General features: G+C 47.9%; 49 protein-coding genes and 5 tRNA genes (2 of these 54 cut by a window edge). 24 read left to right on the forward strand and 30 right to left on the reverse strand.

The window, feature by feature from the left end; genetic code table 11:
- Both XMD530_RS09240 and XMD530_RS09245 read right to left on the reverse strand, forming a co-directional pair.
- A protein-coding gene (locus XMD530_RS09240) for a glycosyltransferase family 4 protein (RefSeq protein WP_173483977.1) crosses the window boundary here: on the reverse strand, nt 1–154 show its 5' portion. Its footprint begins 1,046 nt before the window's first position; only the first 154 of its 1,200 coding nucleotides appear in the window; the start codon lies at nt 152–154; the stop codon falls past the left edge of the window.
- Nucleotides 151–1,431, reverse strand: coding sequence for a lipopolysaccharide biosynthesis protein (locus XMD530_RS09245; protein WP_173480974.1), 1,281 nt, complete (start codon nt 1,429–1,431; stop codon nt 151–153). Before XMD530_RS09245 ends, XMD530_RS09240 begins: the two co-directional genes overlap by 4 nt.
- A gap of 127 nt (nt 1,432–1,558) precedes the next feature.
- On the opposite strand from XMD530_RS09245, the gene XMD530_RS09250 reads away from it, so the two are divergent.
- The 3 genes from XMD530_RS09250 to XMD530_RS09260 are packed head-to-tail and all read left to right on the forward strand — an operon-like array spanning nt 1,559 to nt 5,164.
- A complete protein-coding gene (locus tag XMD530_RS09250) occupies nt 1,559–2,449 on the forward strand; it encodes a DUF6492 family protein (RefSeq protein WP_173480975.1) in 891 nt (296 codons plus the stop codon).
- Between the two features lies 1 nt (nt 2,450).
- Nucleotides 2,451–3,851, forward strand: a complete 1,401-nt coding sequence (locus XMD530_RS09255; RefSeq protein ID WP_173480976.1) for a sugar transferase — start codon at nt 2,451–2,453, stop codon at nt 3,849–3,851.
- Nucleotides 3,851–5,164, forward strand: a complete 1,314-nt coding sequence (locus XMD530_RS09260; RefSeq protein ID WP_173483978.1) for a hypothetical protein — start codon at nt 3,851–3,853, stop codon at nt 5,162–5,164. The genes XMD530_RS09255 and XMD530_RS09260 overlap by 1 nt, the downstream gene beginning before the upstream one ends.
- An 83-nt stretch (nt 5,165–5,247) precedes the next feature.
- Here XMD530_RS09260 and XMD530_RS09265 read toward each other — a convergent pair whose 3' ends face one another.
- The 3 genes from XMD530_RS09265 to treF all read right to left on the reverse strand — a co-directional run bounded on the left by XMD530_RS09265 (nt 5,248) and on the right by treF (nt 9,447).
- A complete protein-coding gene (locus tag XMD530_RS09265) occupies nt 5,248–6,420 on the reverse strand; it encodes a nucleotide sugar dehydrogenase (protein WP_173480978.1) in 1,173 nt (390 codons plus the stop codon).
- Nucleotides 6,421–6,494: 74 nt separating this feature from the next.
- Complete coding sequence (locus XMD530_RS09270; protein WP_173494451.1) at nt 6,495–7,892, reverse strand: mannose-1-phosphate guanylyltransferase/mannose-6-phosphate isomerase; 1,398 nt, start codon at nt 7,890–7,892, stop codon at nt 6,495–6,497.
- 55 nt (nt 7,893–7,947) lie between these two features.
- Complete coding sequence (gene treF / locus XMD530_RS09275; RefSeq protein ID WP_217364181.1) at nt 7,948–9,447, reverse strand: alpha,alpha-trehalase TreF; 1,500 nt, start codon at nt 9,445–9,447, stop codon at nt 7,948–7,950.
- 111 nt (nt 9,448–9,558) lie between these two features.
- On the opposite strand from treF, the gene XMD530_RS09280 reads away from it, so the two are divergent.
- Entirely contained in the window at nt 9,559–11,130 is a 1,572-nt protein-coding gene (locus XMD530_RS09280) for a bifunctional GNAT family N-acetyltransferase/carbon-nitrogen hydrolase family protein (RefSeq protein ID WP_173483982.1), read from the forward strand.
- Nucleotides 11,131–11,368: 238 nt separating this feature from the next.
- Here the strand turns inward: XMD530_RS09280 and XMD530_RS09285 are convergent, their stop codons facing one another.
- Together XMD530_RS09285 and XMD530_RS09290 are read right to left on the reverse strand one after the other, a co-directional pair.
- The gene (locus XMD530_RS09285; protein ID WP_371731435.1) at nt 11,369–11,707 is read right to left on the reverse strand and encodes a HopJ type III effector protein; all 339 of its coding nucleotides are present in this window, start codon (nt 11,705–11,707) and stop codon (nt 11,369–11,371) included.
- A gap of 17 nt (nt 11,708–11,724) precedes the next feature.
- Complete coding sequence (locus tag XMD530_RS09290; RefSeq protein WP_173498019.1) at nt 11,725–12,387, reverse strand: phosphotransferase; 663 nt, start codon at nt 12,385–12,387, stop codon at nt 11,725–11,727.
- 188 nt (nt 12,388–12,575) lie between these two features.
- Here XMD530_RS09290 and thiB point away from each other — a divergent pair, with 188 nt between their 5' ends.
- From thiB to XMD530_RS09305, 3 genes are read left to right on the forward strand one after another with little or no spacing between them, the layout of a single operon-like run.
- On the forward strand, nt 12,576–13,577 hold the full coding sequence (thiB, locus tag XMD530_RS09295; RefSeq protein WP_173483983.1) for a thiamine ABC transporter substrate binding subunit: 1,002 nt from the start codon (nt 12,576–12,578) through the stop codon (nt 13,575–13,577).
- A 23-nt stretch (nt 13,578–13,600) separates the two neighbouring features.
- On the forward strand, nt 13,601–15,163 hold the full coding sequence (locus tag XMD530_RS09300; protein ID WP_173483984.1) for an ABC transporter permease subunit: 1,563 nt from the start codon (nt 13,601–13,603) through the stop codon (nt 15,161–15,163).
- Nucleotides 15,153–15,767 carry an ATP-binding cassette domain-containing protein gene (locus tag XMD530_RS09305; RefSeq protein ID WP_173498018.1) on the forward strand — a complete coding sequence of 205 codons (615 nt, stop codon included), beginning with the start codon at nt 15,153–15,155 and terminating at the stop codon, nt 15,765–15,767. The genes XMD530_RS09300 and XMD530_RS09305 overlap by 11 nt, the downstream gene beginning before the upstream one ends.
- A gap of 175 nt (nt 15,768–15,942) precedes the next feature.
- Here XMD530_RS09305 and XMD530_RS09310 read toward each other — a convergent pair whose 3' ends face one another.
- Both XMD530_RS09310 and XMD530_RS09315 read right to left on the reverse strand, forming a co-directional pair.
- Complete coding sequence (locus tag XMD530_RS09310) at nt 15,943–16,926, reverse strand: quinone oxidoreductase (protein ID WP_173480987.1); 984 nt, start codon at nt 16,924–16,926, stop codon at nt 15,943–15,945.
- 10 nt (nt 16,927–16,936) lie between these two features.
- Nucleotides 16,937–17,731: a DUF4198 domain-containing protein gene (locus XMD530_RS09315; protein ID WP_173507083.1), complete on the reverse strand. Its 795-nt coding sequence runs from the start codon at nt 17,729–17,731 to the stop codon at nt 16,937–16,939.
- 24 nt (nt 17,732–17,755) lie between these two features.
- On the opposite strand from XMD530_RS09315, the gene XMD530_RS09320 reads away from it, so the two are divergent.
- Entirely contained in the window at nt 17,756–18,886 is a 1,131-nt protein-coding gene (locus XMD530_RS09320; protein WP_173507084.1) for a HupE/UreJ family protein, read from the forward strand.
- 115 nt (nt 18,887–19,001) lie between these two features.
- Here XMD530_RS09320 and XMD530_RS09325 read toward each other — a convergent pair whose 3' ends face one another.
- Nucleotides 19,002–20,132 (reverse strand): aminotransferase class V-fold PLP-dependent enzyme, encoded by a 1,131-nt coding sequence (locus tag XMD530_RS09325; RefSeq protein ID WP_173507085.1) that lies wholly within the window; start codon nt 20,130–20,132, stop codon nt 19,002–19,004.
- Between the two features lie 159 nt (nt 20,133–20,291).
- Between XMD530_RS09325 and XMD530_RS09330 the strand changes: the two genes are divergently transcribed.
- Together XMD530_RS09330 and XMD530_RS09335 are read left to right on the forward strand one after the other, a co-directional pair.
- The gene (locus XMD530_RS09330) at nt 20,292–21,179 is read left to right on the forward strand and encodes a DMT family transporter (protein WP_173507086.1); all 888 of its coding nucleotides are present in this window, start codon (nt 20,292–20,294) and stop codon (nt 21,177–21,179) included.
- Between the two features lie 64 nt (nt 21,180–21,243).
- The gene (locus tag XMD530_RS09335; RefSeq protein ID WP_173507087.1) at nt 21,244–22,836 is read left to right on the forward strand and encodes an ATP-binding protein; all 1,593 of its coding nucleotides are present in this window, start codon (nt 21,244–21,246) and stop codon (nt 22,834–22,836) included.
- Nucleotides 22,837–23,061: 225 nt separating this feature from the next.
- Here the strand turns inward: XMD530_RS09335 and XMD530_RS09340 are convergent, their stop codons facing one another.
- From XMD530_RS09340 to XMD530_RS09350, 3 genes are all read right to left on the reverse strand, one after another.
- Entirely contained in the window at nt 23,062–23,889 is an 828-nt protein-coding gene (locus XMD530_RS09340; protein ID WP_173507088.1) for a phosphate/phosphite/phosphonate ABC transporter substrate-binding protein, read from the reverse strand.
- Between the two features lie 12 nt (nt 23,890–23,901).
- The gene (locus tag XMD530_RS09345; RefSeq protein WP_173507089.1) at nt 23,902–25,740 is read right to left on the reverse strand and encodes an ATP-binding protein; all 1,839 of its coding nucleotides are present in this window, start codon (nt 25,738–25,740) and stop codon (nt 23,902–23,904) included.
- Between the two features lie 235 nt (nt 25,741–25,975).
- Entirely contained in the window at nt 25,976–26,953 is a 978-nt protein-coding gene (locus XMD530_RS09350; RefSeq protein WP_173507090.1) for a calcium/sodium antiporter, read from the reverse strand.
- 303 nt (nt 26,954–27,256) lie between these two features.
- Here XMD530_RS09350 and XMD530_RS09355 point away from each other — a divergent pair.
- Nucleotides 27,257–27,344: transfer RNA gene (locus tag XMD530_RS09355), tRNA-Ser, on the forward strand.
- Nucleotides 27,345–27,543: 199 nt separating this feature from the next.
- On the opposite strand, the gene XMD530_RS09360 is transcribed toward XMD530_RS09355, so the two are convergent.
- On the reverse strand, nt 27,544–28,257 hold the full coding sequence (locus tag XMD530_RS09360; RefSeq protein ID WP_173483994.1) for a YebC/PmpR family DNA-binding transcriptional regulator: 714 nt from the start codon (nt 28,255–28,257) through the stop codon (nt 27,544–27,546).
- 115 nt (nt 28,258–28,372) lie between these two features.
- Between XMD530_RS09360 and XMD530_RS09365 the strand changes: the two genes are divergently transcribed.
- Genes XMD530_RS09365 through XMD530_RS09375 form a run of 3 tightly spaced genes read left to right on the forward strand, consistent with a single transcriptional unit; the run spans nt 28,373 to nt 30,692 of the window.
- On the forward strand, nt 28,373–28,624 hold the full coding sequence (locus tag XMD530_RS09365) for a Trp family transcriptional regulator (RefSeq protein WP_173481000.1): 252 nt from the start codon (nt 28,373–28,375) through the stop codon (nt 28,622–28,624).
- Nucleotides 28,621–30,015 (forward strand): anthranilate synthase component I family protein, encoded by a 1,395-nt coding sequence (locus XMD530_RS09370; protein ID WP_173483775.1) that lies wholly within the window; start codon nt 28,621–28,623, stop codon nt 30,013–30,015. Before XMD530_RS09365 ends, XMD530_RS09370 begins: the two co-directional genes overlap by 4 nt.
- A 14-nt stretch (nt 30,016–30,029) precedes the next feature.
- On the forward strand, nt 30,030–30,692 hold the full coding sequence (locus XMD530_RS09375) for an aminodeoxychorismate/anthranilate synthase component II (RefSeq protein ID WP_173481166.1): 663 nt from the start codon (nt 30,030–30,032) through the stop codon (nt 30,690–30,692).
- 142 nt (nt 30,693–30,834) lie between these two features.
- On the opposite strand, the gene gcvP is transcribed toward XMD530_RS09375, so the two are convergent.
- Together gcvP and leuA are read right to left on the reverse strand one after the other, a co-directional pair.
- Nucleotides 30,835–33,699, reverse strand: a complete 2,865-nt coding sequence (gene gcvP, locus XMD530_RS09380; RefSeq protein WP_173507091.1) for an aminomethyl-transferring glycine dehydrogenase — start codon at nt 33,697–33,699, stop codon at nt 30,835–30,837.
- Between the two features lie 170 nt (nt 33,700–33,869).
- Nucleotides 33,870–35,537: a 2-isopropylmalate synthase gene (gene leuA, locus XMD530_RS09385; RefSeq protein ID WP_173481003.1), complete on the reverse strand. Its 1,668-nt coding sequence runs from the start codon at nt 35,535–35,537 to the stop codon at nt 33,870–33,872.
- A gap of 166 nt (nt 35,538–35,703) precedes the next feature.
- Here leuA and XMD530_RS09390 point away from each other — a divergent pair, with 166 nt between their 5' ends.
- The 5 genes from XMD530_RS09390 to kdsA all read left to right on the forward strand — a co-directional run bounded on the left by XMD530_RS09390 (nt 35,704) and on the right by kdsA (nt 40,227).
- Nucleotides 35,704–36,162 (forward strand): Lrp/AsnC family transcriptional regulator, encoded by a 459-nt coding sequence (locus XMD530_RS09390; RefSeq protein WP_173481004.1) that lies wholly within the window; start codon nt 35,704–35,706, stop codon nt 36,160–36,162.
- Between the two features lie 47 nt (nt 36,163–36,209).
- Nucleotides 36,210–37,172: an MBL fold metallo-hydrolase gene (locus XMD530_RS09395; RefSeq protein WP_173481005.1), complete on the forward strand. Its 963-nt coding sequence runs from the start codon at nt 36,210–36,212 to the stop codon at nt 37,170–37,172.
- The gene (locus XMD530_RS09400; RefSeq protein ID WP_173507092.1) at nt 37,169–38,902 is read left to right on the forward strand and encodes a DEAD/DEAH box helicase; all 1,734 of its coding nucleotides are present in this window, start codon (nt 37,169–37,171) and stop codon (nt 38,900–38,902) included. The genes XMD530_RS09395 and XMD530_RS09400 overlap by 4 nt, the downstream gene beginning before the upstream one ends.
- 75 nt (nt 38,903–38,977) lie before the next feature.
- Entirely contained in the window at nt 38,978–39,184 is a 207-nt protein-coding gene (locus XMD530_RS09405; RefSeq protein ID WP_173481007.1) for a DUF2788 domain-containing protein, read from the forward strand.
- Between the two features lie 191 nt (nt 39,185–39,375).
- A complete protein-coding gene (gene kdsA / locus XMD530_RS09410) occupies nt 39,376–40,227 on the forward strand; it encodes a 3-deoxy-8-phosphooctulonate synthase (RefSeq protein WP_173483998.1) in 852 nt (283 codons plus the stop codon).
- Between the two features lie 208 nt (nt 40,228–40,435).
- Here kdsA and XMD530_RS09415 read toward each other — a convergent pair whose 3' ends face one another.
- Both XMD530_RS09415 and XMD530_RS09420 read right to left on the reverse strand, forming a co-directional pair.
- On the reverse strand, nt 40,436–40,903 hold the full coding sequence (locus tag XMD530_RS09415; protein WP_173489228.1) for a tetratricopeptide repeat protein: 468 nt from the start codon (nt 40,901–40,903) through the stop codon (nt 40,436–40,438).
- A gap of 87 nt (nt 40,904–40,990) precedes the next feature.
- Nucleotides 40,991–42,277 carry a tryptophan--tRNA ligase gene (locus XMD530_RS09420; protein WP_173507093.1) on the reverse strand — a complete coding sequence of 429 codons (1,287 nt, stop codon included), beginning with the start codon at nt 42,275–42,277 and terminating at the stop codon, nt 40,991–40,993.
- A 136-nt stretch (nt 42,278–42,413) separates the two neighbouring features.
- Here XMD530_RS09420 and XMD530_RS09425 point away from each other — a divergent pair, with 136 nt between their 5' ends.
- Nucleotides 42,414–42,683 (forward strand): hypothetical protein, encoded by a 270-nt coding sequence (locus XMD530_RS09425; protein WP_173498008.1) that lies wholly within the window; start codon nt 42,414–42,416, stop codon nt 42,681–42,683.
- A gap of 47 nt (nt 42,684–42,730) precedes the next feature.
- Nucleotides 42,731–43,507: a peroxide stress protein YaaA gene (yaaA, locus tag XMD530_RS09430; RefSeq protein ID WP_173498007.1), complete on the forward strand. Its 777-nt coding sequence runs from the start codon at nt 42,731–42,733 to the stop codon at nt 43,505–43,507.
- 146 nt (nt 43,508–43,653) lie between these two features.
- Here the strand turns inward: yaaA and clpX are convergent, their stop codons facing one another.
- The 10 genes from clpX to XMD530_RS09480 all read right to left on the reverse strand — a co-directional run bounded on the left by clpX (nt 43,654) and on the right by XMD530_RS09480 (nt 52,093).
- Nucleotides 43,654–44,925 carry an ATP-dependent Clp protease ATP-binding subunit ClpX gene (gene clpX / locus XMD530_RS09435; RefSeq protein WP_173481014.1) on the reverse strand — a complete coding sequence of 424 codons (1,272 nt, stop codon included), beginning with the start codon at nt 44,923–44,925 and terminating at the stop codon, nt 43,654–43,656.
- Between the two features lie 19 nt (nt 44,926–44,944).
- On the reverse strand, nt 44,945–45,610 hold the full coding sequence (locus XMD530_RS09440) for an ATP-dependent Clp protease proteolytic subunit (RefSeq protein ID WP_173498006.1): 666 nt from the start codon (nt 45,608–45,610) through the stop codon (nt 44,945–44,947).
- A gap of 113 nt (nt 45,611–45,723) precedes the next feature.
- A complete protein-coding gene (gene tig / locus XMD530_RS09445) occupies nt 45,724–47,028 on the reverse strand; it encodes a trigger factor (protein WP_173507094.1) in 1,305 nt (434 codons plus the stop codon).
- Between the two features lie 221 nt (nt 47,029–47,249).
- A tRNA-Leu gene (locus tag XMD530_RS09450) sits at nt 47,250–47,334 on the reverse strand.
- A 54-nt stretch (nt 47,335–47,388) separates the two neighbouring features.
- A tRNA-Leu gene (locus XMD530_RS09455) sits at nt 47,389–47,473 on the reverse strand.
- A 25-nt stretch (nt 47,474–47,498) separates the two neighbouring features.
- Nucleotides 47,499–47,574, reverse strand: a tRNA-His gene (locus tag XMD530_RS09460).
- Nucleotides 47,575–47,601: 27 nt separating this feature from the next.
- A tRNA-Arg gene (locus XMD530_RS09465) sits at nt 47,602–47,678 on the reverse strand.
- Between the two features lie 446 nt (nt 47,679–48,124).
- Nucleotides 48,125–49,510, reverse strand: a complete 1,386-nt coding sequence (gene cysS, locus XMD530_RS09470; protein WP_173498005.1) for a cysteine--tRNA ligase — start codon at nt 49,508–49,510, stop codon at nt 48,125–48,127.
- A 12-nt stretch (nt 49,511–49,522) separates the two neighbouring features.
- Nucleotides 49,523–50,416, reverse strand: a complete 894-nt coding sequence (locus XMD530_RS09475; RefSeq protein WP_173498004.1) for a hypothetical protein — start codon at nt 50,414–50,416, stop codon at nt 49,523–49,525.
- Nucleotides 50,417–52,093 (reverse strand): glutamine--tRNA ligase/YqeY domain fusion protein, encoded by a 1,677-nt coding sequence (locus tag XMD530_RS09480; protein ID WP_173498003.1) that lies wholly within the window; start codon nt 52,091–52,093, stop codon nt 50,417–50,419.
- A 130-nt stretch (nt 52,094–52,223) separates the two neighbouring features.
- Between XMD530_RS09480 and XMD530_RS09485 the strand changes: the two genes are divergently transcribed.
- Nucleotides 52,224–52,718, forward strand: coding sequence for a peptidylprolyl isomerase (locus tag XMD530_RS09485; RefSeq protein WP_173483688.1), 495 nt, complete (start codon nt 52,224–52,226; stop codon nt 52,716–52,718).
- Nucleotides 52,719–52,720: 2 nt separating this feature from the next.
- Entirely contained in the window at nt 52,721–53,461 is a 741-nt protein-coding gene (locus XMD530_RS09490) for a UDP-2,3-diacylglucosamine diphosphatase (RefSeq protein ID WP_173498002.1), read from the forward strand.
- Here the strand turns inward: XMD530_RS09490 and XMD530_RS09495 are convergent.
- Nucleotides 53,458–54,072, reverse strand: a complete 615-nt coding sequence (locus XMD530_RS09495; protein ID WP_371731762.1) for a tRNA-(ms[2]io[6]A)-hydroxylase — start codon at nt 54,070–54,072, stop codon at nt 53,458–53,460. The two genes, XMD530_RS09490 and XMD530_RS09495, sit on opposite strands and share 4 nt — an antisense overlap.
- A 301-nt stretch (nt 54,073–54,373) precedes the next feature.
- Here XMD530_RS09495 and acnB point away from each other — a divergent pair, with 301 nt between their 5' ends.
- Nucleotides 54,374–56,971 carry a bifunctional aconitate hydratase 2/2-methylisocitrate dehydratase gene (gene acnB, locus XMD530_RS09500; protein ID WP_173494466.1) on the forward strand — a complete coding sequence of 866 codons (2,598 nt, stop codon included), beginning with the start codon at nt 54,374–54,376 and terminating at the stop codon, nt 56,969–56,971.
- A 263-nt stretch (nt 56,972–57,234) separates the two neighbouring features.
- On the opposite strand, the gene XMD530_RS09505 is transcribed toward acnB, so the two are convergent.
- Nucleotides 57,235–57,671: the 3' portion of a DUF1415 domain-containing protein gene (locus XMD530_RS09505; RefSeq protein ID WP_173498000.1), read on the reverse strand. The gene runs 109 nt beyond the window's last position; 437 of the gene's 546 nt are visible here — the last part of the coding sequence; its start codon lies beyond the right edge, outside the window; the stop codon is at nt 57,235–57,237.

Here is a 57,671-nt window from a genome sequence, read left to right on the forward strand (position 1 = left end):
GAGAACCAACCAAGCTGGGATCTTTCACGATACTGGCTACTGCCACCTCATAACCCATGGAGACCAGACCATCCGCTAGGTTATAAACTGACTGTTCAGCACCTCCTAGCTTGGTAGGAAAGAAGACAGAATTAAATAGCAGAATTTTCATCATTGGGTTCCTGTTAAATCACTACAGCGTTTGGATTTTTGGTAGACAAACAGGATTAAAGTCCCGTAGAGAAAACCGTTAGCAATGCTTAAATAGATGATCGATTGAAGTGGGCTTTGTGCTAGCACGCCAAGGTAGATGGCTAACACCCGAACAGAGAGTGAAACGATTTCATGAGCAAGCAGATGAGCCTGCAGACCTAGAACGGGGACTGATGCAATGGCAGGCCTTGAGGCCAGCATCATCAATAACCACAGGGCAATCCATTGTGCAAATTCTCCCGACGTTTTCCACTCTTCGCCGTAAAGCAGAGCGAAAATGCTAGGCCCAAGTAGAGCAATGAAACCAAAAGGAAATATGCCCAATAAGAATAAATTTCTCGTCGTTCTATTAAGAAGTGCGGTGATAGTCTGTTTTTGCTCTACCCTATCAACAACCTCTTTGTAGAAGACGTCCCCTACACTTTTCCCCAACAAGGTTGCAGGTACAGTCAACAGCGCGAAGGCGATGGTGTAATAACCTGCAGCAGCTGATCCGAACGCCCAGGCAAACATCAACGTAGGCGCAGCCAACGAGACTGAGTTTAATAGCACCTGTGGTGCGCGATAGATTGGAAAATCGTAATAGCGTTTGAGCAAATCACGATAGGAATCTTTAGTGACATACTCAGTGGATAGACCAGATCGCTTCGCTAGATAGAGGTTTTGAATCATCATACCCAGGGTATAAAACAGGACTAACCATCCACCGGTGGCTTTAATCAAACCCATCAAGGTTTGACTCACTCCAATAAACAGCGCCCTAATGTTGAGTGATTTTGCCAGGTTGGAGAACTTCTTAGTTCTAATCTGCCACTGTTCATTAACCTGGAATATCGCAGCAATAAAAATAGCCACAGGTAGTAGCCAACCCAAACCAATAAGGGACTCGGCATTTATTAATGTCAGGACCTCTTTTTCAAAGATCAGCAAACTTATGAGTAAAGTGGTCGATAGAGATAAGCTTATAAACAGCGATAGCTTAGCCAATTTCCAAGCCTCGGCATCGCTTTTCGCCAGTACGATAGACATAGGTAAGGTCAGAGCAATGGCAGGGGCAAACATATAAATTGACGAGGTGAAAACACCTAAATAACCATACTGTTCAGGACCATACAGTCGTGTAATGACCAATGAAAATAGAAGCGTTAAAGCATTAGACAGCGCCGTGCCACTGGCCAGCACCATTATATTTTTTAAAAAAGCATCCTTATTTAGAAAGTGCTTAAGTCGAGAAATCATCAGTCGTAAACCCAAACATTGATCGATTGAACCTCTACAGCATATTTCGTGCCAATGTATTCATATAAATGAATATAAGTTGGCACGATTAATGCTAATCACCAGTAAATGCATACTGGAGTGAGTAATGAGTTCAAACTCTCAATCTGATCAACTGGCGCTAATCACCTGTTCGTATGGTCCGGACTTAGATCGTTGTAAACGATTGTGCGAATCGGTGGATAGATTCGTTGATTCAATCTACGAACATGTCTTGATTGTTCCTAAACGTGATCTCAAAAAGTTTTTAACGCTCGTAAACGAGCGACGCAGAGTAGTCAGTGTTGAATCTGTCGTACCAGACTCATTTATTCAACTCCCATTTTCGAACAAGTGGTGGTTGGGGGCTTGGGGTTTTCCAACACGCGGTTGGGTCATGCAACAGATTACAAAACTAAGCGCAGGCTTCTCCACTAAGGCTAAAACCTTAATGTTTGTGGACTCAGATCTACAGTTCATACGCCCGCTTGACCTCTCTTTAATTGAACAGTCAGGACGCACACGTCTGCACTCTATTCCAGGGGATATGGACTACGGTGTTCACCTTAAATGGCATGCGAAAGCTGGAGAATTGCTCGGCTGCGACACAGCTTATGCGGGTTCTGATTACGTTGGACAGTTGATCACATGGGATCGAGAGACGTTGATGGCTATGTTAAGGGACATTAGCAGAGAAACCGGTACTCACTGGACAAGAGCGATTGCGCGCTCTTTGACTGTGTCTGAGTACATTCTGTACGGCATGTATGTGACACGAGTGCTAGGTATTAACCGATCAAACCACTACGAAACAAGCAAAGATCTTTGTCACTGTTGCTGGGATTCTGAGGCCGCTAAGGCAGTTTCCAATGGAACCGCCAAAGTTGATCCATCGGCTATCGCCGTTCTAATTCAATCAAATTTAAGCTTCACAACGGATGAAGAGGCCGAATTGATTGATAAGGCATCGAAAATTTCAAACGCAAAGGTTGGTGCATGATATGCAGATATTAGAATCAATCACTCCAATCAATGAATCAGATTTTCGTCAGTACATTGAACTCTCACTTCGCCAAAGCAGTGGCAGTCAAACAGTCTCTTTCATTGACGCTGCAGGGCTTTCAATGGCGAATGAGCAGGCAGATCTCAAGCAGGCATTTTCATCTGTCGATCTGCTCATCCCTCGCGGGCGTGGTATCAATGTATCGATGAACCTGATTAATCGTGGACAAATGCCGTCAGCAAACAGCTCATCACTCTATCGAGAGCTACTGCTATCACTTGAAGCGTTTGAAAAACCGGTCATTTTGTTCACAGACAATAAAAAAGCCGCGCATAAAACAGAGCTCGAGATTACTAAACTTTACCCTAACCTAAATCTCCAGATCACTATTTGCGATACACAATACGATAAAAGCACACAATGGTTTTTAGATAAGATCAAAGAGAAAAACCCAAGCTCGGTACTATTCGCTCTCGAGACTCCCCTTCAAGAGCGTTTAATGTCTCGAGTAAAATCAAAGTGTGAAGTACCTCTGTTGGTCACTTTGGGGCATCCACTGTTTGATGCTATTTTTGAGGTGAGTGAGGGCTTTAACTTATCTCGCCTAAGACACAGCGTCCTCTTCTCTCCAATGCGATTTTTTAAAACCTTCGTAGGAACGCTTTATCAAATCCCTAACAGTGACGAGAAACGAAACTCACGTATCAATACGATTTTAAGACAGTGGGGATGGTCAACCCGCATTAAGCGCCTATCAATACGAACCAAGTCATCTCTGTGGCTATTGCGATGCAAAATGCAAAGCATTTTAAAACGATCTATTGACTTATTAGGCGCCGGTTTGGGGCTGCTATTGCTATTACCGCTGTTAATTCCCGTTGCTGTAGGGATAAAAGTCACTTCGCCTGGACCTCTCTTTTACTCTCAAGTCCGGGTAGGACACCGAGGCAAGCTGTTCAGAATGTGGAAGTTCCGTTCAATGTATATCGATGCCGACGCACGTAAAGCGGCACTAATGGAACAGAATGAATCATCTGACGGCGTCATTTTCAAAATGAAAAAAGACCCTCGCATTACACCGATAGGTCGCATCATCCGTCGACTCAGTATTGATGAGCTACCACAACTCTATAACGTGTTGATCGGTGATATGTCGCTGGTTGGCCCGAGACCCGCTCTAGAAGCTGAAGTCGCTCAGTACCCGGTGCTAGCCCGCGCTCGTTTAGAAGCTATGCCTGGTTTAACAGGTCTGTGGCAAATCTCAGGTCGATCAGACCTCCCCTTTGATAAGCAGGTTCTGTTGGACACTGCCTATGTAAACCAGCAATCAGCAATGAATGATGTAAAGCTGATCGCTAAAACCATACCTGCTGTAGTTAGCGGTAAAGGAGCCTACTAATGACCATTGAACGTGCCATTCTTTTCGCTGATCGAAAAGGGAAAGAGCTAACTCCTCTCAATGATCGCTACCCTATCTGTTTGCTACCCATTGCTGGTAAAACACCCCTAGAGTTCTGGCTTGAGCAGCTCTGTGATATGGGTGTTAAAGAGGTAGATATTGTGATCAATCAGTTCGCTGATCTGATTAAAAAAGCGGTACCCAATGGTGATCATTGGGGGCTAAAACTTAACTACCATTTATCAACCGGTGAAGAGCCGCCTCTCGCTTTTTGGAGTAGGATGCACTTTTCAATGACAGGTAAGATGATTGCTGCACGAGCCGATGTTTTGCCCGTCAAAACAGAACAGGGAGCGATTAGTAATCTATTAACGCTGGACTCTGAATCGGTTGAACAGCTAAACACCCTAGAGTGGAATCGAAGTGAAGATAAACAGCGTGATTCCAACTCACTCGCGTCACTGGATGCATACGTAAAAGCCTATTTTGCTCTGCTAAACGGCGATCACTATGGCCTAGTTCCTAGGGGGTTGCGTGCAGACGATGACAAATGGCTAGCGACACCGACCTTCAGTTCAAGTCGCTCAGACTCAATTGAAGGACCTCTCTACATCGGCAGAGATGTAATGATTGATCAGAACGCAACCTTGTCTCAAACGGCGGTTGAGGCAGGCTCTATGGTCGATAAAGGCGCTCAACTGAATCGAGCTATTGTATTTCCAGGTACTTATGTTGGACAGGACGTCAGTTTAACGGACTCAATTGCGATGGGCAGTTTACTGGTCGACTTGAAACACCAGAGTGTTATACAGATTGCAGATCCTGCATTAATTAGTCCGATCATACCCAGCAGCTCATTGGTTAAAACGAATACCAGCGAACGATTAGTGGCATCTATGCTTATGATCTTATCAGCACCCGTCGCATTGCCACTGGCATTGATTACTCAAAAATCGGGGGTATTAAATAGAGAAGATCAGCTCTCAAACCGAGGATCTCGTCTACACCCGCTCTGGTTTACCAAACTTAACTTCACATCAAATATTGGTTGGGTAAAACGCTGGCCTGAGCTTTTAGGGGTGATCGATGGGGATCTAAAGCTATTTGGAAGCGAGTATGAGTCCATCGAAGATGAGCGCCCCCTAACAGAGCTTCCAATTTCCCAGGGTCTGTTTACGCCTCAATCGGTGTTTAAAAATCAATCACTCGATGAGTTTGAACGACAACTTTGGGGGTTAGAGCTGGCGAACGAGAAGCTTGGTCCTTTTCGACTCTTTGCAAGAGCCATCAAAGTAAGCTTAAAGAATATTTAAATAGGGCCACTCTTTTACCGGTCCAGTAACAACAAAAAAGGTGGCGAGCTATTTAGCTGGCCACCTTTTTTATTAGTTAAAAACTAACTGTCGCTATTGAATATATCGCGGGTAAAGACTTTATCAAGAACGTCTTCTAACTCTTCATCCATCCGGTTACAGACGATCACATCCGCATCGGCTTTGAATGCATCCAAGTCTTTGTAAACGATGGAGTTGAAGAATAGATCCTCTTCAAGCACTGGCTCATAAACAACGACCACAATGCCTTTTGCCTTCAGGCGCTTCATCACCCCCTGAATAGCAGAGGCGCGGAAGTTATCCGATCCAGACTTCATGACAAGACGGTAGAGCCCGACAATCTTTGGATTGCGCTTAAGAATAGAGTCCGCAATAAAATCTTTACGGGTGGTGTTGGACTGAACAATCGCACCGATTAAGTTACTGGGTACGTCATTGTAGTTAGCCAGTAGCTGCTTGGTATCTTTTGGCAGGCAGTAACCACCGTAACCAAAGCTTGGGTTGTTGTAGTGAGTGCCGATACGCGGGTCTAACCCTACCCCTTCTATGATCTGTCGCGTATCCAAGCCGTGTGACAGCGCGTAGGTGTCCAACTCATTGAAATAGGCCACACGCATTGCAAGGTAGGTATTGGCAAAGAGTTTGATCGCCTCAGCTTCGGTACTACCGGTGAATAGTGTGTCGATATCCTCTTTAAGAGCCCCCTCAACGAGCATTGCAGCAAACTTCTCTGCACGCTCAGACCGCTCACCTACCACGATACGTGATGGGTATAGGTTGTCGTACAGCGCCTTACCTTCACGTAAGAACTCTGGCGAAAAGATAATATTCGGTGAATTGAACTCTTCACGCAGATTACGAGTGTATCCGACAGGTATGGTCGATTTAATGACGATCGTCGCTTCCGGGTTAATGCGAATAACATCTGAAATCACCGCTTCAACTGAACGAGTGTTGAAGAAGTTAGTCACCGGATCGTAATCGGTGGGTGTCGCGACAATGACGTATTCAGCACCTGCATACGCCGTTTCCGGATCCGTTGTTGCAACCAGATTTAATGCTTTTTCGGCTAAATAGAGTTCAAGTTCAGTATCTTCAATAGGCGCTTTACGGTCATTGACCAGTGCTACCCTATTCTCATCAAGATCTATGGCTGTCACTTCATTATGTTGAGCCAAAAGAACGGCGTTGGACATGCCCACATAACCTAGGCCTGCAACCGCTATCTTTGTCATATAAAAATCCTAATCGTTAAGTCTGTCTCTCTGCTAACAGCTAGCTAGAGTCACACACTCAAATTACAAATGCGTTAAGAACGGCCGTAGAGATCTTCAAAACGGACAATATCATCTTCACCTAGGTAAGAACCTGACTGAACTTCAATCAACTCTAGTGGGATCTTGCCTGGGTTCTCTAACCAGTGAACACAGCCAACCGGGAGATAGACCGACTCATTCTCGGTTAGCATGATCTCTTCGTCATTGCGCCCGACACGAGCCGTACCCGACACAACAATCCAGTGTTCAGCACGGTGGTGGTGCATCTGAACCGAGAGTTTATTACCCGGCTTCACGGTAATGCGCTTAACTTGGTAGCGTTCGCCGTTATCAATGGAGTCGTATTTACCCCATGGACGATAGACTTCACGGTGCAGCTCATACTCACTGCGACCCTCTGCTTTTAAGCGCTCAACGATCTTTTTAACGTCTTGCACCTGATCCTTGCCTGCCACCAACACTGCGTCTTTGGTTTCAACCACAACAATGTCCTTAACCCCGACAGTCGCAACCAGTTTACTGGTCGATTTGATCAAGGAGTCTTGGGTGTTGTGGGTCATAACATCACCACTGACGGCATTACCGTCGCCATCCTTAGGGGTAACTTCCCAAAGCGATGACCAGGCACCCACATCATTCCAACCGGCATCCATTGGCACGACTACAACATTGTCAGCTTTCTCCATCACTGCATAGTCGATCGACTCATCCGGACAGGCTTTAAACGCCTCTTCATTAATGCGCACGAAATCTAGATCCGGAGTAAGAGTTTCTAAAGAAGCGGTACAAGCATCTAGGATATCTGGGCGGTGTTTACCCAACTCTTCGATGTAACGTGACGCTTTGAAGAGGAACATACCGCTGTTCCAGTAGTAGTCACCCGAATCTACGTAGGCTTGTGCACGTTCAAGATCTGGTTTCTCAACGAATTCCGCTACTTGATAGCCCTCAGCTTCAGCAGCGCCTCGACGAATATAGCCATAGCCGGTTTCAGGACCCGTGGCGACAATACCAAAGGTCACTAGGGCACCTGCTTCAGCAAGGGGTTTGGCTTTGTTCACTTGCTGCTGGAAAACCTCGACATTCTCAATGACATGATCCGCCGCTAACACCAGTAGCAAAGGGTCATCTTCGGAAGTCAGTGCCTGCAGTGCAGCCAATGCAATGGCCGGTGCCGTATTGCGACCGACTGGCTCCAATAGAATATCGGCCTGGGCATCCATCGCACGCATCTGCTCTGCAACGATGAAGCGGTGCTCCTCATTACAGATCACCAACGGCTTTCCATCGCTGATACCGTCCACACGTGAAGCCGTTGTCTGCAGCATGGTTTGTTGGCCTGCCAAGGCTAGAAACTGTTTCGGATAGAGGGAGCGAGACAGTGGCCATAAACGTGAACCGGAGCCACCGGCCATAATTACAGTTTTCATTTAATCCATTCCTTTTATGATCTATCCAAAACACTAAGCAATGATTGTGCCAAAATTAAGTCTCCATTGCGCGCTTTAGTGCCAAATAAGTCCCATTCGTCCAACCGAAACCATCTTGAACGGCATATTCACCGCCACCGGCGATCTCACCAGGTGTGACTACATTGTACTTCTCCAACATTTTGCCCGTTTGGCTAAAGACTAGCTCTAGGGTGCTCAGCCAGCGTTTAGCGCCCTCTTCTGCCAACTCATCAAACTGGTACTGTTTTAAACCTTGGAAACAGATCCACTGCAGAGGGGCCCAGCCATTTGGGGAATCCCACTGTTCACCCGACTCAACATTGGTTGTTACCCAACCGCCCGGTTTCAAAAACTCTTCATTTAATTTAGCAACGACGCAAGCGGCTCTCTGTGGTGAAGCAATACCAGCAAATAATGGGAAACTCATCGCCAGTGACTGATGGTCTCTCTGTTTAAACCCATCTAGGTCCAAATCGACATAACAGCCAAGGTCGTCATTAAAGAAGTAGTATTCAATCGCATCGGCACGCTGATTAGCCAACTGTTCATAATGGCTCGACAGCTCTGGTAAACCTTTTATCGTGGCCGCTTTTGCAATGACTCGCTCTACCATGACCAATAGCGAGTTAAGGTCCACAGGGATAATGTTTGACGTTGAGATCGAACCGAGAACATCACCGTTGAACCATCGAGATGAGAAGTCCCAACCCGACTCAGCCCCCGCTCTTAGATCTCGATAAAGGGTCTCTTCATCCCTATCAGAAGCCTTAGCAAGCGACTCATCCTCTCTGAAGCTCTCCTGACGCGGTGTGGCGGCGTCATCCCAGTAGCGGTTCAATGGCCCTTTTTCCGTCATAACAACACGACGATGGGATTCACCAACAGAGAGGTTTGCAGCGCCATCCATCCAGAAGAGAAGATGCTCACGCATCATATGGGGTAAAAACTCAGCCAGCACCGACTCATCGGTATGATTCGCCAGAAGCTCGACCATCAAAGCAAAAAAAGGCGGCTGACTTCGTGAGGCAAAGTAGCTGCGGTTGCCGTTGGGTATAAAACCGAGTGTCTCAATAAGATGTGCAAAGTTCTCCACCATATGGCGAACAGTTTCCACGTCACCTGACTCTACTAAACCCAGTTGGGTGAAGTAGCTATCCCAGTAGTAGATCTCATTAAACCGCCCACCCGGCACGATGTAGGGATTAGGCAGCGGGATACAACTACTTCCCTCGACATGCTGATCAGACGGGCGCTTGAGCAGAGTCCAGAGCTGTTCGATGTGCTCATGAGGATTGATACTCCCCCGCTCTGATGCCGATGACTCAAGGGTTTCTCGCTTAAAGAAACGTGGAATAAAGTCAGCCAGCTCAAACCCCACTTCACTCTTACACTCTATGAATGCTTGGTTTATTTCATCAGCTGAGGCCCTAGGCACTAAATCAACAAAGGTTTTAGAGTCAGGAAAAAGGCCTGAACGTTGAACGGCAAGAAAGAGTTCCGGAAACATAGCGTCCGGTGGGGTTGGCAATGACACAGTATCCCTCCAATAATCACAAACGCCATTGTAAATAAAACTTCGAGAAAACCCATAACAGGTCTATGCTTAAGTTATCTAAACAGTGCTTAATTTGTTCGAGAGACCTTTATGAGCTACGAAAACCCAAAAGATCTTCAACTGAAACTGCGCAACCTAACCCTGGACGATCTAGATCAACTGGTCGAATTGATGGATCGGGTCTACGACGATCTTGGGGGCAGCTGGCCAAAAGAGTCCCTAGCTCTGCTTCTAAAACAGTTTCCTGAAGGGCAAATTGTCATTGAAGATCGCGGCACCATTGTGGCTGGCGCGCTCTCTGTTCAATGTGCTTATAACCGCTTCACTAGAGCCCACACCTACGACGATTTGATCGGTCGACGTGAGACCTTCCAACACGACAAGAAAGGCGATGCACTCTACGGTTTGGATCTGTTTGTACACCCAGACTATCGTGAATATCGACTAGGCCGAAGGTTATATGATGCTCGAAAAGAGATCTGTATCCAATTGAATTTACGATCAATTTTAGCGGGTGGGCGCATCATAAACTACTACAAGCACGCTGAAGAGATGACGCCTAAAGAGTACATCGAAGCGGTGCGCAAACGTGAGGCTTATGACCCCATTCTAAGTTTCCAGTTTGCTAACCACTTTGAAGTGAAACGTATTCTTCGAAACTACCTGCCAGAGGATGAGCGATCTAAAGGATTCGCGACTCTGCTGGAGTGGATCAACATCGATTACGAACCAGAAGATGAGTCTCTGCAAGCCGAAAACTTCAGAAAACGATCCGTTCGCGTCAGCGCCATACAGTGGCAGATGCGCACCACAGAATCCTTTGAACACTGGTTAACCCAGGTTGAGTACTTTGTCGACTCTATGGCCGACTACACGGCCGACTTCATTATGTTCCCAGAGTTCTTTAACGCCCCGCTCATGGGGCTCGGCAATCAAGAGAATCAATATGAGGCGATCAGATTCCTAGCAGGCTATGCCGAGAGAACCATTGAAGCGATCTCTGGCTTTGCCGTCGCTTATAACATCAACATCATCTCTGGCAGCATCCCGGTACTGGAAGGTGACACTCTCTACAACAATACCTACTTATGCCGTCGTGATGGCAGCATAGAGGTGCAACCGAAGCTCCACATCACACCGCACGAGCGTCGTGACTGGGTCATTGAGGGTGGTGACACACTGCAGGCCTTTGATACTGATGCGGGTCGTATCGGTATTCTGATCTGTTACGACGTTGAATTTCCTGAGTTGGGTCGACTGTTGCGTGATGAGGGCATCGACATTCTTTTTGTCCCTTTCTGGACAGATACAAAGAACGGATTTCTTAGAGTACAGCGATGTGCACAGGCGCGCGCTATTGAGAATGAGATCTATGTTGTCATCGGAGGCAGTGTCGGCAACCTACCGCAGGTACACAATGTCGATATCCAATATGCTCAGTCGGCTGTCTATTCGCCGTCTGATTTCGCCTTCCCGCATGATGCTATCATCGCGGAGAGTACACCTAATACTGAGATGGCACTGATAGCCGATTTAAACTTGGATTCGTTGTACGACGTCAGGGAGAAAGGGTCAGTGACCAACGGAAAGGACCGTCGAACCGACCTCTACTCTTTGGTGTTGCGGAAAAAAGCGACCGATGCGCTGAAAGAGAGTGAATAAACTTGTTGGAGCATCGCGGCCTTTTCAAGACCGCTCCAACATGCCAACCTTATTGTAGGAGCTAGCCCAAAGGGCGAAGCGACCTGTTGGAGCCTTATCGAAGATGAGGCGAACAGGTGTCAAGCTTAGCAAGAAACCTTGAAGGAGAGCATCGCGGCCTTTTCAAGACCGCTCCAACAGGAACAGCCATGTTTCGACGCAACCTGTTGGAGCCTTATCGAAGATGAGGCGAATTAGCCTACTTAGCCGTCAACACACCTTCAGGTAACTGAACGCCAGCCCAACCCGAATTCATGAAATTACGAATATTGCCGTGATCGGTTCCTTCAGGATTACCCAACACATCATCGCGGTAGTAAGTACCAAAACAGGCCAGCGTCTCTGATTCAGAAAGATTATTCAGCTTAGCAAAGCTCAAAATCTTAGCCGAGCCCTGGTTTTGCTCTGCTGAGTTTTCTAGATCACCGTTTACAAAAGCAGAAGGTTTATGGTCAAACGATGCATCAATAACCGCCATCACCTCAGCGAACTCTACGCTCTCAGGTGCCTGTTTAATCTGTTCCAATAATTCATTCATGTTCATTCTAATTACCCTTAACCTGTAACCTGTGATTTATAATGTGACCAGAGCATCTCAAGCTGATCGACCACCTGAATTGATTGGGCCAGCCAGTGCGTTAACGCCTGCTCGTCAAAAGCGTTCAACAGAGGCAACTGCATCAACTCACTTGCGGTAAAGCCTAGATCTCGAATTAACACCGCGTAATCCAACCATGCGATTCCAACGCCTGCGTACTCCCAATCAATAATGGTGGCGTCGCCATTCTGCCAGCAAATATTACCCGGGTGAAGATCATGGTGAACTAACACCCTAGGCATGTTAGGAAGGGAGAGTAGTTGCTGCTCAGCCTCATCAGTTAACTGTTGATGTCCTGAATCACGCAACTCGTCTCGATACTGCTGAAATAGCGCAGCATAATCTAACATGGGCAGTTCAGTAAGGCTCTGCATCTCAGCAAAAGCATTCAATAGAACCGTTTTTTGAGCCGATGAGAGCACGCCTGAGCACTCTCCTGCGTGATGCATAATCAACACACCCTGCTGAGGCTCGTTGATCATTAACTTAGGGGACCATTGAAAATGAGCGATGGCATCAAGAATGTTTCGCTCACGAAACGGGTCCACCCCTGGGAGGGTCTCTTTGTCAGGTTCTGCCCTAACAACAAACCGCTCCCCTTTTTCCTCAAGTAGATACATCCTATGACGCGTAGCAGACGTATCAAGAGGTGCTATCTGACTGTTCAAAGGAATTTTGTCTGAAATTAATTGCGACAAACTTCCCGAAACCGCCCTAGATGCAATGACAGCCTCTAGCTCACTTAGTATCATTCAACGCCTAACTTAATAATGGATGTTTAAGTTTTTTAAATTACAGGAGTTTCTTGATGGATTCAGCAACCACACTCAAATTATCTGTTGCCGGTGCAATGTTAACTGCTTCTTTTGCGGCAGTCGCTTCCGATAAGCCCGAACTTAACGTGTACACCTACGACAGCTTCGTCTCTGAGTGGGGTCCAGGCCCTCAGCTCAAAACAGCCTTTGAAGCACAATGTGGTTGTACTCTTAATTTCGTCGCAGCAGAGGATGGTGTCAGCATTCTGAATCGCGCACGTGTCGAGAAATCCAACACCCAAGCCGATGTACTGCTTGGCCTTGATAACGGTTTGATGACAGAAGCTACGCAACTGGGTCTGGTTCAATCTCACAGCGTCGACACCTCAAAGATCACCAGCGACTTAAACTGGAACAATAATCAGTTTGTACCCTTTGACTACGGCTATTTTGCATTCATTTATGACGCGCAAAAGATCCAAGCGCCAGCAACAAGCTTTGCTGAACTCTTAGCTTCCGACGCCTCAGTTATCTACCAAGACCCACGTACGTCAACGCCAGGCCAGGGGTTAATGACCTGGGTTAATAAAGCGTACGGTGAGGAAGCGGCGACTGCATGGGCAGATCTAGCTAAGCAGACCGTTACCGTCACCAAAGGTTGGTGGGAAGCTTACAGTTTGTTCCTAGAGGGCGGTTCTGACTACGTTTTGAGTTACACCACATCGCCTGCATACCACGTTGTTGCTGAAGGTAAGAATCAGTACAAAGCCGCAGAGTTTACAGACGGACACGTAGCACAAGTTGAAGTGGCCGCGATCAGCGCATACAGCGATCAAACTGAGTTAGCGAACCAGTTCCTTGAGTTTCTAATCTCAAACGAAGCGCAGCAGATCCTACCAGTGACCAACTGGATGCTACCGGTTATTGATAATGTAGAGCTACCAGAAGCGTTTGAGCAGTTGGTAACCCCACAGCAGATCAAACTTGGCAGTGACGAATTGGCCGAAAACCGTGCTCGCTGGATTCGTGAGTGGCGTACCGCTGTTTCACAATAAAGCGATCGCGTGAACCAATCCTGATGTTACTAGGCCGCACTTTCACCCCACTGATGAGTGCGGTTGCTTATCTGGGCACCCTCTCTCTGACGGTGCTCGCCTTTTGGGGGTTGATCGGATTCGAAGAGACCCGATTCACCCCCGAGCTGTTACAAGACACATACCTACAAAACATTTTAAGTTTTACCCTCTACCAAGCCCTGTTAAGTGCCTTGGGCTCTCTTCTACTGGCAATACCCATCGCAAGAGCCCTGCATCGTTTGCGACCCGCTGGTAGAGATCAGTTTCTAAGACTCTCACTGCTGGCGTTCGTGATGCCATCACTCATATTGATTACCGGCATCGTCAACCTGCTAGGACCGCAATCGCCATTTATAGATCTGTTAAAAGAGTGGAAACTCTTTGGCCTCAATGGAATCTTAATTGCCCATATCTATCTGAACTTTCCGCTAGCCGTTCGTATTCTCTATCAGGGCTACAGCTCTATCCCTTTAAACCGAGAGCAATTAGCCGACCAGCTTAAGTTCAGTTTTTGGCAACGCCTTCGACACATTGAGTGGCCTGCTATTAAGAGCCAGGTCGCAACACTGGCGGGCTTAATCTTTATTCTCTGCTTTAACAGTTTTGCGATCGTATTAACGCTCGGCGGTGGACCTAAAGCCACCACCTTAGAACTGGCCATCTACCAAGCCCTTAAATACGACTTCAACCTCAACGAGGCGCTAACCCTTGCCTGGCTGCAGTTTGCGATAGCCGGTCTTATCTATCTTGCCCTGATCTATGCCAGCAGAGTGAACTGGCTCGGTTCCACTCGAGAGCAGCCTGCTTATCGATTAGAGCAAGGGGTAAAAGTGCCTATTCAATTGGCTTTCTACCTGCTGGGGTGGGTCTATCTATTAGGGCCGTTAATTGCACTGTTCATCACACTCAATCAAGAGGCACTAATTAACTACCCCTACGCTGCCATGTTGAAAGCAATGGGCGTCTCACTGCTCATCGCATTAAGCGCATCACTGTTGGCACTTCTCACCGCCATCGCACTGCTGACACCCATCAGAAAAGCAGCCCAACAAGTTAAGCCGATACAAGAGACGCTATTCAGTTGGTTAGCCAATCAGTCACTGGTCGCTCCAGCCATGGTGTTATCGACCGGTAGTTACATTTGGCTGATCAGCCGTGGGCTACTCGAGACTTACGCCACACTGATGCTAATACTGCTTAACGCCTTTGTTCTGCTACCCTTTTTGCTCAGCCAGCTACGCCCAAGATTCATTCAATTTGATTCGCAATATGCAAAACTAGTAGGCAATTTAAAACTCACACCGCTGGAGAGAGTGCGCATCATCTACCCGTTTATTCGACGCTCACTACTAGCCGCTTTCTCTTTGGGACTTCTGTTGGCCTTAGGTGATGTCTCCATTTTTGCTATATTTGGCAGTTATGAATCACCGACCCTCCCCTGGCTGATCTACACCTTTGCTGGTACCTATCGTATGTCAGAGGCCGCTATCACATCGGTCATTCTGTTGGGACTTTGCTACCTGCTATTAATTCTACTGGAGCGCAGTGTTCACCATGAGCAATAACCTTGGCCTGCAGATCAACAACCTCATAGTCAGCTACCCCGATTGGGAGTACTGTTACGACTTGTATGTCCCTGACCAATCCAGAGTCGCACTGCTCGGCCAAAGCGGCATTGGTAAAACAACCCTGCTGTTGGCTATTGCCGGCTTTGCACCGATTAAATCAGGTGAAGTGCGCTTCAATGATCAGGTCATTACTGATCAGCCTCCAGAAGAGCGTCCTGTCGCGATGCTGTTTCAGGAGGATAATCTCTTTGAACACTTAACCATCCAGCAGAACTTGAGATTGGGATTGGATAAACGTCAAAACCCGGACAAACGCATCCAAGAGGCGATGCAAGAACTGGATCTGCTCGGCTATCTCAACAAGATGCCTAATCAGCTCTCTGGCGGGCAACGTCAGCGTATTGGCATCATCAGAACCCTACTGCGTCCTGAACCGATTATTGTCCTGGATGAGCCTCTAACAGGCTTAGACAGCGAAACTAAGCAGAAGGTTTTGGACTGGATCGATAGACAATTAACCGAACAACAGAAGATGTTGATTATGGTGACCCACCAGCGCAGCGAAGCTGAGCGATTGAGGTGTGAAATCAAGAGTGTGTGACTAGCACCAAATAATGTTGGAGCGGTCTTAACAAGGCCGCGATTACCTTCCTAGAGGTGTCTGGCTTTAGCCTGACACCTATTTCGCCTCATCTTCGATAAGGCTCCAACAGAGTAGATCAGACGCTATACAAAGAGTGGATGACAGGCTAAAGGCCAGTCACCCACTGCCAGTATTAAGGCAACAACACCGTTGAACCGGTCGTTTGACGCGACTCCAAATCGATGTGAGCTTGCGCTGCATCAGCCAAGGGATAACGCTGATTGACCTCAATCTTCACCTGCCCTGATTCAACGCGCGCGATCAGATCCTTGGCCATACTCTCCAACATAGGACGATCATGAACATAGGTCATCAGTGTCGGGCGGGTCACTTTAAGGGACCCTTTTGCTGCCAACATGCCAATCTCGAACGCTGGAACCGCACCGGTTGCGTTACCAAACGAAACCATCGTGCCACGCGGTGCTAAACAGTCGAGTGACTGCATAAAGGTATCTTTACCAATAGAGTCGTAGACCGCTTGCACCCCTTTACCATCCGTCAGCTCACGAGTACGAGCAACAAAATCCTCTTCGGTGTAGATGATCGTCTCATCGCAACCAAAGCTCTTAGCCAAATCCGCTTTAGCCTGATTGCCGACCGTACCTATAACACGCGCACCCAATGCCTTAAGCCACTGCACAGCAATCAAACCGACACCGCCTGCTGCAGCATGAAGCAGGATGGTATCGCCCGCCTGCACCTTGTAGCTGTCATTCAGAAGGTACTGAACGGTTAGACCTTGCAGCATCATAGCAGCACCCTGCTCGAAGCTGATGCTCTCTGGTAGTTGAATCAACGTATCCTGCGGCATCACGCGCTTTTGACTGTAGGCGCCAAGAGGTTGCCCCGCGTAAGCCACTCGATCACCGACGCTGACATAGGTCACACCTGAGCCAATTGCCTCAACCACACCGCTACCTTCCATGCCAATCTTGCCCGGCATCTCTTGTGGGTAGAGACCGGTGCGGAAGTAGACATCAATGTAGTTAAGACCTACCGCTTCATGACGAACCAACACATCAAACTCGCCCAGTTCAGGAAGTTCGACATCAACCAACTTCATCTCTTCTGGACCGCCATTCTGCTCAATTCGAATCGCTTTAACTGTCTCGCTCATTATTAATCCTTTATTTTTGACACTGGTAAGTTAAAGAGGCCCAATCACTGACCCAATCCTTACCCTTAGCTCTTGGTTCAGATCCGTAATCAATACGAACGGCATTGATTAAAAATGGACCCTCTTGTGCAGTAAATCTTACTTTACCATTCTGGTTAGTACGGTACTGTTCTGTCCCGCGTTTACCTTTAACAAACCGTCTTACAAGGGCGCCCTCAAGCGGTTTACCCTGCCATAAGAGTTGGAATGTGGGGGCGGTGGAACACTGGGTGAAGGATGCAACCGGGATCAGCTCCAAACGGTGACCCAAAGGTTCGGTTAGCCATTCAGCCTCTTCACTGCCTTCAACAGAAAAGAGTGTTTTAGCATGGCGATAGTAGGTCTCTGTTACACCCTCTCTGGACCTACCCTGCTCCTGATACCAATCGAGCACCCACTCGAGGCCTTCGCCGTTGATATAGTCGACAAACTTCTTCTCACTATCAAAGGTTAGGTCATAGGCCTTAGACTCAAGCGCCACCCAGCGAAAACCCATTTCTGGCATTTTAGAGGTGTAAGCCGGCTTATCTCCGGTGATGGCATCAACGTTACGCAGACCAGCTGCATCCCGCTCAATGAACTGCGCTGTCTCATGTTCAAGGTAGGGATAGGCGTACCCTTTGAAGTTTTGCCCAATCCGGATATCCGCTTTTATCGTAGCTTTCGGACGTATCTGATACTGGCTAGGCTCTAACCATTGCTCATGAGCACTTGCGAACGATGAACTAATCGCTACTATCAGTGCTAATGGTTTAACTATTTTCACATCCAGCTCCGTTAAGGAAATTCAATGACTCTACGTGCTCGTCTCTATTTTGGCCTTCTTGGCACTCTACTATTATTAGTCAGCACGTTAAGCCGAGCCCATGAAATTACTCCAACCATCATTGAGATGGAAGTATTACCCGACAATAGTTTGGAAATGCGTGTTGATACCAACTTAGAGGCTCTGATGAGCGAAATCGGGACTGAACATGCGGATACTGATAACGCCCCCACCGCTGAGCAGTATAATCAATTAAGAGCACTGCCCACTGCTGAACTGTCAACTAAAGCAGATCCCTTCGTTGCTAAGCTGTTTAATCAGATCACACTCGCCTCAACAGATGGGCCAGTACCTAAATCACTCCTTAGCTCTGATCTAGCCGTTATCGATCAACCCGATATTGATCTGGCCCGCCAATCTTTGGTCACCTACCGCTTTACTGTCGAATCAACCTCGTCAGAGATCACCTTTAGCTGGCCAGAGGCCTATAGCGATGCCGTCGTCCGGTTAAGTGAACAGGGTGAGATCAAAGGGGCATCTTGGGTAGCCGCTGGCACTCAATCAGAATCGATCAATTTAAGTCGTCTTGAGTTGAAGCGCCAAGGGCTTTTGGATTACGTAAAGCGGGGCTTTGAACACATATTACCCTTAGGCCTTGATCACATTCTGTTTGTGCTCGGCCTCTATCTATTAAGTCAACGTCTTAAAGATCTTCTGTGGCAGGTCACCGCCTTCACAGCCGCGCATACATTGACTTTAGCACTGGCCATTTTAGGGCTTGTGAACATACCCCCATACATTGTGGAGCCTCTGATCGCCCTGTCGATTGTCTATGTCGCTATTGAAAACCTATTTAAAGATCGAGTCTCTAAATCCCGAATTGGGCTGGTCTTTGGCTTTGGATTGTTACACGGACTAGGATTTGCGGGTGTGCTACGGGAAATCGGCTTAGAGTCGGATAGCTTCGTAGAGAGCTTAATCGCCTTCAATATTGGCGTGGAGCTGGGGCAACTCGCAACCCTTGTGATTGCGCATCTGTTGGTTGGATACTGGTTCTCATCCAAAGCCTTTTGGAATCGATGGGTACGCATACCATTAAGTTTGGGGATTTCGCTACTTGGAGCGATTTGGTTTGTAGAGCGGGTGTTTTATTAAATCGGATCGCTTCTCCTTGTTGGAGCCTTATCGAAGATGAGGCGATTAGGTGTCAGGCTGGAAGCCAGACACCGCGAAGAAGAGCATCGCGGCCTATTCTAGACCGCTCCAACTATTAAAGACCCGCCTTATCCAGCGCCTCTTTCAAGTAATCCAACGTACGATCAACGTTCATTAGCTTATCGATACCGAACAGACCGATACGGAAGGTACAGAAGCCTTCTGGCTCATCACACATGAGCGGTACGCCCGCTGCGATTTGGAATCCTGCTTGTGCAAAGCGAGAGCCATTCTGAATATCACTATCGGTTGTATGGTTAACGATGACACCAGGCGCTCCGAAACCCTCAGCCGCTAAGCTCTTAATGCCGCGTGATGCCAGTAGTTCACGAGCCTCTTTACCTAAGCGAGCTTGAGCCGCTTTAAGTTCCGCAAAGCCAAATTTCTCAGCCTCGGCCATTACATCACGTAGCTGACGCAAACCATCGGTAGGCATGGTGGCATGGTAGGCGTGGCCACCGTTTTCGTAAGCTTCCATAATCTGAAGCCACTTTTTAAGGTCGCAAGCAAAGGAGTTACTAGTAGTATTCTCGATCGCGTCACGAGCTCGTTGACTCATCATCACAAGGCCCGCACAAGGTGAACCACTCCACCCCTTCTGTGGCGCACTGCAGAGCAGATCAACACCCAGAGCCTTCATATCAACCCAGATGGCACCTGACGCAATACAGTCCAGAACAAACAGCGCACCCACTTCATGAGCCGCATCCGCAATGGATTTAATGTACTCATCTGGCAGAATCATACCGGCCGAGGTTTCGACGTGTGGTGCAAAGACCACATCTGGTCGCTCGTTACGAATGGCATCCACCGCCTCTTCAATGGGGTACGGAGAGAGTTGCGCTTGTGCATCGTCTGAATCAAAACGAGCTTTAAGAACCAACTCTTCACGAGGCAAGCCTGCCATCTCAAAGATTTGAGTCCAACGGTAACTAAACCAACCGTTGCGAATCACCATCGCTTTTTTGCCGTTAGCAAACTGTCGAGCCACCGCTTCCATACCAAAGGTACCGCTACCAGGAATGATCGCAACTGCATCGGCGTTGTAGACGGATTTTAACTGACCCGAAAGATCACGCATGACTTGCTGAAAGGCATTCGACATGTGGTTTAGGGAACGGTCTGTGTAAACAACCGAGAATTCTAGCAATCCATCTGGATCAACGTTTGGCAGTAGTCCTGACATAGTCTGTCCTTATCAATAATTATTGAGCACATAATGCGAAAGAACCGTTTTTGAATCAAGGCATAATCAGGCAAAGTCACATGATGAAATACTAGGTGAACAACCATCGGTTCCCTTATGATGGCAAAGCTTGCAAATAATTAGAGATCAACCAATTAGATGCCTACTTCACAACTGCTCAATCTTTTTACGCTGTCGCTGCTTTGGGGTGGCTCGTTTCTATTTATCGGCATTGCCGTTCAAGAGATAGATCCCCTTCTACTGGTTTTTTTAAGGGTGATGATTGCAGCATTGGTGATGTTAAGCCTGCTGCCTCTTTTCAAAGTTCCGCTTCCTAAAGATGTTGATACCTGGAAGAAATTTTTTGTTATGGGGCTGCTCAATAACGTCATCCCCTTTACCTTCATCTTTTATGCACAAACACTGATCAGTGTCTCATTGGCCTCCATCATCAATGCCATGACACCGATCTGCACCTTTATTGTGTTGGCGCTATTTAAAGAGGAGTTACTCAAACCCAATAAAATCATTGGCAGTCTTTTGGGCGTATTGGGAGTCGCGCTGCTTAGCGGCCTAACCCAATTGGCTCTCCACACCGATCCTCTGGGAGTTCTGCTAAGCTTTTTAGCGACCGTAAGTTATGGTTTTTCAGGATTATGGGCGAAACGCCACCTCGCCGGACGCAACTCGATTCAGTCTGCGACATGCCAGCTTAGCGCCTCAAGCCTTATCATGATTCCAGTACTGATACTGACCTCAACCGAAATACCCGACACGCTACCCTCCTTCAGCGTAATCGCTTCAATATTGGCGCTGGCAGTGGCTTCAACATCCTTTGCGTACATTCTCTTCTTTGAGTTAATCAGTAAAGCAGGTGCCGCTAACGCCATGCTGGTCACCCTTCTGGTTCCTATTAGCGGCACCCTGCTCGGTATCAGTGTTCTTAATGAGACCATTACACTGATTCAAGTGACAGGAGGTTTGTTCATTGGATTCGGACTGCTTGTTATAGATGGGCGTATATTCTCTCTACTACAAAAGAAGTAAAACAACTCAGGATCTATAGACTATAGTTAACGAATGAGAAACAGATGTTTATTGAGACAGCGCGTTGATTCGAAACTCCATTAAAACTAAGACGATCCTAGGGGTAGCTGCTATCGAGGCGGTCCTGCTGATCACACTGATCGTTATGATGCTCGGTTTTATTCGTGATACGAACTTCAACGAGATGGATAAGCGCGCAAATGCGACCGCAAAACTCTTTGCCATAACTGTTAAAGACGCTGTCTTAGCTTACGATCTAGCCTCTCTGAATGCGTTTGTTGATGAGGTCATGAAAAGTGATGACATTCTGTACGCGCGTGTTCTCGATCAACGGGGTCGCATCTTAACTCAATCCGATACTATCTCTCCTGGTGACATCGACCTAGAAGCGTCAGAAGTTGATGACGGTATCTTTGATGCAAAAGCGGTCATCGAGGTCGAAGGCGATCAGTACGGCATGGTAGAGGTCGGGTTTAGTATCTACCCTATACTCAACACGATTGAAGAGGCTAAACGTTGGAGTTACGCCATTGCCGCTTTAGAAATGGTATTAGTGGCAATCTTCTCTTTTGTCTTGGGACGCTATCTGATTAATAAACTCTCCCTGCTTCGTGATGCTGCAGAGACCATTAGCCGAGGCGAACTTAAGACTCAAATAGAGGTTAAAGGAAACGACGAAATCGATGTCGTGGCAACCGCTTTTAACCGAATGAGCTCCACCCTCAAAGCGACTCGCGAACAGGAAAAGACCTTAGAGCAGCAGCTGCGTAATTTAAATGAAGAGCTAGAAAACAAAGTTGAACAGCGAACTCTAGCGCTATCAGAAAAAAACCATCTGCTTGAATTAGCCAATCATGAAATCAAAGCCGCACAAGCCAAATTGATTGCTGCTGAAAAACAGGCCTCACTGGGAATTCTAGCGTCAGGCATTGCCCATGAGGTGAATAACCCGCTATCGATTGTCCGCTCTAACATCGACACCCTGCGCGATTACATAGAGCAGTGTGTCAGCGCGATAGAGCAGATAAAAAAAGATTCGATGAATCCTGAGCAGTTCAATCCAATCCTAGAAAGAGCTGATTTTGATTACCTCTCATCAGATTATCCGTCACTGATAGATGAGTCCGAAGCGGCTATTTTGCGGGTAACACTGATCATCTCGCAACTTCGTAATCTGGAGTTAAACAGAGAGGAGTCAGAGTTAGAGTTGGTCAACCTACGAAGCCTCGTTGAACAAAGCGCTGAACAAGCTGTACAGCAGTTACCTGATCGCTCTGCAGGCAATTGTCAGATACTGATTCAACTGCCCGACTCTCTATTTGTTCGAGCGAAGGCACGCTTAGCAATGGATGCAATATCCGGTGTCGTTACCAATGCACTCCAGGCTGTTCCGTCTGAACAAGAAGCTCTGGTCAACATTCAATGTGAAAGAGAGGGATCAGAACTTAAACTGACGATCGAAGATAATGGCATGGGTATAGAGAAACAAGACATCAACAACATCTTTGATCCCTTCTTTACCACACGCGAGATTGGAGCTGGAACAGGGCTAGGGCTATTTAAGGTGCAAACCCTGATGAAAAGCATGGATGGTGATATTGAGCTGGTTAGAGCGAAACCGAGCGCACTTTTCCAGCTCAGGTTTCGCTTGGATTAAGTTCGCGGCCTTTTCAAGACCGCTCCAACAGTTCGAAATCTTTTCTTAAGTTCGCGGCCTTTTTAAGACCGCTCCAACAGTTCGAAATCTTTTCTTAAGTTCGCGGCCTTTTCAAGACCGCTCCAACGGTTCGAAATCTTTTCTTAAGTTCGCGGCCTTCTTAAGACCGCTCCAACGGTTCGAGATCTTTTTATGTTGGAGCGGTCTTGAAAAGGCCGCGATCGCTCAATCCAACAAACTATCCAACAGCGTTAGCTTCAGCGCACGTACATCATCCCAGTCACTGTCATTAGCGGCTCTAAGCGATTGAATACCTAAACCTGATAACGCAGCTTTACCCTCTTCAGAATTACCCATATCAGCCAATGCCGCTGAAACTTTCTTGGCTATATCGGCATCAACTCTTGGGTGGTTAGCAAAGGCATGGGGGGTGTACTCTTCGGTTTTCCAAAGAACTTTTAATTGGCTCTTAATATCATCTTTAGAGTTGTTAAACGTGCGTCCTATGCCGCCTCCGGCCAAGAAAAACTCACGAGACACACCCAAATAAACTGAGTCATGCGAACTGACATAACGGGGGGTGATAGTAATACCCATTTTTGCCAACTCCCCACGTGGAACCATCGAAGCCGCAAAGGCTGCTGGCGAAGGGAAAGCGACCTCCTTACCCTCTAACTGGCTTAACTCAGTAATGGAGCTGTCGGTACGCGTAACAAGAAGACCCTGAATTCTCTTATCCGCTCGATGCGCAAGCGCAGTGTAACCCTTGTGCTCATTAAAGAAGGTGAAGTGGTAGGGGTTCATGTAAGCAAAGTCATACACACCGTCCATTAAACGCTGCTCAAAGGTAGGAATATCGGTAGCGGTAGCAAACTGAAACTGCATGCCCGTTTTATCTTCTAGATGCTTAAGAACAGGCCCCCACACTTTAGCTAACTTGGTTGCTGATTGCTGAGGGACAACACCAAAGGTGAACGTCTCTGCCCAAGCTTGACCACTGATGGTCGCCGCCAAAACACCGACTGTTGCGAAACGCTTTAATAACTTATTCATCAACCACTCCTCTTAACTATTGATGATTTTGACAGACTGAGAGAGCAAAAACGCCTCGATGCTGTCGATTTTTAATGGTTTTGCCAACACAAGATCAGCACCTGCTTTTAATAGCTGATCTCGCTCTCCTCCAATGGTTGCCGCTGTTACACCGATAATGGGTGTATCAACATCCATAGACCTCAGGGTTTTAATCATCTCATCTCCATCCATGACCGGCATCATTAGGTCAGACAGCATAAGATCAAACGTCTGTAATTTAGCTTTTTGCAGACCCTCATCCCCGTTAGAGGCGGTCACAACTGATGCGCCTTTTGATTCCAGCATCTTTTTGGTTAACAGTTGTATTGTTAGGTTATCCTCAACGACCAAAACGGATAATCCTTCTAACACTGAGAGTTCCATCTGAGGTAACTCAGATGTTGGCAAAGAACTCTTAGCCTCTTCAATCGCCAATGAGAGTGTAAAGGTAAAACGGCTACCCGTTTTCCCGTCGCTCTCTAACACCAAATCCCCGCCCATATTAGTCACCAACTCCTTACAGACACTGAGTCCAATACCGCTCCCCTCAGTCTGGCTATCACCTCTAGTAAAGCTCTCAAACACCCGAGCCTGAAGCTCTGGCTTAATGCCCTTACCATCATCGGTAATAGAGACTTCAAGACGTGCAAAGTTTGGGTTAATGCGTTGCAGATCGGCCGAGATAGATAAGGTTTTACACTGGCTGTGAATGATGGCGTTTCGCATTAGATTTGAGACGATTTGACGCAGCGCCTTCTCTGATGTTTTAACCTGCGTCCCGGTAATCGCTATCTCATCGACTAAACGAATTCCATGTGCATAGGCTTGCTGTCGATAGCTGGTAATAAGACCACTGAATAGCTCAGCCAAATCGACTGAATCGACGTTCATATCACGACCAGAACCCGCTCGTGCGACCAAGCTCATATCATCAATAAGCGATAGAGTATGATCAACATTCGAGCGGATGAGATTGAGATTAATGGATTCTCTATTTTCTAACTCCATCATGGTGATCGATATGGGCGTGCGGATCTCATGACCTAAAATGGCGAACACATCGGCTTCACGCTGTTTAGATTCTTCCGATAATCTAAGTGCCTGCTGAAGTTCTTTGGTTTTACTTTCGACTTGCTGAGCTAAGTTTTCCTGACTTTTCGCCATGACTGATTGTGCTTCAACTAACTTCTTGCGCATCGCTTCAAGCAGACTAGCAAACTGCGAGATCTCATCATGGCCAATAACCTTAACCTCTGTGTTTAGGTCACCCTTAGCAATCGATTGGACACTTTTAGAGAGCTCTCGGATACGACAAGTCAGGTATCGACCAAGCAGGTATGAAAAGAAAGCTACTAACAGAAGCCCGCCAATCGCGATTTGAAAACCTAACAGTTTGGCAAAATTGGAGTTATCGTCAACGATTGAGATGTCATAGGTAAACTCCACCCAGCCAAAGGATTGTTGATCAATAATAATAGGCATCTGAACATCGTATATGGATTCAAGCCCACTAAGCTCACTCTGTGTCTGGCTCGCCATGACTCGATCATTAGCTGCTATAACTGAAACGCCCAATACCGTTTCACGCTGCATGAATTGAGAAATGGCCGATTCTATCTCGGCAATATCAAAGCTGATGACCGCGTTGGTGATGGACGAGGCAAAGAGCTCTGATATGTCTCGTGCAGACTCTTCATAAAGCGCTTTATTCGTATCATGAACAATGGCTGACTCTGTCAGAATCAAGAAAGAGAAGGCGCAGATCTCGATTAATGCCACACCAATGATGGTTTTAGCACCAATACTTAACTTAGACACAAACTTAAACATACTGCTCTCTACAAATTTTCGTTAGTAAATTTAGAGCAAGTATCGTGCCAACTATTTAGACGTTGGAGTTTGTCTGAAAAGCTATCGCGGCCTTTTTAAGACCGCTCCAACAGTGTCAAATGCACTTAGTGTTAGAGTCGACTTGAAAAGACCGCGATAAATACTGTTGGAGCGGTCTAGCAAAGGCCGCGATGATAAGTGTAGTAATAGCCCAAAGGGCGAAGCGATATAAGCGTTAAAACGAAGCAGACAGCGTATAGAAAAGGTAACCCGCATAACCTATATAGACGGCCACTAACAACCCACCCTCAACACGATTAATGCGACGACGCCCCAACACTCCGTAACCCAGAACAAACAGGGACAGAGTTAACACGCCCATGATGGTCCAATCACGGTAGAGAGCTGCAGCTTCAATACCCAAAGGCTGAATAGCACCGGCTATACCAACAACGGCAAGCGTATTGAATAAGTTAGATCCAATGACGTTACCCAAGGCTAAATCATGCTCGTTCTTCTTCACCGCAATGATTGACGAAGCTAGCTCAGGCAGCGAAGTGCCTATCGCTACAATGGTCAATCCAATGATCAGATCACTGACACCCAAAGCCATCGCAATATCGACAGCGCCCCAGACCAACAGGCGTGAGCTACCAATCAGAATCACTAGGCCTAACACCAACCAGAAAAGCGCTCGACTTAACGGCAGGTAGTCGTCATCTTCAAACTCAGATTCAAAGTCCGCAGAGAGTGCATCGTTTTTGGCTCTCATGCTGGAGTAAATCGACCAGCCCATAATCAGCGCAAAGACAAACAACATCAGAAAAGCATCAAAACGAGTAATCTCTAAATCGTAGATCAACGCACCCACAAGTAGGGTTGCAAGGGCTAGCAGAGGAAGCTCCGTCTTAAGAATCTTGGATTTAACGCTGATAGGACTTAACAGCGCGGTAATCCCCAAAATTAACGCAATATTAGTGATGTTTGAGCCAAAGCCATTACCAATGGCTAAGCCGGGGTTACCTTGGGAAGCGGCTAAAGCAGAAACCACCATCTCAGGTGCAGAGGTACCAAACCCAATAATGACCATACCGATCAATAAGGTTGGCATACCCAAATGTTTAGCGGTAGCAGCCGCCCCATCGACAAAGCGATCGGCACTCCAAACCAATAACACAAGACCCGCAACCACAGCCAAGATAGGCATCAACATCAATCAGTTCCTAATGAAAATATTAAATCTGTGTGTATTCTAAACGAAACCACCCACAGTAACAGCACAAGCCGCGATAAACCCTTGTGATTTAAACCATCTTTGCTAGAATCCGCGCTCGCGTTAAAGAGCACGCCTGAAGAGTGATGTGCCAATAAAAAGTTTAGGTCAGTTGTCCGAGTGGTCGACTAAAAACGCAAGGATAGCGTTTTTGAACGGACGAAGTCCGGCCCCAACGGGGTGAGCGTCAGGAGACGCGAATAACGAGCACGCCTGGAAAGTGTTGTGCCAAATTAAAGTTTAGGTCAGTTGTCCGAGTGGTCGAAGGAGCACGCCTGGAAAGTGTGTATACGGCAACGTATCGAGGGTTCGAATCCCTCACTGACCGCCATCCAAATCAAAAAGCCTCGCACAAGCGGGGCTTTTTGTTGGAGCCTTATCGCAGATGAGGCGATTGGCATCATCGCGGCCTTTACCAGACCGCTCCAACAAAAGCGCAAGTACTATCGCGACCTTTTCAAGATCGCTCCAACATAAGGCTTATTCCAACAAAAAAGGCTCCCTAGGGAGCCTTCATTCAACGTCATTCTTTACAGTTGAACGTTGTGGTAAACGTGCTGAACATCATCAAGATCTTCTAGCATGCCTAAGAACTTATCAAACAACACCTGATCTTCTTCGCTGATCTCTGTGTAGCTGTTAGGTACCCACTGGATCTCTTCTACTTCAAGATCCGTAATGCCCATCTCAGTTAGAGCTGTTTTAGCTTTAAAGTAGTCGGTAGGAGCAACAAAGGCGGTTAGCAACCCCTCTTCGTTCTCAAGATCGGTTACATCAACGTCGGCTTCCATCAGCGCTTCAAGCACAGCGTCTTCATCATCGTGTTTGAATACAAATACCGCAGCGTGTTCAAACATGTGCGCTACGGCACCTTGGTTACCGATTTTACACTTAGTCTTAGTAAAGGCTTGACGAACATCACCAAAGGTACGGTTCGGGTTGTCAGTTAGACACTCAATGATCGCCATTGAGCCGCCTGGGCCGTAACCTTCATATCGAGCAGGTGCGAAGTCTTCACCGCCACCACCTTGCGCTTTATCGATCGCTTTATCGATAACGTGCGCAGGTACCTGATCTTTTTTAGCACGATCAAGCAAGCTACGCAGAGACAGGTTAGCATTGGGATCCGAACCACCGGATTTGGCACTCATGTAAATTTCACGGCTGTAACGACTGTAGACCTTAGCATTCTGGTCAGAAGTTTTAGCAATCGAGGCTTTTCGGTTTTGATACGCACGACCCATCGGGAAGTCACTCCAGTAGTTCAAAAAAGAGGCGACAGTTTAATCCCCTAGCGCCCTTCAGACAATCCTAAAAAGCGCTGTTCACTGGAAAAGCATTGTGCTATCGTACTAGTACATGAATACATCTAGCCATTTTGATCAACTCATTACTCACCTCTTCTCTTGTCAAAGCGAAGAGACACTTTCCGTTGCGCTGCAGGAACTGTTAACACCCAGTGAAGTCACAGAGATCAGTAAACGATTACAGATCTTCCGACTTTTAGAGGATGGTGTTCCCCAACGCGAAATTGCGAAACAGCTAGGTGTAGGTATAGCGACTGTGACGCGCGGTTCGCGCGCATTGAAAGCCAAAGAAGGTAACGAATGATTAACCGTAAACCGGCCAAAATTGAGCTTCCCCGAAAACCTCAATACGTCAAAATGGCGGCCGACATCGATTTTTTCCAACTGTTTAAGAAGATCGAAAAGCGCTTTGATAACTGCGTGATGCTCGAATCTTTGGGTGAAGAGAGTTACATCTCACGCCACTCCATCATCGGTTTTGATCCTGAGCAGATTTTGTGGGCCGACGAAGGTTATCTTCATATCGAGGATCGCCAGGGCAACCGCGAGTCTTACGCCAGTGAAAACCCATATTACCTTCTACGTGAGATCGTTCCTCAAAACATCATCTCGCGAAAATATGCGGGTGGTTTGACCGGCTATATCGGTTACGACTGTATGAACTACTTTGAACCCTCACTGAACCTACAACACAGTGAGATGTTCGATATCTTCCGTTTTGGTGTTTTTAAAGACGGTCTAATTCTCGACAAAATGACCGGTGAAGTTTTCTACTTCTACTACACTGATAGCCGCATTGAGTTGGTCGATGAGATTCTCGCTTCCGACTGCCCTGCCAATGGCCCGCTGAAGATCTACAACCTCGGCGATACCATGACCCAACAAGATCATGCTGATGCTGTTATGAAGGTTAAACAGGACATCATTGAGGGTAAGATTTTCCAGACGGAAGTGGGCTTTAAAAAGCGTTTCCGCCTCGAGGGTGACACCATCAACATTTACGAACAATTGCGCGAAGTGAACCCATCGCCGCAGATGTACTACGTAAAGTTTGGTGAGCAGAAGCTAATTGGCGCAAGCCCCGAACTACTCTTCCGCTTACGTCAGGGTGAAATGGAGACCTTCCCACTGGCCGGCACAACAAAACGTGGCGCCGATGCCGTTGAAGATCAGCAGTTAGCTCGCGCCCTACTCAACGATCCTAAAGAGATTGCCGAGCACAATATGATCGTCGATCTACATCGAAACGACATCGGTCGAGTGGCACGCTTTGGTACGGTTAAAGTGCGCAACCTTATGGACATCAAACGATTCAGTCATGTCCAACACATCTCAAGTGAGATTGTCGGCATTATCTCTGATGAGCATGACATGTTCTCTGCTTTAGCCAGCAACTTCCCTGCCGGCACACTGACAGGCGCGCCAAAAATTGAGGCGATGACGATCATTGATGAGTTGGAAGCAGATGGCCGGGGCCCTTATGGAGGTGCAGTCGGTCACTTCTCCTTCAATGGTGATTGTACCTTTGCCATTCCGATTCGCACGGTATTTGCCAACGGTGAACAGGCGTATGTGCAGACCTGTGGTGGTAATGTCTACGACTCTAATCCGGAAGATGAGTACGAAGAGATTCGTCGCAAGTTTGCCGGTACTAAAAAAGTACTGGATCAATTTATGGTGGAGGAACAGGCGTGACCGACTCAACAACCATGAAGGTTTACATCATCGATAACTATGACTCCTTCACCTACAACCTCTACCAGTTCATTGGCGAGATTCTTGAAGCTGAGCACCTCGCAGGCAACTTGGATAATTTTGAGATCATTGTAAAACGCAACGATGAGGTCGATGTTGAGGCTGTTCGCCAGGCCAACCCAGATAGAATCATTATCTCGCCCGGCCCTGGCTCACCGGATGACCCTAAATATTTTGGCGTCTGTGCTGATGTGATAACCAGCCTAGGCAAAGAGACGCCATTAATGGGCGTCTGTTTAGGTATGCAAGGCATAGTCCACTGTTTTGGTGGAAAGGTGGTGAAAGCCCCACTGCCGATGCACGGCAAGATCAGTCCGATCACCCACAACGCCGAGGGTGTATTCAAAAATATCCCCGATCAACTTGAGGTGATGCGCTACCACTCTCTCATTGCAGAGTCGGAATCGATTCCAGACTGTTTAGAGGTCACTGCAGCTGTCGGTGAGCTACAGCAGAACGACCTGACCAACATCGATCGAATCCGCCAAGGCGGTGCCTTTGAGATTATGGGTGTTAAGCACAAAGAGTATCCAATACACGGCATCCAGTTCCACCCAGAATCCTTTGCGACCGAAGGCGGTAAAGAGCTGATTCGAAATTTTTTGTTTGTGGAGTGATCTTGTTGGAGCCTTATCGTAGATGAGGCGATTTATAATCGCGGCCTTTTCAAGACCGCTCCAACATTCAAACCGCTCCAACGCTCCAAAAAAAAAGGGGTCTGACCTTTGGTCTGACCCCTTTTTGTTAATACAAAATAACCTACTCTGCGTAGTCACTCACCGGTGGACAGGTGCAGACGAAGTTTCGATCGCCGTAGACGTTGTCGATACGGTTAACCGTTGGCCAGAACTTCGCTTGGCGAACCGCACTGACTGGGAACACAGCCTGCTCTTTTGAGTAGCTGCGGGTCCACTCTGCATCCACCAGATCTTCCAGGGTGTGCGGTGCATGTCTAAGAACAGAATCTTCCGCAGCGACTTCACCTCGCTCAACCGCCGCAATCTCTTCACGAATCTTAATCATCGCTTCAATGAAACGATCAAGTTCCTGAATAGATTCTGATTCAGTTGGTTCCACCATTAGCGTGCCCGGCACAGGGAAGGACATGGTCGGCGCGTGGAAGCCATAGTCCATCAAACGCTTAGCAATGTCCTCTTCAGTAATGTCAGAGACCTCTTTCAGAGGGCGGATATCGATAATACATTCGTGTGCGACAAAACCATTCGTGCCGCGGTAGAGAATCGAATAGTGATTCTCAAGACGTTTAGCAATGTAGTTAGCATTTAGAATCGCCAGTTCGGTCGATTCGCGCAAACCGCGATCACCGAGCATACGGATGTACATCCAGGTAATCGGCAGAATAGACGCCGAACCGTAAGGTGCTGCTGCTACGGCTCCATTGCTGCCATTACCTGGCACGGGCGATACACTGTGGCTAGCAAGGAATGGCGCTAAGTGTGCTTTCACACCAATAGGCCCCATACCTGGACCACCACCACCGTGAGGGATAGCAAAGGTTTTGTGCAGGTTAAGGTGTGATACGTCAGCACCAATCGTACCTGGCTTACACAGGCCTACCTGCGCATTCAAGTTAGCACCGTCCATGTAGACCTGACCACCATGCTGGTGAATCAGTTCACAGATTTCACCCACAGCCTCTTCAAAGACACCGTGCGTCGATGGGTAGGTAATCATCAGTGTCGACAGGTTGTCGCTGTGCTGTTCCGCTTTGGCTTTCAAGTCAGCCACATCCACGTTACCCACTTCATCGCAGGCAACCACAACCACTTTCATATCCATCATTGCGGCTGAAGCAGGGTTGGTACCGTGCGCCGACGATGGAATCAAACAGACATTACGGTGACCTTCACCGATAGACTCTTGGTACTTACGAATCGCTAACAGACCAGCGTACTCACCCGAAGCCCCTGAGTTTGGCTGCATAGAGATCGCATCGTAGCCGGTGATATCAATCAACCAACGATCCAACTGTTCTAGCATTTCAGCGTAGCCCTGTGCCTGCTCTGCAGGAACGAACGGATGAACATTACCAATTTCTGGCCAAGTGACCGGCGCCATCTCCGAAGTCGCATTCAACTTCATTGTACATGAACCTAGCGGAATCATGCCGTGAACCAGAGAGTAATCTTTATTCTCTAGACGCTTCATGTAACGAAGGATATCGTGCTCAGCGTGGTATCGATTGAATACAGGATGTGTAAGAACCTCGTCTTCACGAACCAAATCAGTCGGTAATGAGAAGGACTCCTCAACATCGTCTAACTCTTCAACTGAGATGACCCTACCAGTAATGACACTGATCAGTTCGGCAACATCTTCAACGCTGTGCGTCTCATCGAAACTGATACCAAAGCGAGTATCAGACAGTTTACGAAGATTGATATTGGCATCTAAAGCGCGCTGATAGACCGTTGCATCGGCATCAAAGCTCAAGGTATCAAAGAAGTGGGTGTTGGTCGTTAAGCCAGCACTGTTAAGCTGTTTCGCTGCAAGCTGAGCAAGGCGGTGAACGCGAGTGGCAATCTTTTTCAGACCGACTGGGCCATGGTAGATCGCATAAAACGCAGCCATATTGGCAAGCAGTGCCTGCGCTGTACAGATGTTAGAGGTCGCCTTCTCGCGACGAATGTGCTGTTCACGTGTCTGCATCGCCATGCGGTAGGCTTGGTTACCGCGAGAATCGATCGATACCCCAATAATACGACCAGGAACCGAGCGCTTAAGCTTCTCGCTGGTCGCGAAAAATGCAGCATGTGGACCACCAAAGCCCATCGGTACACCAAAACGTTGTGCTGAACCGAGTGCAACATCTGCACCGAGAGAGCCCGGTGATTTAAGCAACATTAATGCTAAAAGATCGGTTGCCACTGCAACCAGTGCACCTTGTGCCTTAGCATCTTCAACGACGCTGGCAAGATCGATAATCTCCCCCTCACTGCCTGGGTATTGAACCAGACAGCCGAAACAGTCGTGTGAAGAGAGGTTTGTGGCATCATCAACAACGACCTCAATACCAAAGTACTCGGCACGTGTTTGAATAACATCCAAGGTCTGTGGGTGTACCTGAGAATCGACAAAGAAGGTGTCTGATTTCTTACGATTAGATCGCTTAAGCAGAGTCATTGCCTCAGCTGCAGCGGTCGCTTCATCAAGCAACGACGCGTTTGCCAAGTCCATGCCAGTCAGATCCATGACCATCTGCTGGAAGTTGAGCAGTGACTCAAGACGGCCTTGTGAGATCTCAGGCTGGTAAGGGGTGTAGGCGGTGTACCAAGCGGGATTCTCCAGCACGTTACGCTGAATAACACCCGGTACCAAGGTGCCGTAGTAGCCCATACCGATAAAGTTTTTGTTCAGTTGGTTCTTAGCCGCGATCTGCTTAAGTTCCGACAGGGCTTCAACCTCTGTCACCGGATTACCAATCGAGAGCGCATCACTCAGTAGGATCGATTCAGGGACGGTTTTCTGAATCAAATCAGCTCGATCAGAGACATCCAGGGTGCTGCACATCTGTAATTGCTCAGCATCATTTGAGCCGAGGTGGCGCTGAATGAATTGATCAGAATCGCGAAGTTCTTGAAGCGTACTGTGAGAGTGAGGCATGAAGGGTTCCAACTAACAATTAGAAAGTTTCAATTAAGGCCAATATTCTACTCCTTCAGCCTATTTCATGACACTTTTTGATAGATTGATTGAAAATAAAAAGGCCAGTACACATTTCACAATGCGAACCGGCCTTATCAATTAACGGATTAAATCAGTTGTTAGCGTCACTAAGCCGCTAGTTGTACAGCGACCTCTGATCGGTTGATGGCCGAGATCAGTGCCTTTAGAGAAGCCCCTAAACTGTCTGTATCAAAGGCCATACCGACGACACGCTGACCATCAACATTGATTAAGAAGTAAGCTGCTGCCAATGCATCGGTGCCACTACCGACCGCATGTTCAGAGTAGTCGATGACGTTGACTGCCTGCCCAGTCAACGAGGCCCAACCATCAAGGAAAGAGGAGATTACCCCTTCCCCCTGACCGATCAGTTCACGATCTTGGCCGTTGATCGATACTGTCGCTTTGAACTGCTCGTTTTGCTGACGATCAATGGAGAAGCCTTGCAACGCTACTGGCTCAGCCGATTTAATAAAGTTCGCTTTAAGGATCTCAAAAATCGCATCACTGCCCATTTCCGAAGCACTCTCTTCTGAAGCTTTTTGAACCAGCGGAGCCAATTCAGTCTGCATCCAGCGCGGCAGAGTAATGCCATAATCACGTTCAAGTACAAAGGACATACCGCCCTTGCCTGATTGACTGTTAACGCGAATAACCGCTTGGTAATCACGGCCAATATCCTTTGGGTCGATTGGCAAGTAAGCCACCTGCCAGTGCTCATCCTCACCCTGTCGGTGCAAACATTTCTGTATAGCGTCCTGATGGCTACCCGAAAAGGCCGTGTAGACCAACTCTCCAATCCAAGGATGACGGGGACTAACCGGCAAGCGCGTACACTCAGTAAAGGTGGTAATAATCTCATCCGGATTAGACAGATCCATTTTAGGATCAACGCCTTGGCTGTATAAGTTCATCGCCATTGTGACCAAATCCATGTTACCGGTACGCTCGCCATTGCCTAGCAACGTCCCTTCCACACGATCAGCACCGGCCAAAACTGCCAGCTCAGCAGCCGCCACAGCACATCCTCGGTCATTATGAGTGTGAACTGAGATAATCGCGCCAGCACGATTCTTCATATGGGTACAGAAGTACTCAATCTGATCGGCAAAAATGTTGGGCGTCGACTCCTCTACCGTTGACGGTAGATTGATAATGCAGCGGTTCTCAGCCGTTGGCTGCCAAACATCCATTACCGCATCACAGACCTCGATCGCATAGTCGATCTCAGTTCCGGTAAAACTCTCTGGTGAATACTGGAAGGTCCAATCAACTTCTGGGTAATCTTTGGCACCCTCCATGACCCACCGCGCACCCTGTGTCGCAATCGCTTTGATACCCTCGCGATCCTGATTGAATACGCGCTCACGCTGAATCGTACTGGTTGAATTGTAGACGTGAACCACCGCACTTTTAACACCACGAAGCGCTTCATAGGTACGGTCGATCAGCTCTTTACGGGCCTGAACCAGTACCTGAATCGTCACGTCATCAGGAATCTCACCGTTGTCGATCAACCAGCGAACAAAATCGTAGTCCGGCTGACTCGCTGACGGGAAGCCCACCTCAATCTCTTTTAGACCAATCTTCACCAACAGACGCCATAGACGCTGCTTCTGTTCTACGGTCATCGGTTCAAGTAGCGCCTGATTACCGTCACGCAGATCCACCGACGCCCAAATCGGCGCGTGGGTGATTGTGTTGTTAGGCCAAGTACGATTCTCAATTTGAATCTGTGGAGCTGGCTGATAGCGGCGGTAATCGAAGTTAGACATACAATCCTCAACAGTGGCTTCGAGTTAATTCATTGCTGCACAGTTTACTGGGGTTACGGAGGTGAATGATTGCGAATTAACTAAGAAATAGATGAATTTATTATCATTAATTGCTATAAATTAATTAATTAAGCAATTTTATTCTAATTTTTTGCGGATTGTAGAAATGGATCGTTACGACAAGGCTATTCTTCAGCAGCTTCAGCTAGATGGACGCATCTCAAACCAAGAGTTAGCGGATAAGGTCGGTCTCTCACCCTCCCCCTGCTTACGCCGTGTCAGAGCCCTTGAAGAGAGCGGCATCATTAGCGGCTATCGCGCCAACTTGGATGCCAAAAAATTGGGGTTAACGCTTACCGCAATCATTATGATTTCGATGGATCGCCACACCCCAGAGCGTTTCGCCAACTTTGATAAGGTCATTAATGATCTACCAGAGGTATTAGAGTGCTTGCTGATTACCGGTCAGGATGCTGACTACCAACTCAAAGTGGTGGTGCATGACATGGAAGATTTTCAACGCTTATTGCTCGAAAAGATCACCCGCATAGAGGGCGTGACCGGCGTGCATTCGAGTTTTGTCATGCGCAATGTTAAGAGTGAATCGGCACTACCCGTTCGATAAAAGCGTGTTATATTTCTGGTCTATAAAAACAGAACAAGGTGTGTGCTATGCCGTTAAAAGCCCTCTCTTTAAGTGTGTCAATTCTCACAAGCCTAGTGTCGACCTCAGCCTTTGCTGTGACGCCCGATGATAAGTACAAAGAGTCCCTACTCTACGATAAACCCGTCAAAGTCGCCGATGATGTCTACTCGGCCATCGGGCAGTTGAAGTTTTACACCTATGAGAATGCCGGCCACAACAATAACCTTAGCTTCGTGATTGGCGATGAGTCAGTCCTGGTGGTGAATGGTTCAAGTACTTACCTATTAGCCAAAGCCCTACATGATGAGATCAAACAACTGACCGACAAACCGGTTAAATACGTCGTTGATGAAAATGGCCAATCCCATGCCGCTCTAGGAAATAACTACTGGAAAGAGCAAGGGGCAACCATTATTGCCCACGTCGATGCCGAAGAGGAGATTCAAGAACAGGGATTTCGCGGTCTAGAGATGCTCAAAGAGACACTTAAAGAGCGCATCAATGGCACCGAATTGACCGAGATCGATCAAACCTTTGAAGAGAGCATGACGCTAGATCTTGGGGGCATCACGGCCGAACTTATGCACCTTGGCCCAGCCCACTCAAAAGGGGACATCAGTGTTGTGATTCCTGAGCGCAACGTCATGATTGCCGGCGATATCGCGTTTCACCAACGCATGCTGCCCGTCTTTCCAGAGACCAATACGGCTGAATGGATAGAGACTTGGGTGAATGAGTTTACACCGATAGCACAGGATATGATCATTGTTCCGGGTCACGGGGAACCCACTAACTTTGCCGAGGTCGATCGATATACTCGCGGTTACCTTGAGTACGTTCGGGGTAAGATCGGAGAGTTGATTGATGAGGGCGGCACACTCGATGACGCCTACAAAATTGACCAAACACCCTACCTTCATCTAGAGACAGCCGATGAGCTAGCGGGCAAAAACGCGGGGCGCATCTTTGAAGCGATGGAGTGGGAGTGACACAGCGCTTTACTCTTCGCCCCTATCAACAACAGGCGGTTGATGCGACGCTGACGCACTTCCGCCAAACCTCCGAGAGCGCCGTACTGGTGCTCCCTACCGGAGCCGGTAAAAGCCTAATCATTGCCGAGCTAGCCCGCCTAGCAAAGCGTAAAATATTGGTGGTCACTCACGTTCAAGAACTGGTCGAACAGAATGCTTCCAAATATGCGGCATTAGGGCTGACACCGGGTATCTACTCGGCGGGACTAAAGCAGCGTGACACTGAACATCAAGTGGTGTTTGCCTCGATCCAATCAATCGCCAGAAATCTCGATCAGTTTGATCATCAGTACTCATTGATCATTATTGATGAGTGCCACCGTGTCTCTGATAACGACGAATCGCTCTATCAACAACTGATCAGCCAGATTAAGAAGAGTAATCCATCGCTAAAGGTATTAGGACTCACTGCCACCCCCTATCGTTTAGGCCATGGCTGGATATACCATCGGGATTACCGTGGTTTTTTCCGCCAATCAGAGAGCACCATTTTCCAACACTGCATCTATGATCTGCCGATGCGCAACCTGATCAAACAGGGGTTCTTAACGGAGCCTAAGCTGATCAATGCAGCGACCGCACACTTCGACTTCTCAGCACTGACACCCTCACCTAACGGACTGTTTGCAGAGCGGGAGGTCAATGAACTGCTGGCTAAATACCCCAGAGTCACTGAAGCCATTTGTGAGCAGGTCGTGGAACTTGCTAACGATCGGCAAGGCGTCATGTTGTTTGCGGCCAGTGTTAAGCACGCAAAAGAGATATTGGACTACCTCCCTAAAGGGGAAGCGGAGCTGGTGATAGCCGATACCGATGCTAAGCAACGTACAGAGATCATCAACCGCTTTAAACAGCGGCAGTTTAAATACCTCGTTAACGTTGCGGTACTGACCACCGGTTTTGATGCACCACATGTCGATCTAATTGCGATTCTTCGCCCCACTCAATCAGTCAGTCTGTTCCAACAGATGGTCGGTCGCGGCTTACGACTGAGTGAAGGTAAAAAAGAGTGTTTAGTCATCGACTACGCCAACAACGGAATCGATCTATTCGACCCTGAAGTCGGCGTACCCAAGCCAGCACCTGATACCGAGCCGGTACAGGTGTTCTGCCCTATCTGCGACTTTGCTAACCTCTTTTGGGGAAGAACCGATCAAGATGGAGCCGTCATTGAGCACTATGGACGCCGCTGCCAAGGTCTCTCTGATGACGGGGAGCAGTGTCAGTTTCGCTTTAAGTTCAAAAGCTGCCCTCATTGCGGCGCTGAAAATGATATCGCGGCACGAAACTGCCAAGGGTGTCATGAGGCTCTGATCGACCCTGATGATCTGATCAAAAAAGCTCTATCACTGAACAGCTGCAAAGTGATTCGCTGTGCGGGACTTAGAGTCAATCAAGAGGATATGGCGATACGAGTGACCTACTATGATGAAGATGCAAACACCCTATCGGAGAAGTTCAACCTCACCAACCCCAAACAAAGGGTGCTGTTTAATCAACTCTTTGGATCACGGGTGAATAGTGGTCAATCACCCACTCTTTTCAATAGCGTGGAATCAGTACTTGAGCTGAGCAGCGCTTTACCCGTACCGGACTTTGTCGTCTCCAGAAAATCGGGTAAGTATTGGCAAGTGACCGAGCGCATCTTTGACTACCAGGGGCGCTATCGTAAAGCGAACCAGCTGTAAAAAACCCTACCTTTTACAGGGTGTTAATTCTTCTCTATTTGCTATGATGCGCGCTCAAATTGAGAGGAGAGAACTATGCGTTTAGCCGAAATGGAAGCGATCATGTTTAACGTCGGTGTCACCGTCTTCGCTCTCTTCATCTTCTTTATCATCTACGATCTTGCTAAAAAATCGAACGCCGGCAAATTCGGTACTTTTATTCTTTTCTTTGCACTCGGCCTAGGCCTTGCTGCCTTTTTAGCAAAATCGATCATCGTTGAGTTTATCGGCGGCTCGATTTAAAGCAATTGCCGGATTCACCAGTGACTGGCTTTAGCCTGTCATCTGCTTTATCAGCGTTTTCCAGAAGATTGAATGTAATTCGAAAGCGGATGACAGGCTGAAAGCCAGTCACCGTTGCTAAAGTAGTTACCTTCTACAATATACCGGCTAGTTACTTTATAATCGCGGAATCATTTTTATAAGGAACAACAATGGAACAGCGCAGTATCAAAGTCGGTCAAATCGATGTGAATAACGATAAGCCGATGGTGCTTTTTGGTGGTATGAACGTATTGGAATCGCGTGATTTAGCAATGACCATTGCTGAGCAGTACGTTGAAGTGACGAACAAGCTGAACATTCCTTATGTTTTCAAAGCGAGCTTTGATAAGGCAAACCGTTCCTCTATCAACTCTTTCCGTGGCCCTGGCTTGGATGAGGGTTTGAAGATCCTTCAAGAGGTTAAATCGACCTTTAAGGTACCTGTTATTACCGACGTGCACGAACCCTTCCAGTGTCAGCCTGCCGCTGAAGTTTGTGATGTGATTCAGCTACCTGCATTCCTCTCTCGCCAGACTGATCTTGTGGTCGCTATGGCGAAAACCGGTGCGGTGATTAACATCAAGAAAGCACAGTTTTTAGCTCCTCATGAGATGAAGCACATCTTAACCAAGTGTGAAGAGGCCGGTAACGACCAACTGATTCTGTGTGAGCGCGGCAGCGCCTTTGGTTACAACAACCTAGTGGTCGATATGCTTGGCTTTAGCATCATGAAAGAGTTTGGTTACCCAGTTATCTTCGATGCTACCCATGCACTGCAGATGCCAGGTGGTCGTTCGGATTCAGCCGATGGACGTCGTGCACTGGTAGCACAGCTGTCACGCGCGGGTCTTTCACAGGGTATTGCCGGCCTATTCTTGGAAGCACACCCTAATCCAAATGTTGCGAAGTGCGACGGCCCATGCGCCCTGCCGCTATCCAAGCTAGAGCCTTACCTAGCACAGATGAAAGCGGTGGATGAGTTGGTTAAGTCCTTCCCCGCGTTGGATACGTCGGCGGAGTAACGCGATCCTGTAGGAACGAATTGCCGAAGGCAAACCGTGAACAATTAATTTGGCGGGTTCGTCCATTCGCGGTTTTTCACTTCGTTCAAATTCGCTCCTACAGAGTGCCGGTGACTGGCTTTCAGCCTGTCATCCGCTTTATCAGCATCTTCCAGAATCTACAATGTAATTCGAAAGCAGCTGACAGGCTGAAAGCCAGTCACTGCTGTCAAACCCCGGCATTTTGCCCAAGCTTCGCTTCCCACTGCTGAGCTCTCTCTAAATCAATCTCCCTACCCAGCTCGCCCTTGGTGTAGATATCCACCATTCGCTGAATGGCAACTGGGTGGCCCTGTTCCGCCGCAGCTTTGTAGTGTTCATAGGCTTTATCAGCCAATTTGAAAATCACTGGCGGATACCCAGACTCATAGAGCTTAGCCATTTGGTATTGTGACTTTCCATCACCGCGCTCAGCAGCAGCCTGAATATACAAAGCCCCCTGCTCTTTGCTGGCAGCATCGGCACCGCGAAAGTGCAGAAGAAACCCATAAGTAGAGAGCGCTTTGACGCTACCGCGTTGGGCCCCTACCCTGAAGAGCTTCATCGTCTTATCGTGAATCCATTTAGAGCGACGTGCGAATGGGCTTCTAAATATGGCGTAGGCAGACCAAGCTGCTAAATTACCCAGCAGTGACATCTTCACTCCTATTTTTTCGGTAATAAAAAAGGGATCAATAGTAGATCCCTTTATTAGATTCAGCTCATTGCGAGATATCAAGCTTTTTCATTGTGCCAGCAGATCAGCCCACTCAGCTTTGAGTGCTTCGAGCTCGTTTTCCGCTTTCTGCTTCGCTTTTTTCTTAAGGCTTGCAACCTCTTCTGTTTTCGCTGCAACAATCGCTTTAGCTTCTGCGGCAGGATCTTCTGCATTGGCTACCTGATCCAATTGAGGCTGTGCACCACGGAGAATGGCACGACGGCGCCCCTCTTCAATGCGCGCTAACTCTTCTGCTGTAAGCTCTTTCTGCTTGGCTTTCTGCTTTTCAGCCTTAGGTGCTACATAGGTCAACGGACGAATACCGGCCGCGATACGAACCTTTTCAAGCAGTGGAGCCGCTTCTGCACGTGCTTTTTCAGCGCCTTTATGAAGCTCAGCTTCAACGGCATCAAGATTGTTCATCAACTCGTTGTAACGTGCACGTGGCGCAGACAATTTGGCATCCAGGAACTCAAACAACTCTCGCTTTGCTTCACCCCAAGCGATGCCATTTTCAAACGCTGATCGCATGGCTGCACTTTCGTCCTTATTAGCGAACAGATTGTAAAGCTGAAAGATGGTGCTGTTATCGGCATCCTTAGGCTCACCCGGCTCACGCAGGTCAGTTTTAATCTGATTGATGAGCTTGCGTAGCTGATCGGTTGGTGCAAACAGAGGAATCGTATTGTCGTAACTCTTGGACATCTTACGACCATCCAAACCGGGGATCAGTTGAGTCTCTTCATCCACCTGAGCTTCTGGAAGAGTAAACAACTCTTCATAGGTATGGTTGAACTTACCGGCAATATCACGCGCCATTTCGATGTGTTGAATCTGATCCTTACCTACCGGAATCTTATGCGCGTTGAACATCAGAATGTCTGCCGCCATTAGAATGGGGTAGCTAAACAGGCCCATGGTGATGCCATCGTCCAGATCCTCTGACCCAGCATCACGGTTAGCATCGACTGAAGCTTTATAAGCATGAGCACGGTTCATCAAACCCTTAGAACACATACAAGTAAGAATCCAAGTGAGTTCTGGAATCTCTGGTATATCGGTCTGGCGATAGAAGGTCGCTTTATCGGTATCCAATCCAAGTGCCAACCAGGTCGCAGCAATTTCGCGTGTTGATTGCGCCACTCGTTCTGGATCGTGACATTTGATCAGTGCGTGGTAATCCGCCAAAAAGAAGAACGAGTTGGTGTTTGGATTAAGGGTCGCTTCAATCGCAGGTTTAATCGCACCTAGGTAGTTACCAATGTGAGGAGTACCGGTGGTTGTGATACCTGTTAAAACGCGTGTATTGCTCATGGAACACTCAAGAGTCTGTGTGAAAATTAAGGTGCAGATTCTACACAGTTGTGGCTGTAACGCCCACCCCAATCCATTTGCACTTGCCGGTTATTGCAGGTTTAATTTAGGCACTGTTAATTTAAGGAATCATTTGATGGATAGCCAACTTCCGTCCTACATCACTCTGTTAGGCTTTGTAGTGCCTGCCCTGGTTTTTATCATTCGTTTAGATCGCTACCAAGCGGCGACTATCGTACACGCGCTGTTGATGGCTCTGCTCTGTCTATTTGTTGGCTTCCTGTTCTCTGGGGCCGCCATTAAGTTAATGAGCCTTAGCAACCCCCTACTCACCTCAGGCATGGTGGTTGTTGGATCTGGGGTTGCTACACTGGCGAGATTGATCTGGATAAAGCGCTTCGCGTAATAACTACCAAATTATCTTTTCAAACAATTTAACTGAAGACTTTTTCGATGCTACTACTGATATCACCTGCCAAGACCCTCGATTATGAGACACCGGTCACCACGCAACTGAAAAGTGAACCGGAGTTTACCGACCGGGCTGAGACGCTGATCAACAACTTGCGTGACTACGCGCCGCAAGATATTGCTGAACTGATGAAGCTCAGCGACAAACTGGCCTCTTTGAACGTGGCGCGTTACCAGAGCTGGGTAAAAGAGCATAACGAGACGAATGCTAAACAGGCGATGTTAGCCTTTAAAGGCGATGTCTACACCGGCTTGGATGCTGATTCGTTCGACGAAGCGGACTACCAATTTGCACAGAACCACCTAAGAATTCTGTCCGGCCTCTATGGTCTCCTAAAACCGATGGATTTGATGCAGCCTTACCGCTTAGAGATGGGCACAAAACTTGAAAACGAAGCTGGTAAAAACCTCTACAGCTACTGGGGTTCAACGATTACCGATCGCCTCAATGACGAGTTAGACAGTGATAAAACACCGGTCGTTGTGAATCTTGCGTCGAACGAGTACTTCAAGTCGGTGCAAGCTAAAGCACTTAATGCTCGCCTTATCAGCCCAGAGTTTAAAGATCTGAAAAACGGCCAATATAAGATTATTAGCTTCTACGCGAAAAAGGCACGCGGCCTAATGACCCGCTACGCCATAAAGAACCGCATTGAGAATCCAGAGGATCTGAAACAGTTTGATCTAGAGGGTTATGCATTTAATGCGTCGATGAGTGAAGGAGATAAGTGGGTGTTTACGCGGGATCATGCGGAGTAACGGAACAACTTGGTGACTGGCTTTAGCCTGTCATCCGCCTGATCCGCCTCTACAATTTAGTTCGAAAGCGGGTGACAGGCTGAAGCCAGTCACCTAACACGGAGTAAAAAAAGACCGCCAATAGGCGGTCTTTTTTATTGCTTAGATCAAGCGTCCGGTGACGCTTTATCGAGCTGTTGTGTCTCGTACATCAGGATCGGATCATTCTTATCTTTAATCACACCCTGATCGATCACCACTTTCGATACACCCTCTAGAGACGGTAGTTCGTACATGATCTCGAGCAGTTTAGACTCTAGGATTGAACGTAGACCACGCGCACCGGTTTTACGCTCAAGGGCCAACTCAGCCACAGCGAACAGTGCATCTTCACGGAACTCTAGATCAGCACCTTCCATCTCAAACAGTGCTTGGTACTGCTTAGTCAGGCTGTTTTTAGGCTCAGTCAAAATCTGAATCAATGCCTCTTGATCCAATTCAGAGAGCGTCGCGATCATCGGTAGACGACCAATAAACTCTGGAATCAGACCAAACTTCACTAGATCTTCCGCTTCAACGTCGTGAATGCGATCGACACCCTTCTCGTCATCTTTACTACGAACGGTAGCACTGAAGCCGATTGAGCTTCGCTCACTGCGATCGGCAATGATCTTCTCTAGCCCAGCAAAGGCACCACCGACGATGAACAGGATGTTAGAGGTGTCTACCTGCAAAAACTCCTGCTGAGGGTGTTTACGGCCACCCTGTGGCGGTACAGAGGCAACGGTACCTTCAATCAGTTTCAGAAGCGCCTGCTGTACGCCCTCACCCGACACATCACGCGTGATTGATGGGTTGTCGGACTTACGCGAGATCTTATCGATCTCATCAATGTAGATAATGCCCTGTTGTGCTTTCTCTACATCGTAGTCACATTTCTGCAGCAACTTCTGAACAATGTTCTCAACGTCTTCACCGACGTAACCTGCTTCAGTCAGCGTCGTTGCATCAGCCATAGTGAAGGGTACATTCAACATACGCGCTAGCGTCTGCGCCAACAGAGTTTTGCCGCTACCCGTAGGGCCGATCAGCAGAATGTTGGACTTGCTCAGCTCAACGTCACTGTTTTTACCTGTAGCTCGTAGGCGTTTGTAATGGTTATAAACCGCTACAGCCAACACTTTCTTGGCACGCTCTTGACCGATCACATACTCATCAAGATTGTCTTTAATCTGACTCGGCGTAGGGAGCGTTTCGTCATCCTGTGACTCTTCGATCTCCGCCATCTCCTCAGTGATGATGTCGTTACACAGATCGACACACTCATCACAGATGAAGACTGAAGGACCAGCAATCAGCTTGCGTACTTCATCCTGGCTTTTGCCACAGAATGAACAAAATAGCTTGCTGTCGTTCTGATCGTTGTTCTCTTCAGACATGTTAATTCCTCTAAAAAGATCAGCCTTCGCGACTGGTTAGTACTTTATCGGCTAGACCAAATTCCACCGCCTGCTCGGCTGATAGGAAGGTGTCGTGCTTCATGATTTCGTACAGTTCTTCATACGATTTACCCGCAGTATTGCGTTCAGCGTAGATCTCAGTCAAACGATCGTTAAGGCGTTTAGCCTCTTCCATGTGACGACGGGCATCTTCAAACTCAAGCTCTTGTACATGTACAGAGCCACGTGTACCTGGTGTACCTGAGCTGACACGGTGAATCATTGTACGTGATTCAGGTAGCAAGAAACGCTTACCTTTGGCGCCGGCCATCGCAAGGAATGAGCCCATGCTAGCCGCTTGACCCAATACCATGGTGCTGACATCCGGTTTAATGAACTGCATGGTATCGTAGATCGCCATACCAGCAGTGACCGATCCACCAGGTGAATTGATGTATAAGTGGATATCTTTTTCTGGATTTTCCGCTTCCAAAAAGAGCATCTGTGCGACGATCAGGTTCGCCATGTGATCTTCCACAGGACCGACCATAAAGATTACTCGCTCTTTTAATAGGCGAGAGTAAATATCGTAAGCACGCTCACCACGTGAACTCTGCTCGACAACCATTGGCACCAAGCCACTGTCTGTTACATCAAATGGGCGGCCTGAGTAGATATCTGACATCAATAGTTTTCCTTATTCACGGCACTAATAACCAAAAAACGACAGCCAGCTTTCGCTAACTGCCGTTTTTTATAGGGATCTAAACGAGGTTTAGATCCATTACTCAACAATAATTACTGCTGAGCCGGCTTAAGAGCTTCTTCGTAGCTGACTTTAACTTCCTTCACCTTAGCAGATGCAAGAAGGTGGTCAACAACTTCGTCTTCTAGAGCAAGGCTACGGATCTGATTTAGCATCTGTTCGTTGCCTTTGTAGTAGCTGATCACTTCATCAGCATCGTCGTAGCTCTCTGCGATGTCTGCAAGAATCGCATCAACACGCTCGTCAGTCGCTTCAAGGTTACCCGCTTTGATCACTTCTTGTACTAGAAGACCGATCTTAACGCGACGGATTGCCTGCTCTTCGAACAGCTCTTTAGGTAGAGTGTTTGGATCGATTTGAGCCTGGCCACCAAACTGCTGAACCGCTTGCTGACGAAGTACGTTCACTTCATCATCGATCATTGCTGCTGGTGCTTCGATTTCGTTCTGAGCGATCAGTGCATCGAATACAGCGGTTTTAGTCTTAGTTTTAAGCGCGTGGTTCATTTCACGAGCCATGTTCTTTTCAACTTCTGCTTTGAATTCAGCTTCGTCTGCAGAAGAGACACCGAACTTAGCGAAGAACTCTTCGTTTAGCTCAGGAAGTTCTGGTTTAGACACTTCGTTAAGCTTCATCTTGAAGGTTGCAGCTTTACCCGCTAGCGCTTCAGACTGGTACTCTTCAGGGAAAGTGACTTCTACGTCGAACTCTTCGCCTTTCTTCTTACCGATGATGCCATCTTCGAAACCAGGGATCATGCTACCAGAACCGATTACTAGGTCTTGGTCTTCTGCTTTACCGCCTTCGAACGCTTCGCCATCTACGAAACCTTCAAAGTCGATGTTAACTTGGAAGCCTTCTTTAACCATGCCGCGAGTCGCTTTAAACGTGCTCTGCTGCTTGCGAAGTGTGTCGATCATGTTCTTAACGTCAGCCGCTTTGATCGATGCTGTTGCTTTCTCAACTTCAACGCCCGCTAGATCTTTTAGTTCGATCTCTGGGTAAACGTCGAATGTCGCAACGTATGCAAAGTCTTCACCTTCTTTATCAGTTTTGAACTCGATAGAAGGAGCGCCTGCTGGCATTAGTGATTCCTGCTGAACAGCTTCGTAGAAAGTCTCTTGTACGACGCGGTTTAGTACTTCGTAACGAATCGCGTCACCGTACATACGCTTAATCACTTTTGCAGGTACTTTACCTGGACGGAAACCGTCCATACGGCGAGTGCGAGCCTGCTGTACAACCTGCTTCTCAACGTCAGTATCGATACGTTCGGCCGGAACAGTCACGGTTAGTTGGCGCTGAAGGCCTGAAGTAGTCTCTACAGAAACTTGCATGGAATTCCTCATTAATTCTTTTGAGAGTGTCAAACTCTTCTGTCATCAAAAATGACGCAGTCCGAGTCATTAAAATCAAGCGCGAAATTTTCCGGTAACTGAGCCCATTAGTCAAGTAAACAAGCCAACAGAACTGAAAAAGTTACAAGGTATAGAAAACGAAGATGAGCTTGGTAATGTGAGCGATAAAAAAGAGGGAACTTCTAAGGGGTGTTTCCAGATGGTGCGGTCGGAGAGACTCGAACTCTCACACCTTGCGGCACCAGAACCTAAATCTGGCGTGTCTACCAATTCCACCACGACCGCATCTGGATTGTTGCGATTCGGCTGAGCCGAACAGTGTTGCTCGTTATAAAAGTATGGTGCGGTCGGAGAGACTCGAACTCTCACACCTTGCGGCACCAGAACCTAAATCTGGCGTGTCTACCAATTCCACCACGACCGCATACTTTTATGATGTACCCAAAAATTGGGGTGGATGATGGGGCTCGAACCCACGACCACCGGAATCACAATCCGGGGCTCTACCAACTGAGCTACACCCACCATTGTGGTACATCTGGACAGGTTGCTTGGCGCGCCCAGCAGGGCTCGAACCTGCAACCTACGGCTTAGAAGGCCGTTGCTCTATCCAATTGAGCTATGGGCGCCTAACGTGCTGCCCGACCTCACAAGTGACTGGATGGAAGTCGTCATCTGCGAGGAGGTGCGTATCCTACGACCTGACCTGCAGGTGGTCAATACCCTGTTTTACTTTTTTAAAGATTTTTTTTCGTTTTGATTAATAGTTGATCAGAAACCGGGGATTTCGGTGCTTTAGCTGGGGTTTCTGGAAGACGGTGAGGTGGCGGATGACAGGCTGAAGACCTGTCACCGGAGAATTAACCAAGCTACGGAGTGGCGGTGACTGGCTTTCAGCCTGTCACCGGAGAATTACGTTCGCGGTTTGTCGCTTCGCGCCAATTCGCTCCTACAGTCGAGCTAAGCAAAAAGAGCGTTGCGAAGTCTTACTGTAGGAGCGCTCTGCCTCTAAGGCAGACCGCGATCAGGAGTGGCGGTGACTGGCTTTCAGCCTGTCATCCGCTCTCAAAGGCAACTACCCTTCCCGATACCAAGTCGTTCCTTCTGGCCCATCTTTAAGGATGACTCCCGCAGCAGCCAACTGATCACGAATTTCATCAGAGCGGGCAAAGTCTTTGTTCGCTCTCGCCTCTTTACGCTCAACGATCAACGCTTCCACTTCATCGCCACTGATCTCTCCGGCACCGCCCTGCTGTAGAAAATCTTTAGGGTTTTGCTGCAATAGACCGACAACTCCGGCAAGCGCCTTAATCTGACCTGCCAATTGTGAAGCCGCTGCCTCATCTTTACCTTTCAGGCGGTTTAGCTCACTGGCCATCTCAAACAGCACGGCAAACGCCATTGGGGTATTAAAGTCATCATCCATCGCGGCAAAGAATCGATCGCTGTAGTCGTTTGAGGCGATCTCGACTTCAGGTATCTCTACCCCGTCGAGTGCTTGATAGAAACGATCCAGTGCCGAACGGGCCTCTTTAAGGCTATCCAGCGAGTAATCGATCGAAGAGCGGTAATGCACACTCGATAAGAAGTAGCGAACCACCTCTGGGTTATGCTCTTTAAGCACTTCACGAATCGTAAAGAAGTTACCCAACGACTTGGACATCTTCTCTTTGTTCACTCGCACAGGGCCAGCATGCATCCAATAGTTAACATAGGTCTTGCCATTGGCGGCTTCCGACTGAGCAATCTCGTTTTCATGGTGTGGGAACGGAAGATCAGGTCCGCCACCGTGAATATCAAAGGTTTCACCTAGACAGCATTTAGACATTGCTGAACACTCAATGTGCCAACCTGGACGGCCAGCTCCCCAAGGCGACTCCCAACTGGTCTCACCTGGTTTAGCCGCTTTCCAAAGTACAAAGTCGAGTGGACTCTCTTTTGCTGCCTCAACCTCGACACGAGCACCTGAACGAAGCTCGTCAATCACCTTATTGGTTAGGCGTCCATAACTCTCGAACTTCTCGACACGATAGTAGACATCACCGTTGGCCGCTGCATAGGCAAAACCCTTGTCGATAAGGGCTTGGACCATGTCGATAATGTCTTGAATGTGATGGGTTGCACGCGGCTCTTGATCCGGACGCAGTACGCTTAACGACGCCTCATCTTCATGCATCGCCTCAATCATACGCTGAGTCAGCTGATCAGGTGTCTCACCATTCTCTGCTGCGCGCTTTAGAATCTTGTCATCGACATCGGTGATGTTTCGAACATACTCAACCTCCCATCCACGCGCCCGCAGGTAACGAGTGATCACATCAAACGAGACCATGACTCGCGCATGACCTATATGACACAGATCGTAGACGGTCACCCCGCAGACATACATGCGGATTTTACCCGCTTCAATCGGAGTGAAGGGCTGCTTTGATTTTGAAAGTGTGTTGTATAGTTGAAACATACTCTATCCGTATTAATGCATTTGAGTTGGCAGCTTAACCTCTGCCAACAACGCGCCACCCAGCGGACTGGTTTCGCGTGAAATCAATAAATGACCTTGGTACCAGTGAATCGCTTCCCACTGCCCCATCTTCGCCAGTGAGTAGCGCACCGCCTGATCAAACTCTGCCTCTCCCTGATACACTGGAACTATCCAGATGAAGGGCTGGGTGACGGCAAAGCCACTGCCATAACCTATAAGCGCTAAACGACGACTCTTTGCGTCATAATCAGCACCGGTAATTAAACCGGCCACATCAAAACTCTGGTGCGAACTTACCGACTGTTGATCAGAGTTTGGATCGACTATATAGAGCCGACTCTTTTGATCTCGCCAATTCTTAGTAAAGAGCCAGTAGTTACCGTCAACCTCTGTGACTGCTTCACAGTCACGATTGTGATCCTGGCGCTCTACCGCTGGCGTGACATCAGCCAATTTCACATTAATGGTATTGGCATCCACCAAGCCTTGGCTCTCCTCTAGCTGATCCCAACTGATTGAGTGGAACTGAAACCAGATACGATCACCGCGATTATTTCCGCAATCAGCAATGACCAGCGCCTCACTGGTGGTAATCAGTGACTCCCAATCAAGATTAGCCGCATTCCTTAGGGTAACCTTTTCCACCTTTGTGGCTGAGTCATCCGTTAAATCAAACCCATAAAGGATGGGATCATTACCGCCATCATTAATGGACCATAGGGTCTGATTGTGAAGCGCCAAACCAGAGCCTTCTGGCAAATTTTCGCCTAAGGAGCGAATCGATGTTGGCATCAATCTCAGCTCTGACCACTGCGCTCGATTCACCGGTGACGATGAACAACCGATCAAGATCAGCAGTGGAAGAGCCAGAGAGATCCAGCGCATCTATTTCGCCATTTTCGCCCAAGAGTCACGAAGACCCACAGTGCGGTTAAAGACTAAGCGATCTGAGTTACTGTCTGGATCAACCGCAAAGAAACCCTGTCGCTCAAACTGATAACGGCTCTCGATTGCCGCATTAGCCATACCAACCTCTACACGTGCATTGGGGAATACCGATAGAGACTCTGGATTGATGAACTCCAAGAAATCGCGCTCTTTATCCCCATCTGGATTCGCTTCAGTAAATAGTCGATCGTAGAGACGCACTTCACAAGGAATTGAGTTGTCTGCACTGACCCAATGAATGACACCCTTGGGTTTGTAGTCGATTGGGTTTTCACCTTTAGTCGCCGGATCATAGGTCACTAATAATTCGGTTACTTCACCCTGCTCATTGGTGATCACCTCTTCACAGGTGACACAGAAAGCGCCACGCAGACGTACGGCAAACCCTGGTGCCAAACGTTTCCACTTCTTAGGCGCTTCCATCGCAAAATCTTCGCGCTCAATCAGAAGGTTCTTAGTAAACGGAATACGACGTACACCCATCGACTCATCTTTAGGGTGTACAGGCACCTCAAACCACTCCTCTTTACCCTCTTCGTAGTTGGTAATGGTCAGTTTTATAGGATCGGTCACACACATAGCACGAGGCGATTTAGCGTCTAGATCTTCACGAATAGCCGCTTCCAGCATACCCATGTCGACCGTTGAGTTAGAGCGTGTCACGCCGATCATGTCACAGAAATTACGAATTGAATCGGGTGTATAACCGCGACGACGCAAACCAGAGATGGTTGGCATACGCGGATCATCCCAGCCTGAAACGTGCTGCTCATCGACAAGCTGTTTCAGCTTGCGCTTAGAGGTGATGGTGTAGTTCAGATTGAGACGTGCAAATTCATACTGACGTGGTGTTGCCGGTACGGGCAGATTGGCAACAAACCAGTTGTAGAGTGGACGATGATCTTCAAACTCGAGCGTACAGATCGAGTGTGTAATCTCTTCAATCGCATCCGATTGACCATGTGCGAAGTCGTAGCTCGGATAGATACACCACTTATCACCCGTCTGGTGGTGATGTGCTTTGCGGATACGGTAGATAACCGGATCACGCATGTTCATGTTAGGCGATGCCATATCAATTTTGGCACGCAACGCCGCTTCACCCTCTTCGAAGCCACCATCACGCATCTTTTCAAACAGTGCTAGGTTCTCTTCAGGTGAGCGATCACGAAAGGGGCTGTTTTTGCCCGGCTCGGTCAAATTACCGCGGTACTGACGCATCTCTTCGCCATTCAGCTCACAGACAAAGGCTTTGCCCTCTTGAATCAGGTGAACCGCCCAAGCATAGAGTTGATCGAAGTAGTTTGAGGTGTAGCGGATGTCACCATTCCATTTGTAACCCAACCACTCAACATCGCGCGTGATTGCATCGATGTACTCTTGTGACTCTTTCTCTGGGTTGGTGTCATCAAAACGAAGGTTACAGACACCTTGGTACTTCTCAGCCGTACCAAAGTTCAGACAGATCGATTTGGCATGACCAATGTGAAGAAAACCATTGGGCTCTGGTGGGAAACGGGTAACAACCTTACCCTGATGCGTGCCCTGCTCTAGATCCTTTTCAACGATCTGATGAATGAAATTGGTAACGCTAACCGCTTCGTTTTTACTCATAATTCAACTTTGACGTGACTGTAAAATAATAAGCGCGGAATTATATGCCATCCGAACACGTCAATACAGGGCGAAACCCCTATTTGATCTGATATACTTCGCACAAATTTCAACTTAAAGGGAAAAACTGATGATCGTTCTAACGACCAACTTCGGCGAAATCAAAATCGAACTCGATTTTGACAAGGCTCCAAAAACTGCGGCGAACTTCGAACAGTACGTTAAAGAGGGTTTTTACGACGGTGTGATTTTCCACCGCGTCATCAGCAACTTCATGATTCAAGGCGGTGGTTTTGAGCCAGGCATGCACCAGAAAAAAACTCGCGAACCGATTGAGAACGAAGCCGATAACGGTCTAAGCAACGAGATGTACACCGTTGCAATGGCACGCACAATGGACCCACACTCAGCCTCTGCTCAGTTCTTCATCAACGTAGCGGATAACGCCTTCCTTGATCACTCTGGCAAGAACACGCAAGGCTGGGGCTACGCGGTATTTGGTAAAGTTGTTGAGGGCCAAGAGGTAGTCGACAAAATCAAACTGGTACCTACTACTATGAAAGTGGGTCACCAAGACGTACCGGTTGACGATGTCATCATTGAGAAGGCTGAAGTTCAGGCTTAATCTTGAAACGTCTATTCATTTCAGACCTTCACCTGCAAGCGGAGCGACCCGAGATCACTCGGGCGCTTCGTTACTTCCTCTCACATATCGCACCTTCTAGCGATGAACTCTACCTACTGGGTGATATTTTTGAAGCCTGGATTGGTGACGATTTTGCCGACCCTGTTCTCAAAGAGATTCAACCCTACTTCGAAGCCTTAAGCCGAACGGGTACGAGCATCTATCTCATGCACGGCAACCGTGACTTCCTGTTAGGCAAGAAAAGTGCAAGTAAACTGTCAGCCGAACTACTACCTGAACAGATCAAGATTGAGCTACCCAAACTCGGCACCGCCCTACTGATGCACGGCGATGAACTCTGCATTGATGATGCCGCCTACCAGGCCTTTCGAAACCAGGTGAGAGACCCAAACTGGCAGCAAGGCTTTCTAGCGAAAAGTATTGAGGAACGCCTCGCCATTGCACGCCAAATTCGCGATGAAAGCCAACAGCAAAACAGCAACAAAGAAGATTACATCATGGATGTAAATTTTGGATTTTGCGAAGAATTACTTACAAAAGAAGAGTGTCAGATACTGATCCATGGACACACTCATAGACCCAGCATTCATACCAATATCAATGGTAATGATTCGCTAACCAGAGTTGTTTTGGGTGACTGGAGCTCAAGCGGGTATTATCTTCTGAGTCACAAAAAGGAGTTCACACTCTCTAAGTTTGAACCCCCAGAAGATTTCACTTAATTGAGTGTAGGCTTACCCGAATGAAAGCGGAACATATCATCTTCTGACTCCACTAACTCTTGCTCTCTCTGGCGGAAAAGTTCAATCCGATCGGTAATCGGCTCACCCGCATAATCTTCAGCCAGTTTTAGATAGTCCTGATAGTGACGGCCCTCAGAGCGCAGCAGTGAGCGATAGAACTTGGCCAACTCTTCATCAAGGTATGGGGCCAATGCAGCGAAGCGCTCACAGGAGCGCGCCTCAATAAACGCACCGACAATCAACGTATCGATCAATCGACCCGGCTCTTCACGTCGAACCAACTCATGCAGACCACTGGCGTAACGCGACGCAGATAGGTTGCCATATTTAAAGCCACGCCTGTCCATCAGACCCAACACCTGTTCGAAATGGATCAACTCCTCCCGAGCGAGTCGTGACATCTTATTGAGAAGTTCTGGACGATCGACGTATCGAAACATCAGTGTCATGGCCGTAGAGGCCGCTTTCTTCTCACAGTGAGCGTGGTCGGTCAGTAGCAGAGATTGATGCTTAGGATCTTTGGCGACTTGGATCCACTGATCCGGTGTCTGGCATCCTAAAAAGCTTTGAATCTCGGTTAACGCGTCCACGTCTCTCTCCATATAATCGTTGGGTGGTGCGAATTATAACGATCAGCGCACGCGTCCGGTAGCCTCTTAGATATGTTGCGCTGCAGCGATATACTTTTTCTTTGTAAAACAATAAGAAAAGGTTCTATAAACAGCCGGTTACAAGCCCAAAGTATAAAGGCCTTTTGGCCTTTGGGTGATTAACAGAGAATGGCGACTCCTGTAGAATAGTGGCGTTTTTTTAATAACCATTGATATCGGGAAGATATCCTCCTTTCGCCTCACAAGGGTGTTAGGTGTAGCCATTAATGAGGGCCATATCGTGCTTGAAGCTTACCGTAAACACGTTGAAGAACGTGCCGCAGAAGGCGTACCGCCAAAGCCACTAGACGCTGATCAAACCAGCGCACTGGTTGAGCTACTTAAAAACCCACCAGCAGGCGAAGAAGAGTTTCTTCTAGACCTTTTAACTAACCGTGTTCCTGCCGGTGTTGACCAAGCTGCTTACGTGAAAGCAGGTTTCTTGGCGGCGATCGCTAACGGTGAAGCTTCATCTCCTCTAATCAGCAAAGTTGCTGCGGTTGAGCTTCTTGGCACAATGCTTGGTGGTTACAACATTGAGCCAATGATCAAGAGCCTAGATGACGCTGAACTAGCACCTGCTGCTGTTAAAGGCCTATCACACACACTTCTTATGTTCGATGCGTTCCACGACGTTAAAGAGAAGATGGATGCCGGTAACGCATCAGCTAAACAGGTGATGGAGTCTTGGGCTAACGCTGAGTGGTTCACTAGCAAGCCTGAAGTTGCTGAAAAAATCACAGTGACTGTATTCAAAGTACCTGGCGAAACAAACACTGACGACCTATCCCCTGCTCCAGATGCATGGTCACGCCCTGACATTCCACTGCACGCTAACGCGATGCTTAAGATGGAACGTGAAGGCATTAACCCAGAAGTACCTGGTGTTAAAGGTCCTCTAGCTCAGATCGAAGAAGTTAAAGCAAAAGGCTTCCCAGTTGCTTACGTGGGTGACGTTGTTGGTACTGGCTCTTCTCGTAAGTCTGCAACGAACTCAGTTCTATGGTTCTTCGGTGATGATATCCCGAACGTGCCTAACAAACGTGCTGGCGGCTACTGTTTCGGCGGCAAAATCGCTCCTATCTTCTACAACACAATGGAAGATGCTGGCGCACTACCGATCGAGATGCCAGTTGACGACCTAAACATGGGCGACGTGATCGACGTTTACCCATACGAAGGTAAAGTATGTAAGCACGGCACTGATGAAGTGATCTGTGAATTCGGTCTGAAAACTCAGGTTCTTCTAGACGAAGTTCGTGCAGGCGGTCGTATCCCACTGATCATCGGTCGTGGTCTAACGGATAAAGCACGTGAAGCACTCGGTCTAGGTCAAACGGATCTGTTCCGTAAGCCACAACAGCCTGCTGACTCTGGCAAAGGTTACACCCTAGCTCAGAAGATGGTTGGTAAAGCATGCGGCATGGATGGTGTTCGTCCAGGCATGTACTGCGAGCCTAAGATGACAACGGTTGGTTCACAGGATACCACTGGCCCAATGACGCGTGACGAGCTTAAAGACCTTGCTTGTCTTGGTTTCTCTGCTGATCTTACTATGCAGTCATTCTGTCACACAGCGGCTTACCCTAAACCAGTAGACGTTAACACTCACCACACGCTTCCTGACTTCATCATGAACCGTGGCGGTGTATCGCTTCGCCCAGGTGACGGTGTTATCCACTCTTGGTTGAACCGCATGCTTCTTCCTGACACTGTGGGTACTGGTGGCGACTCGCACACTCGTTTCCCACTCGGTATCTCTTTCCCTGCAGGTTCTGGTCTAGTTGCATTCGCTGCGGCTACAGGCGTTATGCCTCTGGATATGCCTGAGTCAGTATTGGTTCGTTTCAAAGGCAAACGTAACCCTGGCATCACGCTACGTGACCTTGTACACGCGATCCCTTACTACGCAATCAAAGAGGGTCACCTAACGGTTGCTAAAGCGGGTAAGAAGAACATCTTCTCTGGTCGCGTTCTTGAGATCGAAGGTCTTGAAGAGCTAACAGTTGAACAGGCATTCGAACTATCTGACGCATCTGCAGAGCGTTCTGCAGCAGGCTGTACTATCACTCTAGGTGAAGATTCAGTCGCAGAATACTTGAAGTCGAACATCGTCATGCTTAAGTGGATGATCGCTGAAGGCTACGGTGATGCGCGTACTATCGAACGTCGTATCAAAGGCATGGAAGAGTGGCTAGCTAACCCAAGCCTAATGCGTGCTGATTCTGACGCAGAATACGCTTGTGTCATCGAAATCGATCTAGCGGACATCAAAGAGCCAATCCTTTGTGCTCCAAACGATCCAGACGATGCTCGCCTACTTTCAACAGTACAGGGCGAGAAGATCGATGAAGTATTCATCGGTTCTTGTATGACTAACATCGGTCACTTCCGTGCTGCAGGTAAACTGCTTGAAGCATCAGGTGCCTCTATCCCAACGCGTATGTGGATCGCTCCACCAACGAAGATGGATGCGGCTCAGCTAAGTGACGAAGGTTACTACAACATCTTCGGTAAAGCCGGTGCTCGCATGGAGATGCCTGGATGTTCACTCTGTATGGGTAACCAAGCACGTGTTGCTGCGAAATCGACTGTAGTCTCTACTTCGACTCGTAACTTCCCTAACCGTCTAGGTGATGGCGCCGATGTCTTCCTAGCCTCTGCTGAACTAGCGTCAGTTGCTGCTCTAGAGGGCAAGCTGCCAACGGTTGAAGAGTACATGAGCTACGCTCAGAAGATCGACAGCATGGCAGGTGACATCTACCGTTACCTAAACTTCGATCAGATGGAAAACTACGTAGAGAAAGCCTCTTCTGTGATTCCAACGGTTCAAGCGTAATCGGTTGATTAACGCTTAAAAAACCCGGCTTTTGCCGGGTTTTTTTGTTTAATAACGAACCGCTCTGCGGTTGTTTCGCGGTTTACCACTTCGTGGTAATTCGCTCCTACAAACGGAGCATTAAATTGTAGGAGCGAATTGGCGCGCAGCGACAAACCGCGATATTCATAGCGTAATTCGAAAGTGGTGTCAGACCAAAGGTCAGACACCGGCACTCGATCTACAACGCACCAGGGTCTGACCTCTGGTCTGACCCTACCCTATCAGCGTTTTCCAGAGATCAACTCTTGAATCCCCTTCTCTCCCATCTCCCGCAACAGCTCCACATTACGTTCCGGCACCGAATCGATGTCAGGGTGTGTCTCGACGGCCCAGGCGACGCTCGCTTCGCGAAGCAGATGCATCATGGGATAAGGGGATCGATTGGTATGGTTTGCAGGGTCGATCTCTGCGACACCGTCAAACTGATAATCTGGGTGGAAGCCAGCCACTTGGAAAACGCCCGAATAACCCAGTGCGTCGATCAGTTCATCGACACCGGCCAGATAATCTAAGTAGGCATCAAAGTCTTTCGTAAAGTTGGGGTGGATCAATAGGGTCGTTTCGATACTCTTATCGTTCACTAGTCGCTCTAGCTCTTCGACCAACAGCTGAGTAATCGACTCAATGTCGTCACCGGTGTAGACAAGATAGCGTAACT

The organism is Marinobacterium sp. xm-d-530, assembly GCF_013283365.1.
Taxonomy (GTDB): Bacteria; Pseudomonadota; Gammaproteobacteria; order Pseudomonadales; family Balneatricaceae; genus Marinobacterium_E.

Coding starts and splice junctions, on each gene's coding strand:
- XMD530_RS09245 (WP_173480974.1), bottom strand. CDS start 1,431: ATGATTTCTCGACTTAAGCACTTTCTAAATAAGGATGCTTTTTTAAAA.
- XMD530_RS09250 (WP_173480975.1), top strand. CDS start 1,559: ATGAGTTCAAACTCTCAATCTGATCAACTGGCGCTAATCACCTGTTCG.
- XMD530_RS09255 (WP_173480976.1), top strand. CDS start 2,451: ATGCAGATATTAGAATCAATCACTCCAATCAATGAATCAGATTTTCGT.
- XMD530_RS09260 (WP_173483978.1), top strand. CDS start 3,851: ATGACCATTGAACGTGCCATTCTTTTCGCTGATCGAAAAGGGAAAGAG.
- XMD530_RS09265 (WP_173480978.1), bottom strand. CDS start 6,420: ATGACAAAGATAGCGGTTGCAGGCCTAGGTTATGTGGGCATGTCCAAC.
- XMD530_RS09270 (WP_173494451.1), bottom strand. CDS start 7,892: ATGAAAACTGTAATTATGGCCGGTGGCTCCGGTTCACGTTTATGGCCA.
- XMD530_RS09280 (WP_173483982.1), top strand. CDS start 9,559: ATGAGCTACGAAAACCCAAAAGATCTTCAACTGAAACTGCGCAACCTA.
- XMD530_RS09285 (WP_371731435.1), bottom strand. CDS start 11,707: ATGAATGAATTATTGGAACAGATTAAACAGGCACCTGAGAGCGTAGAG.
- XMD530_RS09290 (WP_173498019.1), bottom strand. CDS start 12,387: ATGTATCTACTTGAGGAAAAAGGGGAGCGGTTTGTTGTTAGGGCAGAA.
- thiB (WP_173483983.1), top strand. CDS start 12,576: ATGGATTCAGCAACCACACTCAAATTATCTGTTGCCGGTGCAATGTTA.
- XMD530_RS09300 (WP_173483984.1), top strand. CDS start 13,601: ATGTTACTAGGCCGCACTTTCACCCCACTGATGAGTGCGGTTGCTTAT.
- XMD530_RS09305 (WP_173498018.1), top strand. CDS start 15,153: ATGAGCAATAACCTTGGCCTGCAGATCAACAACCTCATAGTCAGCTAC.
- XMD530_RS09310 (WP_173480987.1), bottom strand. CDS start 16,926: ATGAGCGAGACAGTTAAAGCGATTCGAATTGAGCAGAATGGCGGTCCA.
- XMD530_RS09320 (WP_173507084.1), top strand. CDS start 17,756: ATGACTCTACGTGCTCGTCTCTATTTTGGCCTTCTTGGCACTCTACTA.
- XMD530_RS09325 (WP_173507085.1), bottom strand. CDS start 20,132: ATGTCAGGACTACTGCCAAACGTTGATCCAGATGGATTGCTAGAATTC.
- XMD530_RS09330 (WP_173507086.1), top strand. CDS start 20,292: ATGCCTACTTCACAACTGCTCAATCTTTTTACGCTGTCGCTGCTTTGG.
- XMD530_RS09340 (WP_173507088.1), bottom strand. CDS start 23,889: ATGAATAAGTTATTAAAGCGTTTCGCAACAGTCGGTGTTTTGGCGGCG.
- XMD530_RS09345 (WP_173507089.1), bottom strand. CDS start 25,740: ATGTTTAAGTTTGTGTCTAAGTTAAGTATTGGTGCTAAAACCATCATT.
- XMD530_RS09350 (WP_173507090.1), bottom strand. CDS start 26,953: ATGTTGATGCCTATCTTGGCTGTGGTTGCGGGTCTTGTGTTATTGGTT.
- XMD530_RS09360 (WP_173483994.1), bottom strand. CDS start 28,257: ATGGGTCGTGCGTATCAAAACCGAAAAGCCTCGATTGCTAAAACTTCT.
- XMD530_RS09365 (WP_173481000.1), top strand. CDS start 28,373: ATGAATACATCTAGCCATTTTGATCAACTCATTACTCACCTCTTCTCT.
- XMD530_RS09370 (WP_173483775.1), top strand. CDS start 28,621: ATGATTAACCGTAAACCGGCCAAAATTGAGCTTCCCCGAAAACCTCAA.
- XMD530_RS09375 (WP_173481166.1), top strand. CDS start 30,030: ATGAAGGTTTACATCATCGATAACTATGACTCCTTCACCTACAACCTC.
- gcvP (WP_173507091.1), bottom strand. CDS start 33,699: ATGCCTCACTCTCACAGTACGCTTCAAGAACTTCGCGATTCTGATCAA.
- leuA (WP_173481003.1), bottom strand. CDS start 35,537: ATGTCTAACTTCGATTACCGCCGCTATCAGCCAGCTCCACAGATTCAA.
- XMD530_RS09390 (WP_173481004.1), top strand. CDS start 35,704: ATGGATCGTTACGACAAGGCTATTCTTCAGCAGCTTCAGCTAGATGGA.
- XMD530_RS09395 (WP_173481005.1), top strand. CDS start 36,210: ATGCCGTTAAAAGCCCTCTCTTTAAGTGTGTCAATTCTCACAAGCCTA.
- XMD530_RS09405 (WP_173481007.1), top strand. CDS start 38,978: ATGCGTTTAGCCGAAATGGAAGCGATCATGTTTAACGTCGGTGTCACC.
- kdsA (WP_173483998.1), top strand. CDS start 39,376: ATGGAACAGCGCAGTATCAAAGTCGGTCAAATCGATGTGAATAACGAT.
- XMD530_RS09415 (WP_173489228.1), bottom strand. CDS start 40,903: ATGTCACTGCTGGGTAATTTAGCAGCTTGGTCTGCCTACGCCATATTT.
- XMD530_RS09420 (WP_173507093.1), bottom strand. CDS start 42,277: ATGAGCAATACACGCGTTTTAACAGGTATCACAACCACCGGTACTCCT.
- XMD530_RS09425 (WP_173498008.1), top strand. CDS start 42,414: ATGGATAGCCAACTTCCGTCCTACATCACTCTGTTAGGCTTTGTAGTG.
- yaaA (WP_173498007.1), top strand. CDS start 42,731: ATGCTACTACTGATATCACCTGCCAAGACCCTCGATTATGAGACACCG.
- clpX (WP_173481014.1), bottom strand. CDS start 44,925: ATGTCTGAAGAGAACAACGATCAGAACGACAGCAAGCTATTTTGTTCA.
- XMD530_RS09440 (WP_173498006.1), bottom strand. CDS start 45,610: ATGTCAGATATCTACTCAGGCCGCCCATTTGATGTAACAGACAGTGGC.
- tig (WP_173507094.1), bottom strand. CDS start 47,028: ATGCAAGTTTCTGTAGAGACTACTTCAGGCCTTCAGCGCCAACTAACC.
- cysS (WP_173498005.1), bottom strand. CDS start 49,510: ATGTTTCAACTATACAACACACTTTCAAAATCAAAGCAGCCCTTCACT.
- XMD530_RS09475 (WP_173498004.1), bottom strand. CDS start 50,416: ATGCGCTGGATCTCTCTGGCTCTTCCACTGCTGATCTTGATCGGTTGT.
- XMD530_RS09480 (WP_173498003.1), bottom strand. CDS start 52,093: ATGAGTAAAAACGAAGCGGTTAGCGTTACCAATTTCATTCATCAGATC.
- XMD530_RS09485 (WP_173483688.1), top strand. CDS start 52,224: ATGATCGTTCTAACGACCAACTTCGGCGAAATCAAAATCGAACTCGAT.